This window comes from SAR202 cluster bacterium (genome assembly GCA_016872285.1).
In the GTDB taxonomy this organism is placed as follows: domain Bacteria; phylum Chloroflexota; class Dehalococcoidia; order Lucifugimonadales.
Map to the genome: position 1 here is coordinate 1 of VGZZ01000009.1, position 57,671 is coordinate 57,671.

49 protein-coding genes and 2 tRNA genes (1 of these 51 running past the window's edge) are annotated in these 57,671 nt (G+C 58.8%); 17 read left to right on the forward strand and 34 right to left on the reverse strand.

The window, feature by feature from the left end:
• Positions 1-193: 193 nt before the first annotated feature.
• Positions 194-1,282, reverse strand: a complete 1,089-nt coding sequence (locus tag FJ320_04110; protein MBM3925159.1) for an LLM class flavin-dependent oxidoreductase — start codon at positions 1,280-1,282, stop codon at positions 194-196.
• A 134-nt stretch (positions 1,283-1,416) separates the two neighbouring features.
• Between FJ320_04110 and FJ320_04115 the strand changes: the two genes are divergently transcribed.
• Positions 1,417-2,601 (forward strand): pyridoxal phosphate-dependent aminotransferase, encoded by a 1,185-nt coding sequence (locus tag FJ320_04115; GenBank protein ID MBM3925160.1) that lies wholly within the window; start codon positions 1,417-1,419, stop codon positions 2,599-2,601.
• 411 nt (positions 2,602-3,012) lie between these two features.
• Here the strand turns inward: FJ320_04115 and FJ320_04120 are convergent, their stop codons facing one another.
• The 5 genes from FJ320_04120 to FJ320_04140 all read right to left on the reverse strand — a co-directional run bounded on the left by FJ320_04120 (position 3,013) and on the right by FJ320_04140 (position 7,468).
• Complete coding sequence (locus FJ320_04120) at positions 3,013-3,534, reverse strand: gamma carbonic anhydrase family protein (protein ID MBM3925161.1); 522 nt, start codon at positions 3,532-3,534, stop codon at positions 3,013-3,015.
• Positions 3,535-3,651: 117 nt separating this feature from the next.
• Complete coding sequence (locus FJ320_04125; GenBank protein ID MBM3925162.1) at positions 3,652-4,080, reverse strand: hypothetical protein; 429 nt, start codon at positions 4,078-4,080, stop codon at positions 3,652-3,654.
• A 493-nt stretch (positions 4,081-4,573) separates the two neighbouring features.
• Positions 4,574-5,578: an aldo/keto reductase gene (locus tag FJ320_04130; protein ID MBM3925163.1), complete on the reverse strand. Its 1,005-nt coding sequence runs from the start codon at positions 5,576-5,578 to the stop codon at positions 4,574-4,576.
• 24 nt (positions 5,579-5,602) lie between these two features.
• Positions 5,603-6,193, reverse strand: a complete 591-nt coding sequence (locus tag FJ320_04135) for a DUF1802 family protein (GenBank protein ID MBM3925164.1) — start codon at positions 6,191-6,193, stop codon at positions 5,603-5,605.
• 36 nt (positions 6,194-6,229) lie between these two features.
• Positions 6,230-7,468, reverse strand: a complete 1,239-nt coding sequence (locus FJ320_04140; protein MBM3925165.1) for a hypothetical protein — start codon at positions 7,466-7,468, stop codon at positions 6,230-6,232.
• 166 nt (positions 7,469-7,634) lie between these two features.
• On the opposite strand from FJ320_04140, the gene fusA reads away from it, so the two are divergent.
• Positions 7,635-9,686 carry an elongation factor G gene (gene fusA / locus FJ320_04145; GenBank protein ID MBM3925166.1) on the forward strand — a complete coding sequence of 684 codons (2,052 nt, stop codon included), beginning with the start codon at positions 7,635-7,637 and terminating at the stop codon, positions 9,684-9,686.
• 349 nt (positions 9,687-10,035) lie between these two features.
• Here fusA and FJ320_04150 read toward each other — a convergent pair whose 3' ends face one another.
• The 8 genes from FJ320_04150 to FJ320_04185 form a co-directional block, all read right to left on the reverse strand.
• Positions 10,036-10,605, reverse strand: a complete 570-nt coding sequence (locus FJ320_04150; GenBank protein MBM3925167.1) for a hypothetical protein — start codon at positions 10,603-10,605, stop codon at positions 10,036-10,038.
• Positions 10,602-10,796: a hypothetical protein gene (locus FJ320_04155; protein ID MBM3925168.1), complete on the reverse strand. Its 195-nt coding sequence runs from the start codon at positions 10,794-10,796 to the stop codon at positions 10,602-10,604. The genes FJ320_04150 and FJ320_04155 overlap by 4 nt, the downstream gene beginning before the upstream one ends.
• A 6-nt stretch (positions 10,797-10,802) precedes the next feature.
• Complete coding sequence (locus tag FJ320_04160; GenBank protein ID MBM3925169.1) at positions 10,803-11,396, reverse strand: thiamine pyrophosphate-binding protein; 594 nt, start codon at positions 11,394-11,396, stop codon at positions 10,803-10,805.
• 182 nt (positions 11,397-11,578) lie between these two features.
• On the reverse strand, positions 11,579-12,097 hold the full coding sequence (locus FJ320_04165) for a hypothetical protein (GenBank protein MBM3925170.1): 519 nt from the start codon (positions 12,095-12,097) through the stop codon (positions 11,579-11,581).
• A 56-nt stretch (positions 12,098-12,153) separates the two neighbouring features.
• Positions 12,154-13,629, reverse strand: coding sequence for a glutamate--tRNA ligase (locus tag FJ320_04170; protein ID MBM3925171.1), 1,476 nt, complete (start codon positions 13,627-13,629; stop codon positions 12,154-12,156).
• Positions 13,630-14,068: 439 nt separating this feature from the next.
• The gene (locus FJ320_04175; GenBank protein ID MBM3925172.1) at positions 14,069-15,016 is read right to left on the reverse strand and encodes an RluA family pseudouridine synthase; all 948 of its coding nucleotides are present in this window, start codon (positions 15,014-15,016) and stop codon (positions 14,069-14,071) included.
• A complete protein-coding gene (gene lspA, locus FJ320_04180; protein ID MBM3925173.1) occupies positions 15,006-15,650 on the reverse strand; it encodes a signal peptidase II in 645 nt (214 codons plus the stop codon). The genes FJ320_04175 and lspA overlap by 11 nt, the downstream gene beginning before the upstream one ends.
• A 4-nt stretch (positions 15,651-15,654) precedes the next feature.
• Positions 15,655-16,398: a hypothetical protein gene (locus FJ320_04185; protein MBM3925174.1), complete on the reverse strand. Its 744-nt coding sequence runs from the start codon at positions 16,396-16,398 to the stop codon at positions 15,655-15,657.
• On the opposite strand from FJ320_04185, the gene ltaE reads away from it, so the two are divergent.
• Both ltaE and FJ320_04195 read left to right on the forward strand, forming a co-directional pair.
• Positions 16,388-17,437, forward strand: coding sequence for a low-specificity L-threonine aldolase (gene ltaE / locus FJ320_04190; GenBank protein MBM3925175.1), 1,050 nt, complete (start codon positions 16,388-16,390; stop codon positions 17,435-17,437). The genes FJ320_04185 and ltaE overlap by 11 nt on opposite strands.
• A 241-nt stretch (positions 17,438-17,678) precedes the next feature.
• A complete protein-coding gene (locus FJ320_04195) occupies positions 17,679-18,422 on the forward strand; it encodes a serine protease (GenBank protein ID MBM3925176.1) in 744 nt (247 codons plus the stop codon).
• On the opposite strand, the gene FJ320_04200 is transcribed toward FJ320_04195, so the two are convergent.
• Positions 18,406-18,798, reverse strand: coding sequence for a cupin domain-containing protein (locus FJ320_04200; GenBank protein ID MBM3925177.1), 393 nt, complete (start codon positions 18,796-18,798; stop codon positions 18,406-18,408). The genes FJ320_04195 and FJ320_04200 overlap by 17 nt on opposite strands.
• A complete protein-coding gene (locus FJ320_04205; protein MBM3925178.1) occupies positions 18,798-20,087 on the reverse strand; it encodes a replication-associated recombination protein A in 1,290 nt (429 codons plus the stop codon). The genes FJ320_04200 and FJ320_04205 overlap by 1 nt, the downstream gene beginning before the upstream one ends.
• A gap of 254 nt (positions 20,088-20,341) precedes the next feature.
• Here FJ320_04205 and FJ320_04210 point away from each other — a divergent pair, with 254 nt between their 5' ends.
• The 6 genes from FJ320_04210 (at position 20,342) to FJ320_04235 (ending at position 26,609) form a co-directional block, all read left to right on the forward strand.
• Complete coding sequence (locus FJ320_04210) at positions 20,342-20,977, forward strand: CPBP family intramembrane metalloprotease (GenBank protein ID MBM3925179.1); 636 nt, start codon at positions 20,342-20,344, stop codon at positions 20,975-20,977.
• Positions 20,978-21,850: 873 nt separating this feature from the next.
• Positions 21,851-22,672 (forward strand): tryptophan synthase subunit alpha, encoded by an 822-nt coding sequence (locus tag FJ320_04215; protein MBM3925180.1) that lies wholly within the window; start codon positions 21,851-21,853, stop codon positions 22,670-22,672.
• Complete coding sequence (aroH, locus tag FJ320_04220; GenBank protein ID MBM3925181.1) at positions 22,672-23,046, forward strand: chorismate mutase; 375 nt, start codon at positions 22,672-22,674, stop codon at positions 23,044-23,046. Before FJ320_04215 ends, aroH begins: the two co-directional genes overlap by 1 nt.
• 47 nt (positions 23,047-23,093) lie before the next feature.
• The gene (gene aroF / locus FJ320_04225) at positions 23,094-24,125 is read left to right on the forward strand and encodes a 3-deoxy-7-phosphoheptulonate synthase (GenBank protein ID MBM3925182.1); all 1,032 of its coding nucleotides are present in this window, start codon (positions 23,094-23,096) and stop codon (positions 24,123-24,125) included.
• A 7-nt stretch (positions 24,126-24,132) separates the two neighbouring features.
• Positions 24,133-25,086: an ROK family protein gene (locus FJ320_04230; GenBank protein MBM3925183.1), complete on the forward strand. Its 954-nt coding sequence runs from the start codon at positions 24,133-24,135 to the stop codon at positions 25,084-25,086.
• 23 nt (positions 25,087-25,109) lie between these two features.
• Positions 25,110-26,609, forward strand: a complete 1,500-nt coding sequence (locus tag FJ320_04235; GenBank protein ID MBM3925184.1) for an amidohydrolase family protein — start codon at positions 25,110-25,112, stop codon at positions 26,607-26,609.
• Between the two features lie 3 nt (positions 26,610-26,612).
• Here FJ320_04235 and FJ320_04240 read toward each other — a convergent pair whose 3' ends face one another.
• The 8 genes from FJ320_04240 to FJ320_04275 all read right to left on the reverse strand — a co-directional run bounded on the left by FJ320_04240 (position 26,613) and on the right by FJ320_04275 (position 40,910).
• Entirely contained in the window at positions 26,613-27,233 is a 621-nt protein-coding gene (locus FJ320_04240) for an SGNH/GDSL hydrolase family protein (protein MBM3925185.1), read from the reverse strand.
• Between the two features lie 82 nt (positions 27,234-27,315).
• Entirely contained in the window at positions 27,316-28,446 is a 1,131-nt protein-coding gene (locus FJ320_04245) for an aryldialkylphosphatase (protein MBM3925186.1), read from the reverse strand.
• Positions 28,447-28,703: 257 nt separating this feature from the next.
• A complete protein-coding gene (locus FJ320_04250; protein ID MBM3925187.1) occupies positions 28,704-29,948 on the reverse strand; it encodes an amidohydrolase family protein in 1,245 nt (414 codons plus the stop codon).
• Positions 29,949-30,092: 144 nt separating this feature from the next.
• The gene (locus FJ320_04255; GenBank protein ID MBM3925188.1) at positions 30,093-31,952 is read right to left on the reverse strand and encodes an ABC transporter substrate-binding protein; all 1,860 of its coding nucleotides are present in this window, start codon (positions 31,950-31,952) and stop codon (positions 30,093-30,095) included.
• Positions 31,953-32,140: 188 nt separating this feature from the next.
• Entirely contained in the window at positions 32,141-32,707 is a 567-nt protein-coding gene (locus FJ320_04260; protein ID MBM3925189.1) for a hypothetical protein, read from the reverse strand.
• Between the two features lie 52 nt (positions 32,708-32,759).
• A tRNA-Val gene (locus tag FJ320_04265) sits at positions 32,760-32,836 on the reverse strand.
• Positions 32,837-32,963: 127 nt separating this feature from the next.
• Positions 32,964-37,118 (reverse strand): DNA-directed RNA polymerase subunit beta', encoded by a 4,155-nt coding sequence (rpoC, locus tag FJ320_04270; GenBank protein MBM3925190.1) that lies wholly within the window; start codon positions 37,116-37,118, stop codon positions 32,964-32,966.
• Between the two features lie 24 nt (positions 37,119-37,142).
• A complete protein-coding gene (locus tag FJ320_04275; protein MBM3925191.1) occupies positions 37,143-40,910 on the reverse strand; it encodes a DNA-directed RNA polymerase subunit beta in 3,768 nt (1,255 codons plus the stop codon).
• A 411-nt stretch (positions 40,911-41,321) separates the two neighbouring features.
• Here FJ320_04275 and FJ320_04280 point away from each other — a divergent pair, with 411 nt between their 5' ends.
• The 5 genes from FJ320_04280 (at position 41,322) to FJ320_04300 (ending at position 44,859) form a co-directional block, all read left to right on the forward strand.
• A complete protein-coding gene (locus tag FJ320_04280) occupies positions 41,322-41,588 on the forward strand; it encodes a metal-sensitive transcriptional regulator (GenBank protein MBM3925192.1) in 267 nt (88 codons plus the stop codon).
• A gap of 29 nt (positions 41,589-41,617) precedes the next feature.
• The gene (locus FJ320_04285) at positions 41,618-44,182 is read left to right on the forward strand and encodes a copper-translocating P-type ATPase (protein ID MBM3925193.1); all 2,565 of its coding nucleotides are present in this window, start codon (positions 41,618-41,620) and stop codon (positions 44,180-44,182) included.
• A 49-nt stretch (positions 44,183-44,231) separates the two neighbouring features.
• Positions 44,232-44,381, forward strand: coding sequence for a YHS domain-containing protein (locus FJ320_04290; protein MBM3925194.1), 150 nt, complete (start codon positions 44,232-44,234; stop codon positions 44,379-44,381).
• Positions 44,382-44,440: 59 nt separating this feature from the next.
• Positions 44,441-44,680: a glutaredoxin family protein gene (locus FJ320_04295; GenBank protein MBM3925195.1), complete on the forward strand. Its 240-nt coding sequence runs from the start codon at positions 44,441-44,443 to the stop codon at positions 44,678-44,680.
• A gap of 102 nt (positions 44,681-44,782) precedes the next feature.
• Positions 44,783-44,859 (forward strand) — tRNA-Asp (locus FJ320_04300).
• A gap of 411 nt (positions 44,860-45,270) precedes the next feature.
• Here the strand turns inward: FJ320_04300 and FJ320_04305 are convergent.
• The 6 genes from FJ320_04305 to FJ320_04330 form a co-directional block, all read right to left on the reverse strand.
• On the reverse strand, positions 45,271-45,753 hold the full coding sequence (locus FJ320_04305) for a response regulator (protein MBM3925196.1): 483 nt from the start codon (positions 45,751-45,753) through the stop codon (positions 45,271-45,273).
• Positions 45,671-46,438: a HAMP domain-containing histidine kinase gene (locus FJ320_04310; GenBank protein MBM3925197.1), complete on the reverse strand. Its 768-nt coding sequence runs from the start codon at positions 46,436-46,438 to the stop codon at positions 45,671-45,673. The genes FJ320_04305 and FJ320_04310 overlap by 83 nt, the downstream gene beginning before the upstream one ends.
• Positions 46,435-47,004, reverse strand: a complete 570-nt coding sequence (locus FJ320_04315) for a hypothetical protein (protein ID MBM3925198.1) — start codon at positions 47,002-47,004, stop codon at positions 46,435-46,437. Before FJ320_04315 ends, FJ320_04310 begins: the two co-directional genes overlap by 4 nt.
• A gap of 377 nt (positions 47,005-47,381) precedes the next feature.
• Positions 47,382-48,044, reverse strand: coding sequence for a hypothetical protein (locus FJ320_04320; protein ID MBM3925199.1), 663 nt, complete (start codon positions 48,042-48,044; stop codon positions 47,382-47,384).
• Positions 47,795-49,468: a tetratricopeptide repeat protein gene (locus tag FJ320_04325; protein ID MBM3925200.1), complete on the reverse strand. Its 1,674-nt coding sequence runs from the start codon at positions 49,466-49,468 to the stop codon at positions 47,795-47,797. Before FJ320_04325 ends, FJ320_04320 begins: the two co-directional genes overlap by 250 nt.
• Before the next feature lie 321 nt (positions 49,469-49,789).
• Positions 49,790-52,105 carry a xanthine dehydrogenase family protein molybdopterin-binding subunit gene (locus FJ320_04330; GenBank protein ID MBM3925201.1) on the reverse strand — a complete coding sequence of 772 codons (2,316 nt, stop codon included), beginning with the start codon at positions 52,103-52,105 and terminating at the stop codon, positions 49,790-49,792.
• Positions 52,106-52,294: 189 nt separating this feature from the next.
• On the opposite strand from FJ320_04330, the gene FJ320_04335 reads away from it, so the two are divergent.
• Both FJ320_04335 and typA read left to right on the forward strand, forming a co-directional pair.
• Complete coding sequence (locus FJ320_04335; GenBank protein MBM3925202.1) at positions 52,295-52,963, forward strand: HAD family hydrolase; 669 nt, start codon at positions 52,295-52,297, stop codon at positions 52,961-52,963.
• 95 nt (positions 52,964-53,058) lie between these two features.
• A complete protein-coding gene (gene typA, locus FJ320_04340) occupies positions 53,059-54,888 on the forward strand; it encodes a translational GTPase TypA (protein ID MBM3925203.1) in 1,830 nt (609 codons plus the stop codon).
• A gap of 2 nt (positions 54,889-54,890) precedes the next feature.
• Here the strand turns inward: typA and leuB are convergent, their stop codons facing one another.
• The 4 genes from leuB to leuC form a co-directional block, all read right to left on the reverse strand.
• Entirely contained in the window at positions 54,891-55,991 is a 1,101-nt protein-coding gene (gene leuB, locus FJ320_04345; protein MBM3925204.1) for a 3-isopropylmalate dehydrogenase, read from the reverse strand.
• Positions 55,991-56,584: a 3-isopropylmalate dehydratase small subunit gene (leuD, locus tag FJ320_04350; protein MBM3925205.1), complete on the reverse strand. Its 594-nt coding sequence runs from the start codon at positions 56,582-56,584 to the stop codon at positions 55,991-55,993. The genes leuB and leuD overlap by 1 nt, the downstream gene beginning before the upstream one ends.
• Positions 56,585-56,806, reverse strand: coding sequence for a CopG family transcriptional regulator (locus FJ320_04355; protein ID MBM3925206.1), 222 nt, complete (start codon positions 56,804-56,806; stop codon positions 56,585-56,587).
• Positions 56,807-57,284: 478 nt separating this feature from the next.
• Positions 57,285-57,671 carry the end of a 3-isopropylmalate dehydratase large subunit gene (gene leuC, locus FJ320_04360; protein MBM3925207.1) on the reverse strand. The gene runs 1,017 nt beyond the window's last position, so only the last 387 of its 1,404 coding nucleotides appear in the window; the start codon falls outside the window, past its right edge; the stop codon is at positions 57,285-57,287.

A 57,671-nucleotide genomic window follows, 5' to 3' on the forward strand; every position in this document is an offset into this window, starting at 1 on the left:
ATCAACCGTTCGGGCTTGCCAGGAGCCATGCGGGGCGACCATGCTGAGCGACGGTCTAATGAGACCGAGAATGAAACGGCCTGCCCCGCCGGCATCGCTGTGCTTGGAGAACAGTTTAGACCTTTTTTAAGATACAAGAATGACAGTTGGCTTGTTAGTTGTAATATACACAAGCCTTAAACAGTACCAAACGCTATGAAGGGGATAGGTTTTTCAGCCTGGGGGCGACCTCTTTCATGAAGATGCTGAGGGACTTTTGGCCGACCTCGGGCGGGTCCCAACCGTTGAGCTGGAAGAGGAGGGTGCCGAAGCCTCCCATTTTCTGATAGAGGTCGGCGATGCGCTGGTATACGTAGTCGGGGTCGCCGACGATGAAGGTGTTGTCCAGGAGCCAGTCGAAGGTGATTTGGCTGTCGGGGATATCCTTGCTGGGCTTGAACACGTCTAAATTGCCTCGATTGGCCATGAACTGGCCCATGGCGTACTTGGTGATGCACTGGCGCATGCCGTACTCGTTGGCTTCTTTTCGGGCCTGCTTCATGTTTTCGGCTACATGGATGTTGCGGGACACGCGCCACATCTTTCGGCTGGGGCTGCCGTTGCCGGCCTTCTGAGCACCTTTGAGGTAGGCGTCCCAGATAGTGCCGAGGACACCTGGGTGCATGATGCCGCTACTCATAACGATCCAGTTCTTGAGGCCGGCGTAGGTGGCGGTGGGGGAGTTGGGGCTGCCGGCGGCCACGGCGATGGGAGGATGAGGCTGGGTGTAGGGCTTCATGTGCAGATAGACGCCAAGCTCAGGCTTGGGGTTAGGGGCGGTGATGTTGAAGAACTGGCCTTTGTACTCAAAGTTGCCGTCGGACTGCCAGATTTTCATGACAACGTCCATGACTTCGGCGGCGCGGGCATGGCGTTCGGGCTCGGGGATGCCGAAGAGCTCGAACTCGGTGGGCATGCCGCCGGTGCCGATGCCGAAGTTGAACCTGCCCTGGCCCAGGTGGTCGAGGACGGCGATGCGATGGGCCAGCATGATGGGGTGGTGAAGCTGGAGGAGGATAACGCCGGTGCCGAGCTTGATTTTCTTGGTCCGGGCGAAGAGGTTGGCGATGAAGAGGTCGGGGGCGGTGATAGGCTCGGTCCTGAGGGTATGGTGCTCGCCTATCCACGCTTCGTGGATGCCTAGCTCATCGGCCAGGGTGATGGTGGCGGTGTCTTCTTTCATAACCTGCTGCCACGGTTTTTCGGGGGGATGGATGGGCATGACAAAGAGACCAAATTCCACAAAGTTCTCCAGAGATTATGAGTAGTAAATTGTGACGATTATAGTCTCGGCCAATATCAGAGGCAAGGAAGCGTTCTAGACATAGCCTGCGCACGAGGGTATATTTCGATAGATTTGGACGGTTGGAGGGGTAAATGACGGTTTCTAAAAGGACGGTGCAGGCCATGGAGGAGGGCGGCTGGATACGCCGCATGTTCGAGATTGGCATCGAATTGAAGAAGAAGCACGGGCCTATGAAAGTGTTCGACCTGTCGCTGGGGAACCCGGTGGTGGAGCCGCCGAAGCGGTTCAACGAGCGATTGAAGCAACTGGCGCTTTCGTCGACGCCGGGGACGCATAGGTACATGCCGAACGCGGGGTATCCGGAGGTGCGGGCGAGGGTGGCGCAGTCGATAGCGCGAGAGACGGGGCTGCCGTTTACTGCGGGTGAGGTAGTGATGACGTGCGGGGCAGCGGGCGCGCTTAACGTGATTTTTGAGACTATCCTCAATCCCAACGATGAGGTAGTTATCTTCGCCCCATTCTTTGGCGAGTTCACTTTTTACATCGAGAACCATCGAGGGAAGGCTATCATCTGCCCTACCAACGACTCGTTTCTGCCTGACCTGGCGGCGCTGGAAGAGCTCATCACGAAAAAGACCAGGGCCGTGCTGATTAACTCGCCAAACAACCCTTCCGGCGTTATGTACCCGGAAGATGTCATTAAAGGGATAGGCGAACTTCTCGGCAAGAAGGAGAAGCAGTTTGGCACAGAGATATTTCTTATAAGCGACGAGCCTTACCGGCGCCTAATCTTCGACGGGCTGAAGTACCCGCGTATCTTCGGGCATCATCAGGCATCGATTGCTGTACATTCGCACTCCAAGGACCTGGCGATACCCGGGGAGCGCATAGGGTATATCGCGGTCAATCCCGGGTATGAGGACCGGGCGCAGCTTGTGGACGGGGCGATTTTTTGGAATCGAAGCCTGGGTTTTGTGAACGCGCCGGCGATTATTCAGATGGCGGTGGCGGACTTGCAGGGGACGTCGGTGGACGTGATGGAGTACCAGAAGAAGCGAGACTTCCTCTACGGCCAACTGACGGAGATGGGGTACCAGATTGTGAAGCCCCAGGGGGCGTTTTATATGTTCCCGAAGTCGCCTATTGAAGACGACGTGGAGTTTGTGGGGGCATTGCAGGAGTGGAACGTGCTGACGGTGCCGGGGAAGGGGTTTGGCGCGCCCGGGTTCTTCCGCATATCGTACTGCGTGGAGGACTGGGTGCTGCAGGGGGCGATGAAGGGGTTCGCCGAGGCGGCGAAGAAGTTTGGGGTGTAGGCAACCGTTTGGTAGGGGCGGGAATTTCTCTATCTCCAGGCGTTTGTTTCACGTACAGCCTTTGTATAAGCGGGATGCCCTCATCACCCTTAATCCCTCTTCTCCCGACTACGGGAGAAGAGGGAAAGAATAAAGAAATACCACAACCCCCTCCTTCGACCAGGCTCAGGACGGCGTCTAACTCCCCCTTCGCCTTTCAGGCCGAAGGGGGAGAACCAGATGGAAGACCCCACGCCCCACCCGTTAAAAAGGCCTGTAGTTTCTCATAAAGCGGCCTTCATGAAAGAAAAAGAGACTCAGAGATCCCTTGATCTATATCGCAGTTCAACAGGAGAGAGGGCCAGATAGTATTGGATGCCTTACGGTGCTACTTGATTCCTAATATACGCAGAAAATGTAACCGGCTGTAGTTTAGGCTTTGGGCCTGGTGGAGAGGCCGGCGGCTTTGAACCGTTTGGCGTTTTCCTTGTAATGCTCGGCGGCTGAATTAATTCGGTTTTTGAGCTTGGGTTTTAAGGGGTGGATTTTCCCGGGGACGCCTACGACGACGGAGTTGGGGGGCACAATGGTGTTAGCCAGGACTACGGCGCCGGCGCCGATGACGCAGTTGTCGCCAATCTCTGCGTTTTCCAGCAGGACAGCGTTGACGCCGATCATGACGTTGCTGCCGACTTTGTGGCAGTGGAGGACGGCACCGTGGGTAACAGTCACGTTGTCGCCGACCTCCAGGTAGTCGTCGGCGTGGAGGACGCAGTTGTCCTGGATGTTGGTGTTGCTGCCGACGGTGATGCGTCCGTAGTCGCCGCGAAGGACCGCGCCGGGCCAGACGCTAGAGTTTTCGCCGATGGTGACATCGCCGACGATATAAGCGGCCTCGCTGACGAAGGCGGTGGGATGGACGCGAGGGGTCTTTTCATCCAAGCTTCGGATCATTAACAGTCTCCTTAGGCTTTGTAGGGATACGTCAGAAAATACTATCACCCCCACGGGTGTGGGGGTGATAGCGATCTGGCTATGTTAGAGGGCTGAGGCCCTGTTAACTGAGGGGACTTACTTCTTTTCGACGACGAGGACGGGGGTGGAGACGATGGTCTCTTGACCGCCCTGGCCCCGCTTGACCTGCATGGTCACGACGCCGCACTTGGTGACGGGGACGGTGACGTCGTCAACGAAGCCGCCGGTGTCGTCAGGGAAGCCGGCGCCGACGAAGATCTGGCCGGTGGTGGTGCGGACGGAGATGAGGACTACGTCGCCTTTCTCGAAGCCGCCGGCGATAACGTCGAAGGTGACGTTGCCGGTGCAGCCGGGCCTTTCGACACGGGCGGGGTCAACCACGGCGGAGGGGACACGGCCCAGGCCTGTCGCAGCGCTGCCACTGCCGGAGCCGGCGCCGCGCACAACGGAAATACCGAGGACAAGGACTAAAATGCTGACTAGAAGTACGATTATGGTAGCTTTGGAACCCAGGAAGCGATTCATCTAACCTCCTTACGGATGCTTCGTTGTCGAAATTTCTACGCTGAAGGGCCTCTGCTGGATGTCTTGCCTTTAGATTAGTTATTGAGGATTAATACTATAGGCTTTGTTGAGGACATCGCTTACGTTTTCTAGCTTTGGCGCCCCTTCGAGAGCCGCCGAATCGTAGCATAGGCAAAATTCCATTGTCAAGCGAAATTAAGTGTGAATTAAGATAGATTTTGGGGGTTTTATCAATAGCCGGTTTTATTTGAAAATCCGGCCACTTTCTTAAGTCGGGGCGAACTCAACCCCCTTTGTCCCCCTTCTCTTTTCGAAGAAGGGGGAAAGAAAAAAGAAATACCACAACCCCCTCCTTCGGCCAGGCTCAGGACGGCGTCGAGCTCTCCCTTCGCCTTCCAGGCCGAAGGGGGAGAACCTGAATGGGACATCACACTACCCAGGGCCCAACCTTGTCCCTTCGGCATATTTAGGGCGGCTCCTCAAAGGAGAGGGCCTAGCTGCTACTCTCAGCGGGGAGGGGAGCTTCTTCCACGCCGAAGCCTGAACGCCACAGGTCGTCCAGACGCGCCAGCTCGTGGGGGGTGAGGTTGGGGACGTCGGGGGCGGAGGTGTATTCGGCCAGCTCGCGAGGGTTGGTTATGTTGGGGAGGACGGAGCAGATGGTCTCCTGGGCCAGGCAGAACTTAATGGCGGCCTGGGCGAAGGTGCGGTCAGCTTCGTCGGCGATGAAGCGCGATAGATTTGCTTTCTTGATAGCTTTTTCCAGCCACTCACGCTTGCGGAAGGCGCGGTGGTCGGAGGGGTCAAACTGGGGCATGGTCTTGTATCGGTCGGTGAGGACTTCGGACGCGTGAGGTACCCTGGACAGCAGGCCGACGTTTTTTTCTTTGGCGATGGGGAAAAAGCGGCGTGAGGGTTCCTGCTCAAGGATGCTGTGGATTATCTGCATGGCATGAATGTTGCGATACTTTAGAGAGGCTTCGCCCTCCTCGAACCAACCGATGTCTGGGCCTAAGGCGACTGCGTAATACCGTAACTTGCCTTCCTTTACAAGCTCGTCCAGGGTTGCGAATAGCTCGTCATTTTCGATGGCAGGAAGTCGAGGGTTATGGAGCTGATAGATATCAATATAGTCGGTCTTGAGGCGGCGGAGGCTCTGCTCGCAGGCGAACCGTATGAAAGCGGGGTCCCATTTCTGGGACCGCTCTTTATGTCCTACACGAGGGGTTGTGTCATGGATATCGTAGCCAAACTTGGTGCCGATGATGATGTCGCGGCGCTGTTTGGGGAAGGCCATGGCGAGGACTTCCTCGCCGTAGCCGGTGCCGTAGGTGTCGGCGGTATCAAAGAAGTTGACGCCGAGGTCGTGGGCCTTTTGCAGGAGATGGATGCCGTCCTCTCGGTCTATGTGGCCCCACCAGTCAGTAGCCACGGTCCAAACACCAAAGCCTACCTCCGACAGCTTCAGGTCAGTACGGGGGAGGAGGCGATAATTCATGTAGAAGGGACTCCGGAAGTAGGTTTAGGCTTTGACGGACGAGAGGCTAAGGACATCCTTGACCTTTAATACTCCATTGTGGAACTGGGCGTCGGTTAACACCGGCGAGGGATCTCCCATGGACACCTGGGAGTCGAGGGCTACCCAGGACTTGCAGCCATCGTAGTGGGGCTTGAAGTCGACCGATTGAGGAATACCAAGACTATAGACACGGAGCAGCATTAATATTAAAGGTTTGCGGGGCTTCCAGTGGAGGCGTTTTTCAGCGTAGTCCTGAGTCCAGATATGGAAAGGCTGGAGAAGGGGAAGTGTGGCCTCGTCCCACAGTTCCAGGGTCTCTTCAACTCGAGCCCAGTGAGTAAAGGCGATTTTAGAAGGATTGGGGAGATGCTCAAGGGCAGGCTTGTATTCGAGACGATAGGACTCCTGGAGGAGGTCGGCGCGCTGATGCTCGTAGGTAGGATAGAGAAGAAACTCGTGGTGCTGGACCTTGAACTCCCTGCCCTCCTCTCTGATACCGCCCTTGCGCATGAGCAGGACCTGTTTGCCCTGGGCGAGGGCCCGGACGGTGACGGCCCATTCTTTGAAGGCGATACTGGTAGAGTAAGGGAGCATCAGCCGACTCCTTAGATATAGCGAGGCTACCTCATCTTAGCATCCCCGGCAGGCCGCCTCAATGCTGACGAATTCATTCTTGAATTCCTGGTAGCTGGAAAATTTGGCTAGATCCCGGACGAACTGCCCTGGGGAAGAAACGGCGGCGCGGAAAGCCTCCAGCTCTTCATCTACGGTGCTGACGGAGGCGGCGCTTTGGGCGTAGGCGCCGTGGAAGGCGAAATAGGCCTGATTGAGCTTGCGGATGTAGTAACCGTTGTCGAGGAACAGCAAGCGGCGCTCCTCCATGATCCTTTCCGCAGTCTCAATCTCTCCCAGCGCCAGCAGTTCCTCTACTTCCAGTCTGGTGGTCTGCATTTCGCCTCGGAAATCAAAGATTTCAAGGATTTTCACCACTTCTTGAAGCTGGCCGTCTGAAAGAATGACCGGCTTTGTCAGCGTCTTGCCGGTAATGATTTCATAGACCTTATCCCCAATTTCGCGGCCCGCGAGGTTGGCGGCGGACTCGTTGAGGGATGTGGTGTCAGAGTCGCGCCCGTAGTTCATACCCAGGGGCCGGAAGAACCAGTATTGGTGAAGCCACTCGTGGACGGCAGTGGACAGGGCGTGGCGGAGGCCGCCGTTGGGCGGGACTATGCTGGGGTAGGTGGCAATACCGCCGATGTCGACCACCAGAGCGGACAGACCTCTAGACTTAAGGATTTCGTGTTCCAGGGCTTCCCTTTGATCGAGGCTGACATCCGGCCTGAGGGTGACGTTGCCCTGACGCTTGATGGCGTCCCGCGGGGAGGTGACCAGGACGGTGGGCGGCAGGACCAACTCCATGTCCACCGGCGGCCAGAGAAGGCCGAAGGGCCCGCCGAAGCCTTCCTGGACCAGGACCTTGCTCACCAGGGATTCGATGCGCTCTTCGACTCGGGCCTTGTCTCGGTCTTGAAGGGACTGCAACTCTTTTATAAGCTGCCTTGCGCCCGACTCCTCTCTATCCGAGGCTGTTTGAGAGTAAAGCACCTCTTCCAACTGGTTTATTTCGTCAGCCCGCTCGAAATACTGACGCACCCGGGCGATTTCCTCTTCTTCGCTCATGTTTTCGCTCCAGGGCATGGCACGGCCCAGGAGGTGAAGCCACTTCCCCATGAAATTTTTCATCTCCCAGCTTACGATTCCCCATTTGTAAGGAGTCGACGGGGAAGCGGACGACAGGGAGCCGCTGGAATCCTGGCCCACGGAAAGCATCAGCATGGCGATGAAGAATATGGCGATGTATCGGTTCAAGAAAAGTCTCACGCTTAAAGAGCCTACAAATATTTTCCCACAAAATCTATGCAGATAATACGATTGTTCCTTATAAACGGCCTTCTAATCGCGTCGTTGCCACGCTGAAGGGTTTTGGCTACAATGACCTGGATAAGCTCCTGCCAGATTTGAGGTAACTTTTATCATGCCTTCACCAGAAGCGAGCAAAATTCGAAACGTAGTACTTCTTTCACACAGCGGTTCCGGCAAAAGCGCCCTTTCAGAAGCGCTGCTTTTTGCCACCAAGGCCATAAATCGAATGGGAACCGCCGAGGCAGGTAATACAGTGTCCGACTATGAGCCTGAAGAGGCCAAGCGCCGCTCAAGCACTCAAACATCTCTGGTGCCTTGCCAGTACAGCGGATTCAAGATTAATTTCCTGGATACGCCGGGATATGACGATTTCCGCGGCGAGGTTGTGCCGGCGCTGCGGGTGTGCGAGGGCGCGGTTATAGTCATAAGCGCTATATCTGGCGTGGAGGTAGGGACTGAGAATTCTTGGAACATGTGCAAGGAGAGGAATTTACCTCGAATTATTTTCGTCAACAAGATGGACCGCGAGAACGCCGATTTCCAGCGGACTCTCAACGGCATACAGGCCGCCTTCGGCAGAAGCTGCGTTCCGTTCCAACTGCCTATAGGCAGCGCCCAGGACTTTAAGGGGATTGTGAACCTCCTGGGGAAGGGGGAGAACGCCACGGCTTCGATGAAGGATGAGGCGTCGAAGGCCAAAGAAAGGCTTATTGAGGCGGTGGCAGAGAGCGACGATGAACTGGCCAACAAGTACCTGGAAGGACAGGAGATAAAGCCGGAGGAGTTGGAAAAGGCGCTGAAGAAAGCGATTCAGAGCGGTGATCTGGTGCCGGTGCTGGCCGGGTCGGCAACCCAGGCCGCAGGAGTTGAGGAGCTGCTGCAACTGGTAACCGGCTACATGCCTTCGCCGATGGAGGTTGGGAAGACGGAGGCGAAGAATCAATCGAACGGAGAAAAGGTAGAACTGTCGCCGAGCAAGGACGGGACCCTGGCGTCCCTGGTGTTCAAGACCACGGCGGACCCCTTCGTCGGCAAGCTATCCTTCTTCCGCGTGTATTCCGGTGTCTTCAAGGCGAACGGCGAGGTATGGAACGCCAACAAAGGCCAGTCTGAGCGCATAGGGCAGGTGTATTTCATGCGCGGCAAGACGCAGGAGCCGACGCCGGAGGTGGGGCCCGGGGACATTGGCGCGGTGTCCAAGCTGGCGGTGACCACCACCAGCGACACGCTTTGCCAGAAGGACAAACCCCTGGTCTTTGATCCCGTCGTTTTCCCTGTGGGTTTCTATTCGATGGCGGTAAGCCCCAAGACCAAGGCCGACCTGGACAAGATGTCGCAGGCCTTGGCTCGCATTGTGGAGGAGGACCCAAGCCTGAAGCTGTCCCGCGAGGCGTCCACCAGCGAGACCCTGCTGTCTGGGTTGGGGGACGTGCATCTAGAGACGACGGTGGAGAAGGTCAAGCGCAAGTTTGGCACAGAACTGACGCTGAACCTGCCGAGGGTGCCATATCGGGAGACCATTACGTCGGTGACGCGGTCAGAATACAAGCACAAGAAGCAGTCCGGCGGCCACGGGCAGTATGGACACGTGCTGCTGAGGCTAGAGCCTCGCGAGCGGGACTCGGGCTTCGAGTTTGCCCATGAGGTGGTGGGTGGTTCCGTACCCAGGGAGTTCTGGCCTGCGGTGGAGAAGGGCGTCACGAAGTCTCTGGGGGAGGGGGCGCTGGCGGGTTATCCGGTGGTGGATGTGAAGGTGGTGCTGTACGACGGCAGCTACCATGACGTCGACTCCTCTGGCATGTCTTTCGAAATCGCCGCGGTGCAGGCGTTCAAGAAGGGGATGCTCGATGGGAGGCCCACGCTGCTCGAGCCTATTATGAAGCTCACGGTGAAGGTCCCCGACGCCAACACCGGCGATGTCATTGGCGATATGAACGGCAAGCGGGGCCGCATTATGGGTATGATTCCAGAGAATGGCTTCACGACGATTGAGGCCGAGGTACCTCTTGCGGAGCTGCTACGGTACTCGAGCGACCTGAGGTCTTTAACTCAGGGCCGGGCGAGCTACTCCATGGAGCCTAGCCGCTATGAGCCGGTGCCGCCTGCTATTGGACAGAAGGTGGTAGAAGAGGCGAAGCGAGTGAAGGAAGGGGCTAAGGCGTAGCTGGTACCTGGAGCGCTGATGCTTGAGTAAGGTTGGTGAATAGCGGCTCACTGCCCACGCATCCCTGACTCCCGTCTCAAACTCTTCCACTCGAGACGTTTGATGCGCAATACAGGCCTGGTCATAATCGGGTCGCCCTCATCACCCTTAATCCCTCTTCTCCAGACTACAGGGGAAGAGGGGGCACCTGAGGGGACACCACCAACTCCACCCATCAAAAGGGCGTGTGGTTCTTCTATTGGGTAAGGCTTAATGTACATTAGTCGTTCGAGGGGGGAGGAGTCAAGGGGAATCCTCACTACCTACCTTGGTTGTAACGCTAGCCCAGCTAAAAGAATCGTTATGGGGTTTAGGGTTTGGTGGCTAGGGCGTGCTTGAGGGATAGGAAGGTTTCAGCCATGGAACGCGCAACTCGTAGGGCTGGCTCATTGTCGTAGTAGACGTTAAGCGTGACGAATACAGGCCCTGGCGCGCTCAGGACGTCTTCCATTGCCAGGGCCATTTCCTCGATGTGGTCAAAGACGAAGGAGCTAGAGTAGCCGGCGCTCCTGGCCATGGTGGGGAAGTCCAGGGCATCCAGCCCTGGGATAGAGGAACCGCCGGTGGAGGCGTGGCCGCTATCTCGAAATAGAAAATGCACCAGGTTGCCAGGCCCAAGAGTCCCGACAGTCGTCAGAGAGCTGACGTTGGAACGAAGGGTGGCGTCGGACTCCAGGGCGAGGATGCGGTGATGGGGCCGGGCGAGGGCGAGGCCCAGGGCGACGGCGGTTACGCGCTCTGGGCAGTCGGTCAGGTCCAGGTCAAGGTTTCGGCACTGGGAGGCGGGCGTCCAGAGGTCGAGGGCGCGGGATGAGGCGACGGCGATGGCGTCGCCACGGTGGAGGCTAATGATTCGGGCGGCCTCGTCGGCGGGCATCATGGTCGGGGACCGTCCGATAGACCACGGCTTCGGGTGAACAACCACATGCCGGCCAGGATAACCAGCGCGCCGACTATGCCAAAAATGATGTTGTCGTCAAGGAAGGCCTTATAGAGGAGCCAAAAGCCTAAGGCCAAGGCGCTCATCCCAGCGACACGCCCGCCGATGGAGTCCAGGAACTGCTTCTTCACGCGCAGCTAACTGCTCTTCTGCAGGAGCTCGCGGACTTCGTTTACCGCGACGCCGGTACCGCGCCGGGGACGCTCCCGGAATTGCACCGGAATGTTCTCTATCTCGGGTTTGACGCGAAGATTGACCATCACCGGCCCTTTTTTCTGCAGGACCTGGGCGATGTTGGAGGCGAAGTCCTCCAGGTTGTCGAACTCATATGCGGAGGCGTAGCCCGCGCTCAGGGCCATCTCTTTGAAGTTCAGCTTGCCCTCGGCGGGGATAGGCTGGCCGCCGGTGACGGCGTAGCAGCCGTTCTCGAAGACGAAGTGATAGAAGTTGGCCGGGGCTTTTTCGGCGATGGTGGTGAGGGTGCCCAGGTTCATCACAAGGCTGCCATCGCCATCGAGGATGAAGACTTTCCTTTTGGGCTGGGCGAGGGCGAGGCCGAGGGCGAAGGAGGAAGCTTTGCCCATGGCGCCGCCCAGGGGGATGTCCAGGGACTCGTTGTGGGTGACAGTGGGCCAGCCGAATCGTGGGTTGCCGGCGCCCATGGTGGGGACGACGAAGGCGTCGCCACGGTGTTTTTCGATGACACGGCAGGCGTCCTGGTTCTTAATCATTGGGACCTCCTATGCTGATGAGTGGAAGATACATGGGATAAACGCAGCGTGATGGGTGGAGGTGATAAAGGATCGTGCCTCTAGGGTTTACCCCTCACCTTAATCCTCTCCCACAAGGGGAGAGGAAAGAAGAAGTAAAGCCCTCTGTTCTATTAACGATGCCTCCTTTCAAGACCAAAGGGCTAGGAGCCGTATTCGGTGCCCATGAGGACGGCGACAGGCTTGGAGGTACGCTCCGCTTCCTCCAGAGCAAGAGATATGCGGGAGGCGTCCTCATCGGTCTCGATGAGGTAGTAGTTGACGCCCCAGGCGTGAAGGATGTGCTCGATGAACTTGGCGGCGGAGTCGCGGGTGACGCCGTGGCGGTCCCAGCCTCGATAGCCGATGAGCATGACCAGGGGCTGGTTAATATCCAAGCAGAGGCCTCGGATAGAGTCGCCGGACTCAAAGACGCCGGTGTTCTGAATAAGAGCCACGGGCTTTTTCCCGCCCACCCACAGGCCGGCGGCGATGGCCATGGTCTCGCCCTCGCGGGCGACGGGGACGAGGCTCATGGTCGGCTCCGACATAAGCTGCTGGTACATGAAGTTTGTCTCGCTATCAGGGAGCCAGACCACGTGGGTGATTTTGTTTTTCTTCAGCTCTGAAATGATGGCCTGGGGATGCAGTACAGCCTCGGGAAGGGGTTGTTTCGTCGTCATCCCTCACCTCCACAACGCGTTGGGGTAAGGGCAATTATAGGGACAGCGGTGGAGGCTTACAACCTGGAGGAATTTTCCGATGTGAGGGCGTCGATGGCGGCGGCGATGCGTTGGAGACACCGTTCACGGCCCAGGACTTCCATGGTCTCGAAAAGGGGAGGGGAGACGGTGGCGGCGGTGACGGCCAGTCGAAGGAGGCCGAAGAATTGCCGCGGCGAGAGGCCTAACTGCTCGCCCAGGGCGCGGAGCCTTTCTTCGAGGGTCTTGGAATCGAAGGCGGGAGCAGCTTTTAGGTTATCCAGAGTGCTGTTTAGAGCAGGCAAGGCACGGGAAGTATCCATAGCCTTTTGCATCTCTTTGACGTTGGGCGTGAAGCCCTGGTCGAAGAAGAATGAGATAAGGGATGCGGCCTCAGCCAGGTTTTTGAGGCGCTCGTGGATGAGGGGAAGGATGCGCAGAAGGTAGTCCTGGTCGAGGGGCTGAGGGATGCCGGCGGGCGGGTAAGCTTTCCAGAAGTCCAGCAAGGCCTGGCAAAGCTGCTCTTTATCCAGGCTGCGAATGTAGACGCCGTTCATCCAGTCCAGTTTTTCGATGTTGAAGATGGCGGCGGACTTGACGACGCGTTCCAGGGAGAAGTTCCCCTGGAGGGCGCGGCGGTCCATAACCTCCGTCTTATCGTCCAGGGACCAGCCGAGGAGGGCCATGAAGTTCAGCAAGGCGTCGGGCAGGTAGCCCTTCTCTCGATATTCGAGGACGGAGGTGGCGCCGTGGCGCTTGGAGAGCTTGGAGCGATCCGGCCCCAGAATCATGGGCATGTGGCCGAAGAAAGGGGGCTGCCAGCTAAAGGCCTCGTAGAGCTTGAGGTGTCGTGGAGTGCTGGGGAGCCACTCCTCGGCGCGGAGGACGTGGGTAATCTTCATGTGATGGTCATCCACCACGTTGGCGAGGTGATAGGTGGGGAAGCCGTCGGACTTGAGCATGACAAAGTCGTCGATAAGCTCGCTTTGCCAGGAGACCTCGCCCCGGATGAGGTCATCGAGGCGGATGATGCCTTCGTCAGGCATGTGGAAGCGCACGACGGAGGGTGTGCCGGAGGATTCCAAGACTTGTTTTTCGTCGGGGGCGAGGCGGAGGCAGCGGCCATCGTAGCCGGGGGGCTGCTTGTTTTGCATCTGCTCTTTGCGCATAGCTTCGAGGCGCTCAGGGGTACAGAAACACCGGTAGGCGTGGCCGCAGGATATGAGAAAGTCGACGGCGTCTTTGTAAATAGTGAGGCGCTGGGACTGGAGATAGGGCTTGTAGGGGCCGTCAACCTGGGGGCCTTCGTCCCAGTCGATGCCTAGCCACTTCAAGGATTCGAGGATGCCTTCCAGGGCGCCGGGCACTAGGCGCTGCTGGTCCGTGTCCTCGATTCGCACGATGAACTTGCCGCCGTGGCGGCGGGCGAAGAGCCAGTTGAACAGGGCGGTGCGGACGTTGCCAATGTGAGGCTGGCCCGTGGGGCTGGGCGCAAATCTAACTCTAACGGACATGGCTTTGGAAGTGGCCTCCTTAGGCAGATTTTATCATGGGTTCTATATATGCAGCGGCAGTGACTAAGGAACCGACCACACCACCCTCCACCACGACCCATCTCTAGCTCTACCCACAAGACGTAGGATTCTGATTACATTCCTGATCATAAGCGGTACTACTTCATCACCCTTAATCGCTCTTCTCCTTTCTGAGAAGAGGGAAAGAAAAAGAGACACCACAACCCCCTCCTTCGACCAGGCTCAGGACAGCGTCTAACTCCCCCTTCGCCTTTCAGGCCGAAGGAGGAGTACCAGTCCAGCCCCGAATTCCCATCTGATCAGATGGTTTGCAGCTTCTCATAAACCAGCCCATCATAGAAGAAAACGAAGGCTTGGAACCTCCGTTAATGCGTATCACACGTTCACGGGGGAGATGACCAGGGGGGCGAGAGCCTCACTACCTTGCCCTGTTTGTAGCACGCCCAAGCAAATCGTTTTCTACCACGCCTGCGCCGCCCACTGATTCCAGCAGGCAGCGTAACTCGTCGGGCAGGGGGGACTGGAAATCCTGCCACTGGCCACTGATGGGATGGGTGAAGCCGAGTTTGTGGGCGTGGAGGAAGTGACGGGATATACCCACATTCTTGCCGCTGTATAGCGTGTCGCCGACTAGGGGGTGGCCGAGATGGGCCATGTGGACCCGGATCTGGTGGGTGCGGCCGGTTTCGGGGCTGGCCTCGACTAAGGTGTACAGGTCGCATTGCCACAAAACGCGGTATCGGGTGCGGGCGTGGCGGCCCCAGGAGAGGACGGCCATTCGCTTTCGATGCCGCTGGTCGCGGGCGATGGGGGCGTCGACGACGCCTTCTTTGGATTTTACGCGGCCATGGACCAGGACTAGGTAGCCTTTCTTTATGGAGCGCTCTTTTAGCTGCCGCGATAACTCTCGATGGGCTTGCTCGGTCTTTGCGACCATGATGAGGCCGGAGGTGTCTTTGTCCAGCCGATGGACTATTCCTGGCCGCTGCTCTCCGCCGATGCCGGGCAAGTCGGGATACAAGGCCAGGAGGGCGTTGACCAGGGTGCCGGATGGGTGGCCGGGCGAGGGGTGGACGGTGAGGCCGGCGGGCTTGTCCACTACCAGCAAATCGTCATCCTGATAAACGATGTTCAGGGGGATAGACTCCGCCGCCAGCCCAGCCGGGGCGGGGTCTGGTATGGTGACAGAAACCAGATCGCCGACGCGAACACGGTCGCTGGGGAGGTGCAGGACGCCGTTGAGGATGACGCGGCCCTGCTTTATGAGGCGCTGGGCCTGGGCACGGCTAAGGTTGAGGTCGGTGGCGGTGAGGAAGAGGTCCAGGCGTCGAGAGTCCTGGCGAGCGGTGAACTCCCTAGTCTTCATCGGTAGGACGGGCTGGGGGGCGGGTTTCCTGGGGGGCGGAGGTCGGAGGGGAGTCGGTGGGCTGGGCTGGGGGCGGGTTGGGGCCGGCGTCCAGGGGAGGAGATGGCTCCGTTTGGAGTCGCGCGTCAGTGTCTTGCGCTTTCTTTTCGTCTTTATCCCCCGAGAGGATGAACACAGCGATGAGGATGATGATACCGATGACGATGGAGGCGTCGGCGAGGTTGAAGACGGGCCACCAGGCTAGCTGCACAAAATCGGTGACCTGGCCGAAGCGGAGCCGGTCCGTGAGGTTGCCAATGGCGCCGCCGAGCTGCATGCCGAGGCTGAGCCGCAGCCAAGGGCTTGGGAAGGGCTGATGGCGATAGACCAGCAGGAGCACGCCCATGCCGATGAAGGAGGCGATGATGAGGAGGATGGTCTGGTCTGGGAAGAGGCCGAAGGCGGTGCCGGTGTTATAAGTGCAGGTAAGCCGGAAGGAGCCTTCCTCAGGAATCGAGCGGGAGGGACAGAGGTTCTCCTCGGCCCAGTACTTGGTGACCTGGTCCAGGAGATAGATGATACCGATGACGGGCAGGAGGAGCCAGTCCTGATACCAGGGGACTTTCAGTTTTTTGGGGAGGTGAGGGTGGGCCATTAAATCAGATTAACGTATCGATGAAGAATTGGGAAACGATGGCGGCCACCTCGCCCTCGCGTCCGCGCCAGAAATGGTTGGCGCGGGGAACCAGATGGAACCGCACGTCACCCTTGAGGCCAGCGACGCGCTCCCGGATGGTGTGGGTGCGAACCTGGGTGTCGTCCTCGCCGACGACGAAGAGGGTTGGCGATTTGACCTTAAACCTCAGGGGGCGGTCGACGGCGCCGCTGGGCGGCGAGACGATGGCGAAGGAACGCGCCCTGGGGTAAGCGGGGAGGACGGACATTAAAACCATAGCGCCGAAGGAGTAGCCAGCGACGCCAATCTTTGACTTATCCACGCCCGGCCATTGAGTCAGGAAATTCATGGCCGCGTCCAGGTCCTTGGCCTCACCCTTGCCGTTGTCGAAGGAGCCCTGGCTGCCGCCCACGCCTCGAAAATTAAATCGAAGGGATACGATGCCTGAGAGGGCCAGGGAGTGGCTGATGGCGGCTACGACGGGGTTGTCCATGTCGCCGCCGTAGAGAGGGTGAGGATGACATATCACCACGCCGGGGGGGCTGTCTTTAATGACAGCGGGAGAGGTGATGACGCCTTCCAGGTCCAGCTTGCCGCTTCGCACCGAGATAGAGGTATGGCGGAGGGATTCCATCAACGACCATATTAGGTGCGCGGCTTGGCCTTTGACAAGGCTGACTGTTAGAATAGCCAGAGTTTTCCGCAGGGAGGGCGGCATGGGTTTCATTGACCTTCGCAGCGACACCGTGACCAAGCCTACGGAAGCTATGCGCAAGGCGATGGCGGAAGCGGAGGTGGGCGACGACGTTTACGGGGAAGACCCTACGGTCAACCGGCTGGAAGCCCTGGCTGCCGATAAGATGGGAAAAGAGGCGGCGCTTCTGGTGAGCAGCGGCACCCAGGGAAACCTCTTGGGGGTCCTGTCTCAGTGCCGCAGCGGCGACGAGATTATCGCGGGGGCCAACAGCCACATATTCTGGAATGAGTCGGCAGGGGTGGCTACTCTAGGAGGCGTCCAGATCCACCTAGTCCCAAACCAGCCGCAGGGCGCCCTGGCACCGGGCGACGTAGAGAAGGCGATTCGTCCTAAAGGGAACCCGCATTTCCCGCCGACACGGCTGTTATGCCTGGAAAACACGCAGAACCGCAGCAACGGTGGGGTGATGACGGTGAGCGAGACCAAGGCGGTGTGCGATTTGGCTCACGGACACGGCGTCCGGGTGCATATGGACGGCGCGCGGATCTTCAACGCCGCGGTTTATCTGGAAGCGCCGGTGGACAGGCTAGTGAAGGATGTGGATACTGTGACCTTCTGCCTGTCTAAAGGACTAAGCGCGCCGGTTGGTTCCATGCTCTGCGGCTCAAAGGAGTTCATTGGTGAGGCGCGTCGATGGAGGAAGATGGTGGGGGGAGGAATGCGGCAGGCGGGGGTTATTGCGGCGGCGGGGATAGTCGCCATCGAGGATATGGTGGAGCGGCTGGCGGAGGACCACGCCAACGCGCGGCGGCTGTCCCAGGGACTGTCGCAGATCAAGGGCATCATCCACGACCCTAAGACAGTTCAGACAAATATCCTCTTCTTTGATATTGACCCGAAATACGGGACTATGCCAGACTTCGTGAAGCGGGTGGATAAGGAGGGGGTGAAGGTGCATTACGTGTACGGCCGGATACGGATGGTTACGCATCGCCACATCAGTAACGCAGATGTGGACGCGACTTTGAAGGCGGTGGCCAAGGTAACGAAGTCGATGGGCCAGCCTTAGGCACCGATTTCAGTCGATGAAGCCTTTTTTAAGCGTTTTTATCCTTTTGACCCTTTTGACTGTTCTCCTGGCCGGCTGCAAGGGCACGGGCGAGGCGGGGAGCAATAACGGGACACCAGATATTCCCGCAACAGTGCGGGCTGTTCTGGATAAGTACCCTTTTCCCACGCCGCCCGCGACCCTGGACACGGAGGCCCTGGCGGACGAGATCACCCAGCGAGTGCTGGAAGCCCTGGCATCGGTGCCGCCGACAGCGACGCCGACGCCAACGCTGGCGCCTACACTGACGCCAACACCCACTCCGACTCCCACGCCTACACCTACCCCTACACCGACACCTACGCCCACTCCCACGCCGCCAGTCACGCTTACAAGCATTATCCAGAAGACGCTGCCCTCCGTGGTCCGCGTCCAGGCTGAAGGAGCAGACTCAAGCAACATTGGCACCGGAGTCATCTACAGGGTGAATAGGGAGACCGGGAGCGCTTTTGTCTTGACTAATGAACACGTAATACGCGACGCAACTGAGGTAAATGTGATAGTCCGGGAACTCCTGGACTACAAAGCGACGGTAAGGGGAGCGGACCAGCAAAGGGATGTGGCGGTGCTGGAGATATGCTGCAGCCCGGGCTTTACATCGATAGCCCTTGGAGACGCGCTGACACTGCAGCCCGGGACCGATGTCGTCGCCATAGGCTACGCGCTGGACCTAGAGGGCGGGCCGTCGGTAACGAAGGGGGTGGTCTCGGCCAATCGGTACGAGGCGACGGAGGACCGGTGGCTGGTGCAGACGGACGCGCCTCTGAAACCCGGCAATAGCGGCGGGCCGCTAATCTCCGCCGACGGACTGCTGGTGGGCATCAACACCTTCGGCATCCGAGCTATCTACGGCGTCAACGTGGAGAGCTTCGGGTTCGCCGTATCCGAGATAACCTTGAGTAAACTGTTACCTGGACTTGAGGGAAGATCTAGCCCGACTTCCTAGGGTCCGGGACGTTGACCACCATGAAGTCGCCTGCGTTGCGGGCCACGACTAGCTCCACAGGCTCCTTGGTCACGTTCTCTTCGACGTGGATAGTGAGAGGCGGCACGTAGAGGAAGTCACCGGCGCCGGCCTCCAGGGTATGCTGGAGCTTGTCGCCGTAGTACATGCGGATGCGGCCTTTCACGATGTAGATGCCGGATTCGGCGCCGCCGTGGTGGTGGGCGCCGCTGGGCCCGGGAGGCGCGGAGACAAAGCCCATCCAGAAGGACTTGCTATTGGTCAGGTCCGGGGCGATGCCGGCCTGTCGAACCATGCCTGGGGTCTGGGCGGTATTGGCGCTGCGCTGGCCAGGTTTAATGAGTCTGACGGGTTCCATTAGGCCTCCTTTTTCGAGTCGCTTCCTTTAGATTTAACGTCCCGCCACTTATTCAGGCGCTCCTGTGCTTCACCTTCCGCGCCCTGGCCGCTGGGCGTGTAGTAGCGGCGGCCCTTAAGGGATGGCGGGAGATGCTCCTGGGCGGCGAAGTGGCCTTCATACTCGTGGGCATACTTGTACTCCTTGCCGTACCCCATTCTGCGCATCAAGCGAGTCACGGCGTTCCGCAGATGGAGGGGGACAGGCTCATTGCGGGTCTTCTGCACGTCCTCCATGGCGGCGTTGAGGGCGGCGTAGGCGGAGTTGCTTTTGGGACAGGTGGCGAGATAGACGGTGGCCTCGGCCAGGGGGATGCGCCCTTCGGGGAGGCCGATAAGGTGGACGGCCTGCTGGGCGGCGACGGCGATGGCCAGGGCCTGGGGGTCCGCCAGGCCGATGTCTTCGGCGGCGAGGATGATCAGGCGTCGAGCGATGAAGAGAGGGTCTTCGCCGGCCTCCAACATGCGTCCGAGCCAGTAGAGGGCGGCGTCCGGGTCGGAGCCCCGAACAGACTTTATGAAGGCGGAGATGGTGTCGTAATGCTGGTCGCCGGCGCGGTCGTAGAGGATGGCGCGGCGCTGCAGAGCGTCCTCGACGGCGGGCAGCGTCACACGGCGGGCGCCGTTCTCCGACGGCACAGCGGCCTGGGCGGCCAGCTCCAGGGTGTTCAGCGCTACGCGGGCGTCGCCGTTGGACATGTTGACCAGGAAGTCCAGAGCCTCGGCGTCTAATTCAACCCTCAAGTCGCCAAGGCCGCGTTCTGAATCGGTGAGGGCACGCTCCACCAGGGAGCGGATGTGCCGGTCGTCAAGCTGATGGAGAGTGAAGACCCGGCTGCGGGAGAGCAGGGGAGAAATGACCTCGAAAGACGGGTTCTCCGTGGTGGCGCCGATGAGGGTGATGGTGCCGTCCTCGACGTGTGGGAGAGCGACGTCCTGCTGGGACTTGTTGAATCTGTGAATCTCGTCGATGAAGAGGATGGTGCGCTGGTTGTGGAGGGAGAGGCGTTCTTTGGCTTGGGCGATGATTCGGCGCAGGTCGGCCACGCCGGAGGTGACGGCGCTGACAGGCTCGAAGTGAGAGCTGGTCAAGCCGGCGATGAGGTTGGCGAGGGTGGTCTTGCCGCTGCCGGGAGGCCCCCAGAGGACCAGGGAGGGCACCTGGTCGGCCTGGATGGCGCGGCGCAGGACCTTTCCCGGCCCCACCAGATGCTCCTGGCCTAGGAACTCATCCAGGGTGCGGGGCCGCATGCGTGCGGCCAGAGGGGCGTGTTCCTGGCGCCTCTGTTCGCCGCGCTGCTTGAAGATGTCTAGAATCTCCAAGGCTATTCTCCCTGGTTATACATCCAGCCAATCCAAACATGACAATTGTAGCACTTTAGGCCTGTCTTTCTTGTCGTGTTGCTCCCAGCTGGCGGTCATGCTACGGTTTAAAAGTGATACACACGGGTGAAACACAAGCCTCAAGGGCGCCGTGGCGCCCGCTGGACGTATTCCTGGCAATTTTGATGGCCGTAATGGGGATATTAGCCCTGGTGGGCGGGCTTTTCCTGTTGACAGGCGAAGACAACGACGAGTCGCCGGTGGCGCTGAATGGCGCGGTGGCGATCACCAGCGCATTGCTGCTGTTGAGCGCGGCGGCTTTAGGCCCGTTGAAATACAGAGTCGGCATCGGCAGCCTTGGGCTGCGACCGCCCGGCAGGTGGGGTCCGGCGCAAATAGGGCTGCCTGTGCTGGCGCTGACAGTGGTGCTGGTGCTCACGGCCCTTTATGTGCAGGCGGCGGACGCGCTGGGACTGGAGGAGCTTCAGCCGCCGGACCTGCCTTTTGACGAGTACAGTCTCTTATCAAAGATCATCACCGGGATACTGATAGTGGGCGTGGGACCGCTGGCGGAGGAGGTGTTCTTCCGGGGGTTTGTGCTGCCGGGGCTGGCGAATCGATGGGGCACGACTATGGGGGCGATTTTGAGCGCCGCGCTTTTTGCCGTGGCTCACGGCGACATCGCATTGTTCGTGCCGACATTTGCGGCAGGACTGGCCCTGGGGTGGTTGTATCTGCGGACGGGATCGCTTTTCAGTCCTTTTCTCGCCCATGCCGGCCAGAACGCCATCGCCTTCAGCGTTACTATATGGGGGTAGGGTAACGTCACCCTTTGGGGTTGAGGGGCTTTGCACGGAAAGTGTATGTTGATCTCCTTCGGGGCCACCATTCCCTTTGTCCCCTTCCTCTTGACGCGTGATGCAAATTACATTCCTGGTCATAAGTGGGGCACCCTCATCACCCTTTGTCCCTCTTCTCCCGACTACGGGAGAAGAGGGAAATAAAAATAAATTACCACAACCTCCTCTAACTCCCCCTTCGGCCTGAAAGGCGAAGGGGGAGAACCAGAGCAGCCCCCCCCCCATTGCCGCCTGCTAAATGGCTCGCAGCTTCCCATAAACAAGCATATTATGGGAGAAAAATAAGCCCGGAACTTCCTTTAATGTCCATCATACGTTCTTCGCGAAGGGGAAAGAAAAAGGCCACTATACCCCCCTCCTTCGGTCAGGCTCCCCGACAAGTCGAGGGCAGGCAGGACGCTCCGATGGATCGGGCCGATCCTCCTACGGCGGACTGCCCCCTCTTTGAATAAATATCAAGGATGCGGAGACTCCGCGCTAAATGCTCAGTTAAGGTGGCAGAGCGTCTAACTGCCTCTTCATCCCTCAGGGGATACTCGGGACAGGTGCGATTCCATCGGACTCCGCTCCGATTATCATCGGGGTCTTGCGATTGAACAAAGATTAATGTGCTCGACACTGTATGTCAGTTTGGGGCGGAGCATTTCCAGGCCGAAGGGGGAGAACCAGATGGGAGCAGGCCCAAAGGTCCCCGCCGAAATGTTACGCCTCGTATCTATTTCCGGACCAGGGGTACACTGAGTTTTCGTGCAAAGCTGGGGGTGAGGGAGGCTAAGGCCTCAGCGCGGGCATGCTGTGATATACTGCTGTCATTTGGCGCCGAATTCAGTCATGTCCGCCGACCGTATCAAAGAGAAATTCGACAGCATAAAGGCCGAGAAAAGAACCGGTCTTATTCTATACCTAACCACGGGTTTTCCAGACCTGGCGGCTAGCCGGACTCTTGTGCCCGCCCTGGCTGAAGCTGGCGCCGACGCTATTGAGCTGGGCGTGCCTTTCAGCGACCCACTGGCTGATGGCGCGACTATACAGGCTTCCAGCTTTCAAGCGCTTAAGCAGGGTGTCACCTTGCAAGACTGTTTGGATCTGGCGGCAGGACTCAGGCCAAAGGTCCCGGACACGCCGTTAATTCTTATGGGATATTACAATCCTATCTATAGATATGGCCTTGAGAGGTTCTGCAAGAGGGCCCGGGAGGCAACGGTGGATGGGATAATTGTGCCCGACTTGCCGGTGGAAGAAGCGGGGCCGCTGCTGGAGGAGTGCAGGCGTCACAAGATACATCTTATCCCCCTCCTGGCTCCCACCAGCACAGAGGCGCGGATAGAGCAGGCGTGCGCCACAGCGTCGGGTTTTATTTACTGCGTCAGCGTGACCGGCGTGACGGGGTCACGGGAGGCGGTGCCGGCCGACATGCACAGCCTGGTGTCGAGGGTGAGGAGACACACGCCGCTGCCGTTGGCGGTAGGGTTCGGGATATCGAAGCGGGAGCATATGGAGGCGGTGGGGCGGTCGGCGGACGCGGCGATAGTCGGCAGCGCGCTGATTAAGACAATTCAGGAGGCGTCCAGGGACAAGATGCTGGATAGGGCGTCGCGTTTTGTGAGGGAGCTGCGGGGCCTGGAACCCGCGCTGCCACAGGGCGGCGAGTGATGGCAGGGTGCTGGGCTATTCGAGGCGCGACGACAGCGGAGGCGAACACCAAAGAGTCAATCCTTTCCTCCACCAAGGAGCTGCTGCAAACGATTGTCAAAGAGAACCGGATTGAGGCGTCGCAGATAGCGGCGGTCTGGTTCACCACAACATCGGATTTGAATGCGGTATTCCCGGCGCTAGCCGCGCGGCAGATGGGCTGGATGAACGTTGCGCTGCTGTGCGCTCACGAGATGGCGGTGCCTGGAAGCTTGCCCCAATGTATCCGCGTCCTTATACTCGTAAACACCGACAAAAATCCTAAAGAGTTAAAATACGTTTACCTGAAGGAGGCCGTGGGCCTCCGCACTCATGGACTAGAACCGCAGTCTTAGAGACGGCGGCTGAATCGCAGACAAGCCAAATGGAATGGAGATTTTCCGTGATAGTGGTAATGAAGCGGGGCAGCACCCCGGAGCAAATCGAAGCTGTCAAACAGCGCATCGAATCGCATGAGGGCCTGCAGGGGCATCTGTCCGGGGGCGTGGAGCGGACGGTTATTGGAGTAGTGGGGCAGATATTCCCCGAGTTGAAAGACGAGCTGGAGCGGCTGGAAGGCGTGGCCGAGGTTGTGCGAATTTCCAAGCCTTACAAGCTATCGACTCGCGAATTCAGGCCCCACGACACCATGGTGAAGGTTGGCGACGCACTGATAGGCGGGGCCGAGCCTGTGATGATGGCAGGGCCCTGCGCGGTAGAGAGCGAGGACCTGCTGATGGCGTGCGCCGAGCAGGTAAAGTCAGAGGGCGCTAAGATACTTCGCGGCGGCGCGTTCAAGCCTCGCACGTCGCCGTACAGCTTCCGAGGGATGGGTGTCCAGGGCCTCAAGCTGCTGGCCAAGGCGCGGGAGAAGTACGGCCTGCCTGTGGTTACAGAGGTGATGTCTACCGAGGACGTTGGCATGGTGGCATCGTATGCAGACATGCTGCAGATAGGGACTCGCAACGCCCAGAACTTCAATCTCCTGGAGGCCGTGGGAAAGACTCGCAAGCCGGTTTTGCTGAAGCGCGGGTTCTCCTCCTCCTACGAAGAATGGCTGCTGGCTGCTGAGTATGTGCTGTCCGGCGGCAACAATCAGGTAGTGCTGTGCGAGAGGGGCATACGCACCTTTGAGCCTTTCACCCGCTTCACCGTGGATATCAGCGCCGTGCCGGTAATAAAGAAGCTGAGCCATCTGCCCGTGATTGTGGACCCGAGCCATAGCACAGGCTCCTGGGAGCTGGTCACGCCCATTTCCCTGGCGGCCATTGCCGCGGGCGCCCACGGGATTATAGTGGACGTGCATCCCAATCCGACTGTGGCCAAGTGCGACGGCGCGCAGGCATTGACCTTTGACAAGTTCCACGATATGTCGGCCAAGATAAAGGCCGTGAGCATGGCCCTGAAGCCCGCCAAGGTCAAACAGCCAGCCTAGCTAAATCATGGCCTGGGCAATAGGCTTTGACCTGGGCGGCACCAACATGCGGTGCGGCCTGGTATCCGACCAGGGCGAGTTACTAGTCCACCGTACCAGGCCGACGCTGGCGCATCGCGGCCCAGAGGCTGTGATCGCGGACATCGCCGCGCTCATACGGGAAGTCCTACAGGAGGGCGGCAGGCGGGTGGCCGGCGTCGGCATGGCGTCGCCTGGGCCGTTGAACCCCAAGACGGGAGTGGTGCTGAGGACGCCCAACCTTCGATGGAATAACGTGCCGCTGAAGGACAAGCTGGAGCAGGCGCTGGGACTGCCTACAACTGTCGACAATGACAGCCAGATGACGGCCTATGGGGAATGGTGGAAGGGGGCGGCGCAGGGTTACAGCCACGTTCTATGCTTAACCCTGGGTACGGGAGTTGGCGGCGGAGTGCTGATTAATGGCCGGATATACCACGGGTACAGTGGGTCGGCGGGACACATCGGGCACCTGATAGTGGAGCCTGGGGGAGCGCGATGCGGCTGCGGCGCTGTGGGCTGCCTGGAGGCCTACGCGTCGGCGACAGCTATAGCCCGCCGGGCGCGGGAGCGGCTGGCGGAGGGGAGGAAGTCGGTCATCATTAGATGCGCCGGCAATTTAGAGAGCCTTACCTCTTACAATGTTTACCAGGCCGCTTTAGATGGGGACACGCTGGCGTTGGAGATATTTGCCGAGGTGGGGCATTACCTGGCGCTGGCGTTGACATCGGCCATACCGCTTTTCGACCCGCAGGTGGTGGTTATCAGCGGGCAGGCAGCTGAGGCTGGAGACTTTATTTTCAAGCCATTAAGGAAGCGACTAGGAGAGCTGCTGAAGCTGCGGCCCGCGGTGCCTGTACTACCCAGCACCTTGGGCGATGACGCCGGCATTATTGGCGCGGCGGGAGTGGTGTTTTTGGGCGGGCGTCCATCGATTGACTAGCGTATGACTGGAGGTGGTCGACAATGACAAAGCGTACAGCGATTAAGGGCGGATGGGTGGTGGGCTGGGGCAAGAAGGGACATGAGATGCTGGAGGGCGGGTGCGTGGTGACGGAAGGGGACAGAATAGTCTTTGTTGGATTTCCTGATGACCCCGAATGCCCCAAAGCAGATAACACGATAGACGCGCGGGGCAAGATTGTTCTGCCCGGCCTTATCAACATTCATTGCGTCGCGAATATAGACATGCAGGTTCTCGGCATCGATGGACAGGCCTCGGGAGGCGGGTATAACAGGCCTGCTTCGACCATCGATCCATCCACGCCGCATATTTTCACCGACGAGGAGTTCAGGACGAGCGCCGACTTCAGCGTCGCTACGATTTTGAAGAGCGGGGCGGCTTCTTTCGGGTCGGTGGTGACGGGGGCGACGAAGAAGTGGGAGGACGAGGCGCCGGAGATGCATGCGCTGGCGGAGGCGTGCGAGAAGCTGGGGGCAAGGGCGTGGCTGGCGCACACGTACCAGGAGACATCTGACTATACCGAGCCCGATGGGACGCATCGAATAGTGTGGGACAGAAAGAAGGCTGACCAGGGGTTGCAGCACGCCATCGAATTCATAAAGTACCTGAAGGGACGCGCCGATGGCCGCATCAACGGCTTTCTCTTTCCCAAACGGACGGAGCGGTGTTCCGACGATTTGCTAAAGGAGACGCTGCGCCAGTCTAAGGGCCTGGGCGGAGTCCACGTGCGGACGCATTTCGCCCACTCGCTGCAGGAGCAGCGAAACTTTAAGGCCAAGCCTGAGAACAGCAATCGGACTATGGTGGAGTGGCTGCGAGACATCGGCTTCTTGGGGCCGCAGATATGCCTGACACATTCGATATTCATAGCCGGCCATAGCGCTACTGGCGAAGAGGCGGGGGAAGACCTGGAAATCCTGGCGCACAGTAAGACCAATGTATGCCACTGCCCGGTGGTGTATGCGCGGAGCGGTGTGTTTATGGAGTCTTTCAGCCGATACGTGGCGGCGGGGATAAATATGAGCCTGGGGACTGACACCTTTCCTACCGACCTGCTGGAGGAGATGCGAGTCGGCTCACTGGTGTGCAAGGTGGTGGACAGGAAGCGAGAGTCAGGGTTGGTGAAGGAGTTTTTCGACGCGGTGACGGTGAACCCAGCCAAGGCTTTGCGTCGGGAGGACATCGGGCGGCTAGCGGTAGGTTGCAAGGCGGACGTGTCGATTTTCAACCTGCCAGTGATGGATGCGGGGCCAGTGGACGACCCGATGCGCAACCTAGTGCATCATGCCAACCGGCTGAACTGCGATACGGTGATGGTAGATGGGAAGGTGGTAGTGAAGGATGGACATGTGGCAGGGCTGGATGAGGAGGAGCTGGCGCACAAGACGCAGAAGCTGTGGGGGAAGTACAAGTCGGCGCTGGTTGGGTGGGACTATAAGAAGCGGCGCGCAGAGGAGGTGTTCCCGCCGACGCTGCCGGTGAGGCGAGGGCAGGGGAGGTAAAGGCTAGCTACCATCAAAGGCGGCTAGGACCTCTGGAAGCGCCAGGTCAGTCCATAGGGCGTATTGCTTTCCAGAAGGGTGGAGGCCGTCGCTGGCGATAAGGCTTGCGTCCTGCGCCGCTGTGCGCGATATGGGGGTTATGTCAACGTAGCGGGCACCAAGACGCAAGGTCTCATCTCGATTGATGGCGTTGAACTGGTCGATTTCACGGGCGATGAGCGTTTTGTCGCGGCTGGCGGCGAAGGGGGTGACGCCGTAGTCGGGGATGGAGAGGACGAGTACTTTGGGGGCATTGTTACCGGCCAGGGTGACGGCTCTTTCTAACAAGGCGAGGAACTGGCCGCGGTACTCATGGGGGTTACGATTCCGGTACTGGTTGTTTACGCCAATAAGGAGGGTTACGAGGTCATAAGGCGGCTGGAGGTTGGCGGTATCCATAGCTGTGGACAATTCGTCAGTGGTCCAGCCGGTGCGGGCGATGATTTGGGGGTCGGCCATGGGGAGGCCGCTGTCGCGGAGGCGACTCGCCAGCTGGACGGGCCATCGCTGGGAGGGGTCCACGCCTTCGCCGATGGTATAGGAGTCGCCGAGGGCGAGGATACGCAAGGATCCGGCGGGCGTCATGGGAGCGCTATTATCTTCGGAGCCGCCGGCGCAGGCCCCGAAGAATAAGAGCGAGAGAACCGTGAGGCATAAGAATAGGGACTTAGCCTGGCTCCACAAAGGTCAGGACCCGCTTGGGGTTCTCCACCATCATTTTATGGATATGCTTTTCGCTGACGCCGACGCTCCGCAGATATGGGAGGAACTTTTCGAGGACGAAGGAGTAGCCGGTGCCGCCGTAGGCCTTGAGCTGAATCTTTGTACACACGTCCTGGGAGAGCAGGATTTTGTCTTCGAAGCCCTCGTCGATAAGCCTGGGGATGCACTCGGAGACCAGGACATCGTTGGCGACGTCGGGGCCTTTGGGGTTGTAGCCAGGGGGGTCGGGCTTGCGGGCAACGGGGGCGACGACGCGGCCCAGGGTATCGAACTGGACGTAGCAGCCCATGTTAAGCAGCTCCAGCAGGAGGTCGATTTCGGCGGCGTAGGAGTTGCAGTGGCCGAAGATAACGCGCTGGAGGTCGGCGCCCTCTTCGGCGAACATACGGGCCACCTTGGGCTTCTCCCAGTTGAAGCCGCCGCTGTGGAGGCTGATGGCGGCGCCGGTGGCGCGGCTGGCCCAGGCGGCGGAGCGGATGAGCTTCTCTTCGTTGGGAGTTATGGGGTTGCCGTCCAGTCCGACTTCGCCGATGATGCCGGGGCGGATTCCGGTATCGTCCACACCTTCAACCAGATCTTTGATGTTCTGCTCGGCAATCTCTTCGGCGGTGAGCTTGTCCATGAAAGGAGGATGGAAGGACTTTTTGTACCAGTTGGAGCCCATGACCACGTTCAGGCCGGTGGCGTTGGACACTTTGAGGAGGGCGATGGGGTCACGGCCCAGGCCGATGCTGGTGACATCGACAACGGTGTCGCCGCCGAGGTGGCGGAAGTCAGCGACTTCTCGGATGGCGAGGTCTATATCGGTCAGGAGGAAGTTATCTTTGATGGGCTTGCGGTCACGGGCCAGGTGGAGGTTCTCGAGGGTCAGCTTTTCGTCCCAGTGGCAGGCCTCGGTGGCGGGGGCGTTGAAGGCGGGCTTCTTGTCGTGCCAGAAGTCGATGAAGATGTGCTCGTGCATAATGGTGGCGCCGAGTTTGGCGGGGTCGATGACGCCGTTTACGGATATGGCCTTGCCGGCCATGTTAGGGATTTTGCGGGGGGTGAGTTTTTTTCCGTTTGCGCGCTTAGCCATGGGGCCTCCTAAATGTCACTTCTTGTTAACTATAGAACCGATTGAGTATGGCATCTCCAACTAAGCACCACACTTTCCTCATTCGGGTCCACCATCCCCTTTATCCCCTTCCTCTTCGGGAAGGGGAAGGAAAAATAAGGAACCACAACCCCCTTTAACTCCCCCTTCGCCTTCCAGGCCGAAGGGGGAGAACCAGAATAGGAGTGGGCATGGGATTCCTCTGTCACCACTTTGTACAAAATGAGACGGTTAAATAACTACTTAGCCTTGATCCCGCCCTTGAAGACGGCGGCGACTTTTCGCAGGTCTTTTATCTCCTTGAGGGGGTTGCCGTCTACAACCAGGATGTCGGCCTCTTTGCCGGCTTCCAGCGTGCCGACGAGCCGGTCCATGCCGATGGACTTGGCGGATTCGCGGGTGGCGGAAAGGACGGCGTCCATGTTGCTCAAGCCAAGACCCGCCATGTCTTCTACTTCCCACTGGAAGTAGCCCATGGGGTAGTTGCCCCAGCCCGAGTCCGAGCCTGACACCAGCTTGACCCCCATCTCGATGTATCTCCTGCAATAATCCTGTCGGTTGTGAATGCGCCGCTTGGTGGAATCCAAGAGGGCCACCTCTGGCGGGGTGAGACCCTGGGCCTTCTGCTTGGCCTCCAGGACGGTCACGGTGGAGTTGCCGACTCGCAGGGTGGGGTTGACCCAAACGCCCTGCTTGGCGATGCGCTCCGCGACTTTGGGGTGGAACTTATAAGTGCCGTCAGGCTCATGGAAGGTGCCGTGGATAATCATGTTGACGCCAGCATCCAGGGAGTTGACCATGCCCTGGGTGGCTGAGCAGTGGGCACCCACCAGCTTGCCGAAGTTATGGGCTTCGTAAGTGAGGACACGGAGCTCGTCCACGCTGTAGGAGGGGAGGCTGGAGTAGGAGGAGCGGGTGCCGCCGCCGGTGGTCATAACTTTGATCCAGTCCACGCCTTCTTTTATCAATCGACGCACGGCTTCGCGCACACCGTCCACGCCGTCGGCCTCGCCGTTCATGGGCCAGCAGTGGCCGCCGGTGATGGTGACGGGCCGGCCGCTGATGACCATTCGGGGGCCGGGGATGAAGCCGCGCTCGATGCCCTGCTTGAGATACATAGCGGTCATATTCTTGGCGCCGTTGTCCCGGGCGGTGGTGACGCCGGACTCCAGGTGTTTGCGGGCGTTCCAGGCGGAACGGAGCATTAATATTTCGTCAGGCTCCGCGCAGCCCTCTTCGACGGCGGTGCCGTCGCCTGGGAGGTTGGTGTGGGTATGGACGTCCACCAGGCCGGGCAGGACTGTCTTACCGGTGTAGTCGAAGGTTTCCACCCGAGCGCCCTCGGGGGCTTCCAGGTCTTTTTCAGCGCCTACCCATTTAATTTTGGAGCCTTCAACAAGAATTGCGCCGCGCTCTAGGGGTTTGGCCTGTATGGAGTCGATGATTCTCGCGCCTTTGATGACTTTGAATGCGGCTGGGCTCATGATGCACCTCCCGAAGTGGACTGGTACTGGAGAACCAAAACGCCCATAACATACCCAGGGAGTGAGTAAAATGCAAGGGAGCCCAAGGAATAGGGCCGTCCGCCTACGGGGGACGGCCCTATTGTCAAAGCGTTTCTTTTCTGACTACTTAACCTGGGCCTGAATCCATTCCAGATATCGAGCGGTGCCGAAGTTGGAGAAGTTGGCCTCATGCTTGGCAATGATGGCGGGGTTGTAGGCAATGGAGGAGAAGACCCACACCAAGGGTATGCTGAAGCCCTTCTGAAGCCAGGCATCGGCAAACTTTATGGCCGCGGCGTCGCGGGTGGCTATTGTCGTGGCGGAGCGGCAGGCGGTCCAGAGTTCGTCCACCTCAGCCCACTCTCGATAACCTAGGCCCAGGGTCCAGACGAAGTTGAAGCTGATGCGATTGCAGATGGGGCTGTATCCGGGTGAGGAGCTGTACATCCAGTTAGGTGTATCAGCGGCCACAGCTTTGGCGCGGAAGTCGGCGAAGTCGTTGTCCGTTTCCAATCTGGCCGTGACGCCAATGGCGGCGAAGTATTTGACCATGGCTTCGCAGTGGCCCGGCCAGTCAGGGATAACGTTGTGGCTGCGCAGGCAGTTGAGGCGGGTTGTGAAGCCGTTGGGATAGCCGGCCTTGGCCAGCATGTCCTTGGCCTTGGCCACGTCAAAGGGGTAAGGCCAGCCGCCCTCTTTGCCGGTCTTGCCGTTGGGGCCCGGGACAGGGGCCCATCGGTCCTGCCAGTCGGTGCGCCAGGTGGGGTATTCGTCCACCAAGGGGAAGCCCTCACCATTATAGAAAACCTGGTTGAACTCAGTACGATTAATGGCGTGGTTCAACGCAACTCGGACTTCCGGCTTACGCAAGGGGTCGTTGGGGTCGTAGCCCTTACGAGCGCCGCAGGCAGACTGCCCTTGGGGCGGCTTGCCGTCCACGCAGTACCATTCAGGGCGGTAGTGGATGAAGGTAACGCCCTGGTTCACGCTGGGCAGGGTGCTCTTCTGAATTCTAAAGCCGCCTTGAAGAATCTTGGCCCGCTGGTCCTGCACCAGGGGTATCATGTCGGCTTCTTTGGCGAAGAGCATGGCCACACGAGTGGCGGCTTCTGCTATCTGGAACATCTGAACTTCTTCAAAGTCGGGAGTTTTGCGCCAATGGTTGGCGACCCGCTTGTGGAGGTAGTACTGGTTTATCTGGCGTTCCACGAAGGTGAAGGGGCCGGTGCCGATGGGGTCGGCCTGGTAACCTTCCTCGCCACCTACGGCGGTCCAGTGGTCTGCGCTAAGAATGCCAGATTCCCATACGTCTGAAACGTTGAAGCCCAAGTCCAGGTTGACATTGGGGGAGGTAAGCACAACGGTGTAGTCATCGGGAGTCGCCCAGTTGGCAGGAAGGCCGAAGAGGCTTTCCCATCGGGCGGGGCTCTGGGAGAGCTTAGTATTAACAACACCCTTTTCGCCGATGAGGAGGTCCCAGGATAGGAGGACGTCTTTGGCGCTAAAGGTGTCGTTGGTGGCCTTGCCGTCCTTGTAGAAGGGGACGTTCCTCTTCAAGTTGAAGGTCCATGTCTTGCCGTCAGCGGCGACGGACCATTTTTCCGCCAGCTCGGGTATCTCTTCGTTGCTCTTGATATCATGGCCGATGAGATGCTCGTAGGCGGGCATCTTGGACCAGGTGACCTGGTTTCCAGCGTAGGGCACGGTGTACTGGTGGGCGTCCGGCGAGTTGACTATTCGCAGCCTTGCCTGCACGGGAACTCTGGCCGCGGCAGTGGGTGTCCTAGCGGCGGTAGCAGTGGGAGAGGGTGTTGTCCCCGATCCAGTAGTGGCGGTGGGAGATGGAGTAACCCCTGGCCTGGTGGTGGCTGTGGGTGTCTCGTCATCGCCGCAGGCGGCGATGGTGAAAAGGGCTGCCAGGATAGCGATCAGGAACCAGGGAATTATAAAACGAGGCCTACCTGGACTCCGAAGGGAACTCAAATTGCACCTCCTAAGTTAATGTATCTGAGGCAGAGGGTGATGAGCGCAAAAGCTACTACGAAGCGCAAACTACTACCATTCGTATCAAAAGTCAACCAGACACTAGCTAAATAACGTGACAGTAGGTTTGTGATGGCTTTAAATCAGATTTAAGCACCAATTTGACGAATAAGGACATATTTTAGCCATCAGAAAGCGCGAATCGGCGTATACAAGGCGGGCTTCATATTAACGGAGTATTTAAGGGTCACGGTAAGAGCTTCCAGAGGGAAACTGTTTAAGAGAACAACCTTGTGTTCTCCGCTGGAAGCGACGGTTACTTCCAGGGAGCCGCTGGACTTGTCGCTCTGGTTCGCAAGCTCATTGCCGTCAACGTCCAGGACGGCAATCCGGATAGCGCGCTCCTGGGCGGCGGTGCCGCCGAACCCGGGGCTGACGCGGACCTCGGCTTTGTATTCAACTTTCAGGATATCCCCTTCTTTAAGGGTTAGCGGCACCTCCTCAAATCGGCCAGCACCAACAAATATTCTTTCCTCTTTCGAGAGCGATGTCGAATCCGAATTCGAGCCTGTGCCGGAGGGGGCGTTGGTGGCAGCACCGGCGGTTGGAGTGGAGGCCGGGCTATCACCACAGGCGACCGAGAGAAGGGAAGCAAGAAGGAGGGCGGGTAGGAAGGCGTTACGAATGAGAATAGCGAGGCGTGGATGAAGGTGAGGAGTCCTGGCAAACCTCTGGGTGGGCTTGGCTTCGCCCATAATTCACCTCATAGGGAGAATCGGGAAGAGGCCTGGTCACCAGAAAACTAGATGGTGGGCGATAGAGGACTCGAACCTCTGACCTTCGCGATGTCAACGCGATGCTCTAACCATCTGAGCTAACCGCCCGTACTGGTAAGTGTGCCAGCTATCTAATTTGGCGTCAAGACGCGTTTAGGTGTTATTGGCTTTGGACACAGCCAATGAGAAGGGGCCATTCGACTTGCATGGCCCCTATGGTTATCTATTGCTAAGGCTACTTGTCTTCGGCCTCAGCCTCTTCCGATTCTTCCTCCGAATCCTCATCCGTGTCCACTGACTCGTCATCCAAATCGTCGTCGGAATCGGCCTCGATCTCATCTTCGTCATCGATGAGGCTGGCCTTGGGCTCCTGGCCGTTGCTGGACTCATCGTGGCCGTTGGTGAAGCGGGAGGCAAGCTCCTCTACCATGGCGCTGCTGAGCATCTCGCTCTCGGCGCCGGGGAGGGCCAGGCCTTCCGTACCAAAGGGCTCGCTGACTGGGGGCAGGGCGGTCTGGGACCGGGCGGGAATGAGGCGTCCGATGATGACGTTCTCTTTCAGGCCCTGGAGATGGTCGACGGCGCCGCTGGCCGCAGCCTCGGTCAGGACTCTAGTCGTCTCCTGGAAGGAGGCGGCGGCCAGGAAGCTCTCGGTAAGCAGGGACGAGCGGGTGACGCCCAGGAGGCCGGGGCGGGCGGTGGCAGGCTCGCCGCCCTCAGCGAGAACTTGGGCGTTTTTGGCCTGGAAGTCGAAGATGTCAACGGTGGCGCCGGGGATGTATTCGGTGTCGCCTGGGGTGTCCACCTGGACCCGGCGGAGCATCTGCCGGACAACGACTTCGATGTGGCGGTCATGGATAGTGACGCCCTGGGAGCGGTAGACCTTCTGGACCTCCACGGCCAGGTAGCGTTCTACTTCCTCTTTGCCTTTGATGCGGAGAATCTCGTGGGGGTTGAGGGGGCCGGCGGTGAGGGCATCGCCAGCTTTGACCTGGTCGCCGTCCTTAGCTAAGAGAACGGCGGAAGCGGGCACCATGTACTCGCGTTCCTCTATATCGGCCCACACGACGGAGATGTTCTTGCCTTTGATTTCCACGAGACCGCTGACGTTAGCCACGATGGGCTTGGCAGGTTCCTTGGGCTCCTTCTTGGTGGCTACGGGCGCAGCTAGGGTGTCGCCGGCCTGGACTTCCTGGCCGTCGGATACCACTAGCTCCAAGCCTTTAGTCAGCGAATAGTCTTCCTGGTACTCTTCCTTGCTGACAACGCGAAGCCTTCGACCCTCGGTCTCATCCTTAACTTCCAGGATGCCATCGATATCCGAAAGGACGGCGGCGCCCTTAGGTATGCGGGCCTCGAATATTTCTTCAACCCTGGGGAGGCCGCTGGTGATGTCCACGCCGGCGATACCGCCAGTATGGAAGGTCCTCATGGTCAACTGAGTACCGGGCTCCCCGATGCTCTGGGCGGCGATGATGCCTACAGCGTCGCCCATCTTCACCAGCCGGCCGGTGGCGGGGCTGCGGCCGTAGCACATGCGGCACAGGCCACGATGGGCCTGGCAGGTGAGGGGCGAGCGGACGTGGATGTGGGGTATCTCCAGGCCGGCGATTTTCTTCAGCGCCGCTTCATCGATTTCCTGGTCCTTGTCTACAAGGATCTCGCCGGTCTGAGGGTGAACAATGGGCGACGCGGCCCTCCGGCCCAGGGCGCGCTCTTCCATGGACGCCACCAGCGGGTCGCTGGCGACGGCGTAGAGCCACACGCCTTCCGTGGTCTCGCAGTCCTCCATCAGGATTATTACGTCCTGGCACACGTCGGTCAGGCGGCGGGTGAGGTAACCCGAGTCGGCGGTACGGAGGGCGGTGTCGGCGAGGCCTTTGCGGGCGCCGTGGGTGGATATGAAGTATTCAAGGGCGGTCAAGCCTTCCCGGAAGCTGGACTTGATGGGAAGGTCGATGATGCGGCCCTTGGGGTTGCTCATGAGGCCGCGCATGCCGGCCATCTGCTTAATCTGAGCGATGTTACCTTTGGCTCCGGAGGTGGCCATCATGGAGATGCCGCCGAAGCTCTTCATCTCTTCCTTAACGATCTGCTCCATGGTGTCGCTGGCTTTTGTCCAGGCGGACACGGTGTGGGAGTACCGCTCCTCCTCGGTCATGAGGCCCTGCATGAAGTCTTCTTCATAAGCCTTCACCTGACTAATGGCTTCATCGATGACGGCCTTCTTGCGAGGGGAGACCTGGATGTCGTTGATGCCGATGGTAATGCCGGAACTCATGGCGTATTTGAATCCCAGGGCCTTGATGCGATCCAGCACCTTGGCGGTCTCAGCGTTGCCTAGGACGCGGTAGCATTCCGCCGTGAGGGCTTTGAGGCTGCCCTTGTCCATGAGTCGGTTCTTGTATTCGATTTCAGGAGGCAGCACCTCGTTGAAGAGGATGCGGCCTACGGTGGTGTTAAGCCAGCCTTCCTTCTGCTTGGGGTCCCAGACCTTGACTTCGGCCTGGAGGTCAACGTGGCCGAACTCGTGGGCGAGGCGGGCTTCATCGAAGGAGAGGAAGGACTTGCCGGCGCCTCTGCCGTTGGGCCGCATGTCGGTTAGATAGAAGCAGCCGAGGACCATGTCCAAGGTGGGGGTCACCAGAGGCTCGCCGGAAGCGGGGGAGAGCATGTTGTGAACACTGAGCATGGTCTCCTTGGCTTCGCGGACCGCCATTTGCGACAGGGGGACATGGACAGCCATCTGGTCGCCATCGAAGTCAGCGTTGAAGGCGGGGCAGACCAGAGGGTGGAGCTGGATGGCGCTGCCTTCGATTAGCACGGGCATGAAGGCCTGGATACCCAGCCGGTGAAGGGTGGGCGCGCGGTTAAGGAGGACGGGCCGCTCCTTGATGACCTCTTCGAGTATGTCCCACACCTCGCCTCGCGCACGCTCGACCATTCGCTTGGCGCTCTTGATGTTGGGTGCGATGGCCAGCAAGACCAGGCGGTGCATGACAAAGGGCTTGAAAAGCTCCAGGGCCATGCGCTTGGGCAGGCCGCACTGGTGCAAGTCCAGCTCGGGGCCAGCAACGATGACGGAGCGGCCTGAATAGTCCACACGCTTGCCCAGGAGGTTCTGACGGAAGCGGCCCTGCTTGCCTCTAAGCAGGTCAGACAGAGACTTGAGCTTGTGGTTATGGCTGCCCTGGATGGGCCGGCCTCGCCGACCGTTGTCGATAAGGGCGTCGACGGCCTCCTGCAGCATGCGCTTTTCGTTTCGAATAATAATCTCGGGAGCGCCGAGTTCCATGAGGCGCTTGAGGCGGTTGTTGCGGTTAATGACGCGGCGGTAGAGGTCGTTGAGGTCGCTGGTGGCAAAGCGTCCGCCGTCCAACTGCACCATAGGTCGGAGTTCCGGCGGCAGGACGGGCAGGACCTTTAGGACCATCCATTCCGGCTTGTTGCCGCTCTTGCGGAAGGCCTCAACCACACGCAGGCGCTTGATGGCCTTCTTGCGGCGTTGGCCGGAGGTAGACTGCATCTCCTGCCAAAGCTGCTCGCGGAGGGCTTCCAAGTCGATGCCCTTGAGGATTTCCAGCACGGACTCGGCGCCCATGCTGGCATGGAAGACGCTGCCGTAGCGCTCCTTGAGCTCGCGATAGCGGCTTTCAGTGACCAGTCGGAGGACGCGCAAGTCATCAAGCTCATCAACGCGGGCTTCGTATTCGATTTCGACCTGGGCGATCTCCTCGTCGAGGGTGTCCCTGACCTGGTCCACCTGCTTCTTGATATCTTTAGGAAGGTCCAGAGGCTCGCCGTCATCAGCTTCTGAAGCGGTGATTTCCTCCTCGGTCTTGCCTGTGATCTGGACAAGCTGGGCCATAGCGGCGTCCTTGAGCTTTTTGACCTCAGCATCAAACTTCTCTTTCTCCGAGTTGAGGGCCTGGGTGCGGGCCTCCTCATCGACGGAGATGATCACATGCTGGGCGAAATACAGAATGCGCTCCAGGTTCCTGGGCGAGAGGTCCAGCAGGAGGCCAAGCCGGCTGGGCGTGCCCTTGCTGAACCAGATGTGGGCCACGGGAGCGGCGAGTTCAATGTGACCCATACGCTCACGGCGGACCCGGGAGCGGGTGACTTCCACGCCGCAGCGGTCGCAGATGACGCCGCGGTAGCGGACGCGCTTGTACTTACCGCAGAAGCATTCCCAGTCCTTGGTGGGGCCGAAGATGCGTTCGCAGAAGAGGCCGTCTTTCTCAGGCCTCAGGGTGCGATAGTTGATAGTCTCCGGCTTGGTGACCTCGCCGTGGGACCAGCTGCGAATCTGTTCAGGCGAAGCGACAGATATTCGAATGGCGTTAAAACTAGCCGAGTGGACTTCGCTTCTTTCTGCTATGCCTACCATTGTTTTTCTCAGTCCTTGTATAAGTTAATCGCCTTCAATCTTCATGGTCTCTTTGGAGTCACCGGGGAGGGCGGCGGGTTCATCTTCGTGCAGCAGCTCTACGGCCAGACCAAGACTCTGAAGCTCCTTGACCAGCACGTTGAAGGACTCCGGGATGCCGGGCTGCACTATATCCTCACCCTTGACTATGGCCTCGTAGGTCTTGACGCGGCCCGAGACGTCGTCCGACTTGACGGTCAGCATCTCCTGAAGGTTAAAGGCGGCGCTGTAGGCCTCCAAGGCCCACACCTCCATTTCGCCGAAGCGCTGGCCGCCGAACTGGGCCTTGCCGCCCAGGGGCTGCTGGGTGATGAGGGAGTAGGGGCCGGTGGAGCGGGCGTGAATCTTGTCCTCCACCAAGTGGACCAGCTTGAGCATGTATATGTAGCCGACGGTCACAGGCTGGTCGAAAGGCTGGCCGGTCTTGCCGTCGCGCAAGACCATCTTGCCGAAGGTGGGAGGCGCGAGCCGCTGCTCGTTGTGGTATCTCAGGGCCTTCTCTTTCAGATCCTCGGGGGAGAGGGCGTCCACCTCCTTATCGCTGAGAATGCCGCCGTCCTTGAGCCATATGCGAAGGGCCGCTTCCGACGCCTTGCCGACAGCCTTCTCGTCCAGGAACTCGTCAAAGCTGCAACCCTTGGACTCAATCCATTCCTTAGCCTTGTCCCAGTCTATCTTGGGCGCGTTGTCGTCCGGGGAGATGTCCAAGGCTTGGGCCTGCTGGAGGCACCAGATACGGGCTAGACCGTCCTCAATAGTCTCATCTCTCGCGCCGTCGAAGATGGGGGTCGCGGCGGAGAAGTTGAGGAGCTTAGCTACCCAGCCAAGGTGAGTCTCCAGGACCTGCCCCAGGTTCATGCGCGAGGGCACGCCGATGGGGTTGAGGATGATGTCGACGGGGGTACCGTCGGGGAGAAAGGGCATGTCCTCGGCGGGGAGGATGCGGGCCACGACGCCTTTGTTGCCGTGGCGGCCTGCCATCTTATCGCCGACGGAGATTTTGCGGGTCTGGGCAACCCAAACTCGGACGGCTTCGTTGACGGAGGCCGGCAGCTCGTCCTTGTTCTGGCGGCTGAGGACCTTCACGTCGATGACCTTGCCGCGCTCGCCGTGGGGAACCCTGAGGGAGGTGTCCTTCACGTCGCGAGACTTCTCGCCGAAGATGGCACGGAGCAGCTTTTCCTCGGCGGTGAGTTCGGTCTCGCCCTTGGGGGTAACTTTACCCACCAGGATGTCGCCGGGGCCGACTTCGGCGCCGATGCGAATGATGCCGCGCTCGTCCAGGTCGCGCAGGCTTTCCTCGCCGACGTTGGGGATGTCCTGAGTGATCTCCTCGGGGCCCAGCTTGGTCTCGCGGGCCTCCATCTCATGCTTTTCGATGTGTATGGAGGTGAAGAAGTCCTTCTTGACCAGGTTCTCGCTGAGGATGACGGCGTCCTCGTAGTTGTAGCCGCCCCAGCTCATGAAGGCCACCAGGACGTTCTGTCCGAGGGCGAGGCTGCCACTCTGAGTCGAAGAGCTGTCTGCCAGCACGGAGCCGACTTCGACCTTTCTTCCCTTCTGGACTACGGGCCGCTGGTTGAAGCAGGTGCCCTGGTTGGTGCGGCTGAACTTGGTCATCTTGTGGGGATGCTCTTTGCCGCCTTCATCGGTCACGATGACTTCGCCGCCGGTCACCTGGGTGACGACTCCAGCGGCCTTGGAAAGCACCACCTGGCCGCTGTCCTGGGCCACGCGGTCTTCAATGCCGGTGCCGATGAGGGGCGCCTGGGGCTGAAGCAGAGGCACGGCCTGACGCTGCATGTTAGACCCCATTAAGGCACGGTTGGCGTCGTCATGCTCCAGGAAGGGTATGAGGGAGGCGGACACGCTCATAATCTGCATGGGCGAAACATCCATGAAGTCGACGCGGTCAGGGGACTCCTCGGCGTAGCGGTCGCCGACGCGCACCTCGACGCGCTCGCCAACAAGCTGGTTCTTTTCGTCAAGCTCAACGTTGGCCTGAGCGACGATATGGACGCCTTCTTTGTCCGCCGACAGGTAGAGGATGTCCTCATCCTTGCTGGAGACGAAGGCCCTAACGGGTATGGCACGTTTGGACAGAGCGGCGATCCTCTTGAGGGCCGCGGGAGTAATCTTGCTGCCCTCTTTGACGATGCGCTTCCCTTCTTTATCGTCGATGTCCTGGGTCACGTTGCGACCTACCAGGTCATCATCAGTGTTAGGCAGCTCCTTGAGGACCTTTCGATAGGGCGATTCGATGAAGCCGAAGGCGTTGATGCGGGCAAAGCTAGCCAGCGAGCTCAGCAGGCCGATGTTGGGGCCTTCCGGGGTCTCGATGGGGCATATGCGGCCGTAGTGGGAGAAGTGGACGTCGCGTACGTCAAAGCCGGCGCGCTCGCGGGAGAGGCCGCCAGGGCCAAGGGCGGAGAGGCGGCGCTTGTGGGTCAGCTCGGCCAGGGGGTTGGTCTGGTCCATGAACTGGGATAGCTGGGAGCCGCCGAAGAACTCGCGGACGGCGGCCACCACGGGCCGGATATTAACCAAGGCCTGGGGGGTGGCCTGCTCGGGGTCGATTAGGGTCATGCGCTCCTTGACCATGCGCTCCATGCGCAGGAGGCCGACGCGCATCTGGTTCTGCACCAGCTCACCGACGGAGCGGACGCGGCGGTTGCCGAGGTTGTCGATGTCATCAGGGGTGCCGTCGCCGTTATTCAACTGGACCATGGTGCGGACCACGGAGATCAGGTCGTCCAGGTCCAGGACGCGCTGATCCAGGGACTTATCAAGCCCCAGACGGGTGTTGAGCTTGTGCCGGCCGACTTTGTTCAGGTCATAGCGCCGGGGTTCAAAGAGGAGGTTGCGCAGGAGGGTGTAGGCGTTGTCCACGCTGGGAGGCTCGCCGGGGCGCAGGCGGCGGTAGAACTCCAGCTGGGCGCTGGCGATTTTTCGGGCGAGGGAGGCGTCGAAGGGTTTCTCGGGGCGGAGCCAGGCCCAGATTTTGCGCAGGTCATCGTCCTTAAAGAAGGCATCCTTCTCTTCAGGGTAAACGTCTCGCTCAAGAGTTGAACTGATGTAGCTATTGTTATCGTCATCGTCCACATCCTCGAAAAGCCGCTTCAACTCCTGGTCGTCGGCGATGCCGAGGGCGCGGAAGAAGATGCTGACCGAGACTTTGCGCTTTCGGTCGACTTTAACGGAGAGGACGTTCTTGTTGCTGGTCTCGAACTCCAGCCATGCGCCGCGGTAGGGGATAAGCTTAGCGGAGCAGAGGCTGCGGTTGGTGGCGATGTCGCGCTCCAAAACGAAATAAACGCCAGGGGAGCGGACCAGCTGGCTTACCACCACTCGCTCGGCGCCGTTGACAATAAAGGTGCCGTCGCCGGTCATCATGGGGATGTCGCCCATGAAGATTTCCTGCTCCTTGATAACGCCCGACTCCTTGGCGACGAGGCGGGCCTCCACCCACAGAGAGGCGGAGTAGGTTATCTCATTCTGCTTGCACTCTTCCGTGGAATACTTAGGCTCCCGGAAAGTATGCTTGCCGAAGAATATCTCAAACTTATTGGCTGTGAAGTCCTGAATCGGCGAGACTTCCTGGAAGACTTCGCTCAGGCCTTCTTCCTTGAGCCAGCTAAAAGAGTCTACCTGCATTTGAATGAGATGCGGGATGTCCAAGACTCTGGGGATGCGGGCGAAGGACTTGACTGGTCTGCTGCCGTTACCGTTGGAGGTAGATAAGGACAAAGCCATACTCCTCATACTCCTAGAGGGGAAAGGATTCGGATCTCGAAAGGCGTGGGCCTAGTGCGGCTAGAAAAGAGCTAACGTGGGCAATTCTTGAAGGCGATAGAATCCGTAACCTATATCGTAGCACTCTTCAGCATGTTGTCAATAGCTTTTTAAACGAGTTTTTCCCTGTATTACTGTATTACTACAGCTTAAGCATGAGGGCGGCTTTGCCGCCAAGCGTCTACGAGTCGCAGGATACGGTAGCGTCGATGGCAGAACCGGCTATAGCCTGGCTGGTTGAGGCACACCGCCTTTGCGCAGCGTCAAACCCGGCTACTGGGCTATAAATAATTCCACTGTTGACTTAAAGCTTACTCTGGCGCTATGATACTTAAAACCCCTACCCAGGGGGTATGGGTTAAGGAGGCCAGTGTGAAGTCCGACGTGAAAAGGGAAGCGGGGAAGCGTCTCTCGTACATAGAAGGGCACATAGCCGGTGTGCGCAAGATGATTGACGAGGACCGCTATTGTGTAGATGTCCTTAAGCAGACCCACGCTATCAGGAAAGCTATTGAGAAGCTGGAGGCATTGCTGCTGGACGGACATCTGCAATCCTGCGTGGTGGAGGGCATAAAGGGTGGGCGCGAGGAGCAGATTGTAAGCGAGTTGCGAGACCTCTATGACGTGAGGTCACGCTAGTCAGTTATACTTTATCGGCGGTATCAGATATGGCTCGACCTACTACAAGCACAAAACAATCTAATACAGGGCGATCTAGTAACGAGAAGAGGTTGACTATCCCTATAACCGGGATGACCTGCGCCTCCTGCGTCGCCACCATCGAGAAGGCGCTGGAGGGGGTCCCGGGCGTGGCTTCAGCGTCGGTGAACCTGTCGACCGAGAAGGCGACAATTACGTTGGAAGGCGAGTTGACAGAAAACCCGGCATCGCTGGAAGCGCTAACTAAGGCCGTCAGCGAGGCTGGATACGGCGTGGGCGGGCGAAGGACAACGCTGAGCATTGGCGGCATGACCTGCGCTTCCTGCGTAGCGACGGTGGAGAAGGCTCTAAGAAGCGTCCCCGGTGTTCTTTCGGCGTCGGTTAACCTGGCGACTGAGAAGGCGACGGTGGAAATGGCGCCGGGCGCCGCGGGCGTTGAAGATCTCATACGCTCCGTCCAGGAGTCCGGGTATTCAGCCACGCCGGAATCGGCCTCGGAGGAAGAGGGCCTGGCAGAGGAGTCGCAGCGGTTAAGTAAGGTCAGGGAGGCCGCGGGGTTATGGCGCAAGTTCCTTGCAGCTGGCTTAGGCGGCGCGCTGCTCTTTATAGGCAGCTTTGATCCTTTCCCGTGGGTCCCGCCGCTGATGGCGAACTCCGCCTACCTACTGCTCCTTTGGGCTGTGGCAACACCTATTCAATTCTGGAGCGGTTCCAGCTTCTATCGATACGGCTTTGGGGCGCTCCAGCATGGTTCCGCCAACATGAACACGCTTATAGCCCTGGGGACTACGGCGGCCTATGTCTACAGCGCAGTAATGGTGGTGCTGGAGATCGCCGGGTCCGACGCGCTGCTCACCCGAGGGTTGGAGAGGGCAGTCTACTTCGACACCTCGGCTATCATCATCGCGCTGGTGCTACTGGGCCGATATATGGAGCTGCGGGCCCGAGGGAGGACGTCGGAGGCGATCCGGCGGCTTATCGGGCTGCGTCCCGAGTCGGCTCGAGTCGTGCGGGATGGAGAGGAGAGGGAGGTGGCTATAAGCCAGGTGGCGGTGGGAGACGTGGTGGTGGTGCGGCCTGGAGAGCGCATACCCGTCGACGGCGTGGTGCTGGATGGTTACACATCGGTGGACGAATCCATGATTTCGGGTGAAAGCCTTCCGGTGGAGAAAACGGTGGGGTCCAGTGTCATCGGCGCGACGATCAACAAGACGGGGTTCGTCAAGTTTCGCGCCACGCGAGTCGGCAAAGACACCACGCTTTCCCAGATTGTGCGGCTGGTGCAGGAGGCCCAGGGCTCCAAGCTGCCAATTCAGCGCCTGGCGGACCTGGTATCCGCCTACTTTGTTCCTATAGTTATCGCCGTTGCCCTGGGCGCGTTTGTGTTCTGGCTATTCTTCGGCCCGTCGCCGGCCCTGACTTACGCGCTGCTCACATCGGTGGCGATACTGATTATAGCGTGCCCGTGCGCTATGGGCCTGGCGACGCCTACGGCGATAATGGTCTCCACCGGCAGGGGAGCGGAAGCGGGCATCTTGATTCGAAACGGGGAGGCGCTGGAGAAGGCCAGCAAGATCACCACCGTGGTCCTAGACAAAACCGGGACGCTGACTGTAGGCAGGCCGTCGGTTACCGACGTTATTCCGCTTCAAGGGAAAGATGACGAGCTATTGAGGCTGGCGGCGTCGGTGGAGAAGGGGTCGGAGCATCCTCTAGGAGAGGCCATTGTTCGAGAGGCGGAGGTCCGCGGCGTAGGGCTGCTTGAAGCCAAAGGCTTTCAGGCCGTGCCCGGCCAGGGTGTGCAGGCACAAATCAATGGGGCAAAAGTCCTTTTAGGCAATCGCGCTTTCATGGAGGCCCAAGGCCACGTGCTGGATGGACTCGTGAAGAAAGCCGAGGAACTGTCGACGCAAGGCAAGACAGCCATGTTCGTATCGAGCGGCGATGGAATGGCGGGGATTATCGGTGTGGCCGACACTATCAAGCCAGGCGCAGCCGAGGCTATCGCCCGACTAAAGGGGCTGGGCCTGGAAGTCATCATGCTGACCGGCGACAACAGGGTTACCGCCGAGGCCATCGCCCAGCAGCTGGGAGTGGACGAGGTTGTGGCGGAGGTGCTGCCTGGGGACAAGGCCGCCAAGGTGAAAGAGCTGCAGGAGCAGGGTAAGGCGGTGGCCATGGCCGGCGACGGCATAAATGACGCTCCGGCGCTGGCGCAAGCCGACGTATCGATAGCCATGGGGACGGGGACGGACGTGGCGATGGAGTCCTCGGACGTGGTGCTGATGCGCGGCGACCTTGCGTCGCTGGTAGGAGTGTTTGGATTAAGTCGAAGAACACTGCGCGTTATTAGGCAAAATCTCTTTTGGGCGATGTTTTACAATGTTGCCCTGATACCCGTAGCGGCCGGCGTTCTCTATCCTGTCTTTAAGGATGGGGTGCCGGGCGGTCTGGAGTTCTTCTTTGGCGACGTCGGTTTTCTGAATCCTGTGCTGGCGGCCCTGGCGATGGCGTTTAGCTCGGTGAGCGTGGTAAGCAACTCGCTAAGATTACGGAGGTTAAAGCTAACTTAAGATGGCAGGCATATTTGAAAGGATTTTTCGGTCCGGGAAAGATAAAAAGATAGCGATAGACCCGGTGTGCAAGATGGAGGTGGACATATCCAACACTCCAGGAGGCAAGTCGGAGCATGGGGGGAAGGCCTACTATTTCTGCGCGCCAGGGTGCAAACGGGCCTTCGATAAGGAGCCCCAGAAGTATGCCGCGTCCTAGCCGCATAGGTTTAAAAAGAGGGCCGGATAGGCTATAATCGTTTGCGAAAAGCGTAAGAGGTGCCGAGCTTGTCGGATACAAGTGCTCCGGAAATCATAGTCTATACCCATCCAGACTGCGGGTTCTCCGCGGCGGTGAAATTCGACTATGACAACAGGGGCGTTAAGTACCGCGAGATAGACATTTCGTTGCAGCCCGAAGCGATACCGGAGTTGGAGCGACTGGCCGGCGGCGAAAGAATTACGCCGGTGATTGTGGAAGGGGACAAGGTCACGGTGGGCTTCAACGGCATTGGTTGAAGCTTCTGAAGGCCGGGCCGTCGGCCCGGCGCGAGCCTAGCTCCACCCTTGCCCGTATTGACACTTAACAGCGCTAACCCTAGTATCATTTTGTACGCTAACGGCCCGGTGGTGTAGCGGCCAAACATACTGCCCTGTCAAGGCAGAGATCGGGGGTTCGAATCCCCTCCGGGTCGCCATGGTTTTATTAAGCTTTGGATAGAGGGGCTTTGCGCGGGCAGGTGGGGTGTTGGTCTCATTCGGGTCCACCAGCTCCTTTATCTCGCCACGGCGAGCTTGCAGCCCCTTCCTTTTCGGGAAGGGGAAGAGAAAAGCCACCACAACCCCCTGCTTCGACCATACTTAGGACGGTCCGATTGCATCGGACTGCGCCATATACGCTTAAAGATAGCGGATCTTTCAGGCCGAGGGAGGACCAGATGGGAGCCTGCCCAAAGGCCCCCACCGAGATGTTACGCTTCATATCCGCTTCCGGACCAGGGGTACACCGAGTTTTCGTGCAAAGCTGAGTGAGTAGAGTCAGATATTGTTTGGTTGGGGATGAGCGTGGTTCGGACAGAGGCACTTCGTAACTATGGATGTCTTAAGAATTAATTCACGTCTGTCGTTTTACACAGGAGTTCTTTTAGCAGACCTTGAAGTTCTGTGATGCTAAAAGGTTTTTCTAGGAAATGTCTGATGCCGGACAGGGCAAGGCGTTCTTTGGTAACCTGGAGAGGCCACGCGCTGGTGAGGATGATCGGGAGGTCAGGGTTCATCTCATGGAGGCGCTTGGCTGCTTCCAGGCCGCTGGCGTCGGGCAAGTTCAGGTCCATGAGCACCAGCGATACACCTTCAAGACTAGCAAAGGCCACGGCCTCAGCGGCGGTAGTGGTAAGGATTGGAATGTAGCCTAGCTGCTCAAAAGTGGAAGAAAGTAAGCGGCCCACCAGCTCATGGCCTTCCACCAGCAGAATTCTAGCGCCCTGGGATGCGACGCCTTCAGTCACCTTAGGGCTGTTGGACGGCGGGGAGCAGGATAGAGAAAGTAGTCCCTTTTCCTGCCTTGCTTTTGAAGCTGATGCGCCCACCATGGGCAGATACTACGTGCTTGACTACTGTGAGGCCAATGCCTGTGTGAGCATTGCCTTTTCCTGAGAAGAAGGGTTCGAATATTCTTGCCTGGTCTTCCGGATTAATCCCCGTTCCAGTGTCGCTAACCAAGACCTCCGTCATGGACTCTCTCGGGCTGGACGCCACGGTCAAGGTGCCGCCCTTTTCGTTCATGGCGTCCAGGGCATTAATCAAGAGGTTGACCAGGGCCGACCGCAAAAGCACTTCGTCGCCGATGAGCGGCCGATGGTCGTGTAATTCGATCTTTGCTTTGACATCGGCTCCGTATATTCTGGCCAGTTCGAGCCTGTAAGGTTCCACGTATCTGATAGCCTCAGTCAGCACTTTGTCCAACAGAACGACCTGCCTGGCCACTGGATTCTGGATCACCTCTTTGACTGAAAGGCGCTTAACCATCTCTTTAATGTCTAGAGTGACGCCCTTAAGAGAATCCAGCATGGACTTGCTCCCAGGCCGCTCATTAGACAAGGTCACAAGATCAATTGTGCCGCTTATGACCTGCAGCAAGTTGTTGATGTCATGAATCAATCCCTTAGCCATCAGCCTATTGGCCTGGGCCTCATTAGCCCAAGCTACCAGTGCCATCAGTTCCGTGTCCCACGGCTGGGCTTTAGCCGCGGTCATGTTTTGCGGCGCTGTCTTCACTGTTTCACCTCTTTAAGTTGATGCGCCGAAGTTAGTTTCTCCGTCGCGAGCGAGTGGTCAGCGGAACTGCCCGGCGAGGTAGATTTTTGCGGCGTCGAATTCGAGAGCAAGGCTCTGCCCAGCTTTAGCAGCACCAGCATCAGCCCGAGGATAATCAACAGGTCGCCGATGCTCCAGACAGAGTGGATAGGGAAGGTAGAGGGGATAATGTCCGAGAATAGCGCTAGGTTTGTTTCTTCTTCCAGCAGCAAGATGTTTTTTGGGTCTGGAAGCTGAGAACCAGGAGCGAAGACAGACTCTTCTATGAAGCCAGCCTTGCGCAGGGCTTCCGGCGTGACGGGCATTCGCCAACTGTTGAAGGCTATGACCAAAAAATTTAGCGCCGCGCCGGCAAACATTACCTTGAAGCCGAGGACTCTCAGGTTGGCGACTACACCCGCCAGCAGCAACAGATAGGAGCCTGCTAGAGCCGCGGTTATGAACCCGCCGTAAGCCTCAATGGGCATGAGATAAATGCCGGCGAGTTGAAACAGCAGGGCCCCGCATAACACCCAAGACCATTTCAAGTGAGTGAGGGAGTCTATATTGATCAGGAATCCTTTTATCAAGAAAGGCCTCTTGAAAATCAGCGTACATACAAAAATGGCACTGCGGCTTGCGGCTAACCACCACCGCCCCTCAGTGCCATAACTGTAAGATTATTAGGTTATGAGACTTATGGAGACCAGCTATAAGGAGCCAGGGCGGCCAACGCCGCAGCGGTAGCGACCAGCGCGGAGACTAGGATAGCGATCTTTGCCTTTAAGTTCTTCATAACCCGACCTCCTAATTTCGTTGCACTAATGATGAAGGTCTATGCTCACGAAATGCTCACAAGGCGGGGAGAAAATAAAAAGGCTGCCCACTCTAGGGCAGCCTGATGCGTCATGGATAGCGGACCCTTCTAGCTTCTTGAGGCCGCTTCCACACGGAGCTGCTCAAGGCTTTTTGGAGGCTTAGCGCCAAGTTCTTTTAAGCTGACGTCCGAATAGAGCCTGTAGCGTCTCAACGCCTCCGGTCGATTACCGGCGAGGAAACACAGCTTAATTAACTCCTCGTGGGCGCCAATGTCGGTCCGGTCATAATGGAGGGCTTTCTCTAGAAGCGCAGCCGCTTCATCAAAGTTGCGTCTCGCCAAGTGGAATCCCGCTAATTGGGACAAGGCCCTTAGATATTGGATTTCGGCATCGTTGCGAATGGTTTCAGCCCACTCCGAGTAGAACTCTTTAATGAAACCGCCCTGGTATAGTTCGACAGCCTTGCCGAGCAGTTCCGTTCGCTCCGCATCCATGCGCGGAAGCTTCTCCGCCCGTTCGATTAAATCCCTGAACTCCTCCAAGTCGAACCTGAGAAGGCCTTTGGAGTTGATTTTATATGTTCCGCCTTCCTGGATAAGGCATTCTTTGTAGAGGGCTTTTCTGGCTCGATAAACGTTGTTGTAAAAAGCATTCCTGCTGAGGCTGGGCGAGAGCTCCGGCCATAAGATTTCCAGCAGCTCTTCTCTCCGCCTGCCTTCTCGATGGCACAAAAGGAAAAGAACAACTCTTTGGCCTTCTGGCTCTCCCATTGGGCCTGAGTTATCTTTTCACCGTCTACCAGAACCTGGGCATCGCCGAAGCTGATGACTTCCAGCCTGGGGTACGTGGGCGTCAACCTGGGCGAGATAATAGCAGGATCAGAGACCTCGATGTCCTTTTCCTGGGCGACTTTGAGACGAGCATACACTTCCACGAAGAGATTCTCGCCAATCTGCCTCTTGGCCCCGTATTTCATCACCTCAATCATTCGCCGGCCTTCAAGGCACAACAGCTCTTGGAGGTCCAGGCGGCGCACCAGGGTGGCGAGGTCCAGCAGGGATTGATCCAGCTCAGGCCAGCCGCGCAACCGGTAGAGAACATCCGCTTGGCCCAGCCTGGCCTTAACTACCTCCCGCACCGCTCCCGCGCCCTCCAGGGTGTCTATTGACTCCTGGATCTTGACCTTGGCCTTATCCAGATTCTTGTCGGCGGCGTCCAGGAAGCCCTGGGCCAGGGTGATCAGTCCGAGCTCATATTTGAGTCCCAACCGCCTGGCCTCATAATTAGCCTGCAGGAAGTGAGTCCTGGCCTGGTCACGACGTCCCACGGACATGTACACATTGCCGATACCCATGTTGGCGTAGCATAGGAGCCGCGGTTCCAGGGCGTCCCGGGCCGGGTCAAAGCTGCTGCGATAGTGCTCCAAGGCCTCATCGAAACGGCCCTTTTCCTTGAGGGCGTCGCCGATACCCATAAGCGCGATGGCTTCCACCCGCCGGTAATTGTGCTCTTTGGCCAAATTGAGGCCCTGGTGGAAATAGGTCAGCGCCTGCTCAAATAACCCCATGTCGGCGTAGGACTGGGCGAGATTGTTCAGCACCTCGCTTAGCTCCAGCCGGTTTCCAATCTTCTCGTAGCAGGAGCGGGCGTGGTTGAAATGCACCTGGGCTTCAGAGAGGCGACCCAGATGGGCGAAAGCCGTGCCCAGGTTGTGATGGACGGCGGCGCTCAGGTTCAAGTCCCCGGAGCGGGCGCAGAGACCGAGGGCTTCCTCCAGGTATTGTATGGCCTGGTCCAAATCGCCCGTGGCGCCGTAGATAAGTCCTAGCTGGCGAGAACCCTCTATCCTCATCTCAGGAGCTTCAGCAGGACCTTTAAGCAGGGCCAGTCCGGCCTCCGCGTCTTCCAAGGCTACCTTGATATAACCTCTTAGACGAGAAGCCGAGGCCCTTAGCAGCAATGCCTTGGCGCGGACTGGCGTCGGAAGAACGTCGCCGTCGGACAGGATGCTGGTGGCTATGCTGACGGTCTCGTGAGGGCGCTGAAGCCTTAGCGCACATTCCGCTTGCAGCAGCATGAGGCCAGGGTCGAGCGTAGAGTCGGAGCCGGCCATGGCGCTGAGAGCAGCCTCCAGCTCCTGCCATCTTCCGCTGGAAGCTAGAGACTGGACCGCCTTATACCCAGTCTTGTTCATTGTCCTCCAGGCCTTGAATCCGGCTTGACGAACTCAATCCTGTGTTCGAGGGCCTGTTGTTTATGCGCCAGGACTTGCCCTACCAGCCGAAAGAGGCAAGCCTGAAAGCGATTATGAAGCACCAGGGGTCTGGGCGACTTATAATGTACTGCGACTCTCCAAATAAGTCCACATTATTCACAGCATTCCCACACGATTTTACCGGCTATCACTCATTTTATGGAAACCCGCAGGCAGACGCCCAGTTAGAGCCATCGATGGATGCTGTACTATCGTACAGTATCAGCACTAGCTCTTGACGATCATTAGTGGAAGAATGAGCTACTTGCGGCCGTTCTTGCCGCGTCCGTTCTTGCACTCGCTCCACAGGGTCTCCAGGATGGCCCCGGGATTCATGGGCAGGCGCGTCATTCGCACTCCCAGGGCGCCGTGGATGGCGTTGGCTACAGCCCCCATAGGGGGCACGATGGAAGCCTCGCCGACGCCCCGCACACCGAAGGGGTGGCCGGGGTTGGGAACTTCGATAATAACGGTATCGATCATGGGCAGGTCCAGGCTGGTGGGCATTCGGTAGTCGAGGAGGCTGCTGTTGGCCATGTCGCCCTTGTCGTTGTAAAAGTACTCCTCGTTCAGCGCCCAGCCGATGCCCTGAACGCTGCCGCCCTGCATTTGGCCTTCCACGTAGCTGGGGTGCACGGCTTTGCCCGCGTCCTGGAAGGCGGTGAAGCGAAGGATATCCACCTTACCGGTCTCCGGGTCCACACGCACGTCCACAATGTTCCCCGCCACCGAGGCCCCGACACCTTTAGGATCTACCGTGCCCCGGCCCATAATAGGCCCGCCGGTGTCATCCAGCTTGGCGGCCAGCTCCTTGAAGGTCATATTAAGTTCAGGGTCGGTTTTAGACTGGTAGACGCCCTTCTTCAACTCGACGCCCTTGGAGTCCACGTCCCAAATATCGGCGGCGCGCTGGATTAGCTGCCGCTTGGCGTCCTGGGCGGCCTCGTAGGCGGCGTAGCCGGTGGCGAAGGTGGTGCGGCTGCCGGCGGTTAGGGCGGTGTAACCGATGAGGTCTGTGTCCACTACTGTGGGGTGGACATCTTCGGCGGGGATACCGAGGACCTCGGCGGCCTGCATGGCGATGGAGGTGCGGGTGCCGCCGATGTCCGGGTTGCCTTCGACGAGGTTGATGGTGCCGTCTCGATTGACGGCGACATTGCAGCTGGAGGGCAGGCCCACGTTGAACCAGAAGCCGATGGCGACGCCGCGACCGGTGTTGGGTTCCTTCAGCTTAGACTTGTAGTGGGGGTGATCTTTCATGGCCTCTAGCATCTCGATGAGGCCGATGCGTTTTTGCGTAGGGCCGTCTACCCGCCGCGCACCTTCTTTGGAGGCGTTCATGAGACGGAACTCTATCTGGTCCAGGTCTAGCTTTCGCGCCAGCTCGTCGACCATCTGCTCCATAGCGAAGGCGGCGTTGGGAGCGCCAGGGGCGCGGTAGGCGGCGGTCTTGGGCTTGTTCACCACCACGTCCAGGCCTTCCACCTCCATGTTGGGGATGTCGTAGCAAGAGAAGATACACTGGGCCCCCGCGGATACGGGCGATCCCGGGAAGGCGCCAGCCTCGTAGGCGAGGCTGGCCTGGGCGGCGACCATTTTTCCTTTCCTGGTGGCACCGAGCTTGACCTTCATGTAGGCGCCGCAGGTGGGGCCAGTGCCCTCCAGGACTTCCTTACGGGACATTACTATTTTGACGGGCGCGCCGGTCTTCTTGGAGAGGAGCGCCGCGACGGGCTCTAGATAGACAGGTATCTTGCCGCCGAAGCCGCCGCCGATTTCGGTGGGGATCAGACGCACCTGGGAGGCTGGCATGTCCAGAAGCTCCGCCGTGGTGTCCCGGACGCCGAAGGGTGCTTGAGTGGTGCACCACACGGTCACACGTCCGTCCTGGTTCCAGTGGGCCACGGCGCTGTGGGGTTCGATATACCCCTGATGCACAGTCTTGTTAGTGAACTCGCGCTCGACGATGACATCTGCTTTGGCGAAGCCTTTTTCAACATCGCCCTGGGCGTGGAAAAGCCGCCGCGCCACGTTGCTGGGCTTGGAGGGCTTTTTGCCGCTGCCTTCAGTAAACAGGTTGTCGTGGAGGATGGGGGCATTGCGGTCGGCACCTTCCGGGGCGGTAAGGACCGGCGGGAGGACTTCATATTCGACTTTGATAAGAGATAAGGCTTCCTCCGCGATATGGGGGCTGGTGGCGGCGACGGCGGCGACGGCGTGGCCTCTGTACAAGGCCTTGCGGCTGGCCATGACGTTCTCTCGGATGTAGTCGAGCTTATCCGAACCTTCGCCCAGGTTTATGGTCTTGCCGGCTTTCATGGACGGAAAGTCCCGGGCGGTAACCACGGCTTTGACGCCATCCAGCTTGAGGGCCTTGCTGGCGTCGATGGACTTGATGCGAGCGTGGGCATGAGGGCTGCGGAGTATCCTGCCGTAGAGCAGGCGGACAGGGTTGAAATCGGCGCCGTATTTAGCCGCACCCGTCACTTTGTCAGTGCCGTCATGGCGCAGGGGACGGGTACCCACCACGTCGAAGGTCTTGGTGGCAAGGACAACGTTGGGCTTGTAGGCCGCCATAGCTTCACCTCTTAGTCAAGTTACTACACGACCAGGCAGGGGCGTCACACCTAATAATAGTCGGATGGCGGGGGGCATTCAAGATTGCCTGCTAATGATTTAGGACGCCGCTAACAGGTGATTACGTTATACTTACGATACGCGCGACTAGGAGAAGTGACCAGATTGAGTCTCAAGCAAGCAGCGAACATGCCTTCAAAAAGTCTCCGAGCCATGGTCCTGGACTTCGATGGTGTGGTGCTGGAGTCCAATCAGATCAAGGCTGAAGCCTTTCGACGCCTTTTCTCGGACTACCCAGAGCATGGCGACGCCATTGTGAAGCTGCACCTTGCCCACGGCGGCATGTCGCGGTTTGAGAAGTTCCGCATTATATACCGCGATTTCTTGAAGAAGCCTCTAGGTGACGATGAGATGGAGCGGCTGAACCGGGCCCTTGGCAACCTTGTCGACGGGCAGTTGATGGTGTGCCCATTTGTCCGCGGCGCTGAAGAGTTTTTGAAGACGATGGCGCCAAGGTACCCGCTGTTCATTGCATCGGGCACGCCGCAGGAGGAGCTTCGCGGCCAGATGAAGCGCCGGGGCATTGCCGGGTATTTCAAGGCGATATACGGGTCGCCCAGGAAGAAGGCCCAGATACTGAAAGACCTTATGGCTGAGTTTAGCTTGACGCCCGGCGAGGTGCTGTTCATTGGCGACGCCATTGACGATTACCACGGGGCTGTGGAGGCAGGCACACCCTTCATAGCACGAGTGCCAAAGGGGAAAAACAGCCCATTTCCTAGCGAGGGTGTTCTGATGACTGTTCAAGATTTGGCGGACCTGACGCGGTGCTGGGACGCTCCGACAAAAACCAGCTAGACCTGCGGACGTTCTTGCCCATCGCAACTCCCGCGCTATGCTATAATTGATTTATTAACTGGCCCGAAGGCCAGTTTTTTTGACGTAAAGGGACTATGGCCTTACCTCTTCGAAATATCGCTATCATCGCCCACGTGGACCACGGCAAGACTACACTGGTGGACGCCCTGCTGAAGCAGGGCCAGGTCTTCCGGGAGAACCAGGCCGTGGGCGAACTCATAATGGACTCCAACGAGCTAGAGCGTGAGAAGGGCATTACTATACTGGCCAAGAACACGGCTATCACATATCGCGGCGTCAAGATTAACGTCATCGATACGCCGGGGCATGCCGACTTCAGCGGCGAGGTGGAGCGGGTACTGAATATGGCCGACGGTTGCCTATTGGTGGTGGATGCCGTGGACGGGCCTATGCCGCAGACCCGGTTTGTGCTGCGCCATGCCTTCCGGAAGGGCCTGAAGCCTATTGTCGTAATCAACAAGATAGACAGGCCCTTTGCCAGACCACAGGAGGTGGTGGGGCTGGTGCAGGACCTGTTCCTAGAACTGGCGACGGAAGACAGCCAGCTCGATTTTCCAATTCTCTACGCCAACGCTAAGGGGGGCTACGCGCTAGAGAAGCTGGAGGACACGCCCAAGAGCCTAGAGCCACTTTTCGAGGCTATTCTCAAGCATGTGCCGCCGCCATCGGGCAACCTGGAGGGCGGGTTCCAGATGCTGGTGACGGCGCTAAACTATTCCAGCCACATCGGCCAGATAGCCATTGGACGCATTGCGCGGGGCAAGATCAAGGTGGGCGACTCGCTGGCGCGCATCACCCGCTCCGGCGCGATGAGCAAACACAAGGCCACAAACCTTTACGTGTACCAGGGCTTGCAACAGAAAGAGGTCACCGAAGCCGAATCGGGCGAAATCATTGCGCTGGCGGGTTTGGAAGACGCTGCTATCAGCGACACCATTACCGCCGAGGAGGCACCGGAGGCACTCCCAGGCATCGACATAGGAGAGCCGACGGTGCAGATGACCTTTGGCGTCAGCACATCGCCGTTCTCAGGGCAGGACGGCAAGTATTTGACCTCCCGACAGCTTAGGGACCGGTTGCAGCGGGAGCTACGGACCAACGTCAGCCTTCGAGTGCAGGATACGGACAGCGCCGATGTTTTCCTGGTATCAGGGCGCGGCGAGCTTCATCTGGCGATACTCATCGAGACCATGCGGCGCGAGGGGTATGAGTTCCAAGTCTCCAGGCCTGAGGCTATCATAAAGGCGGTAGACGGGCAGAAGATGGAGCCTTACGAGCAGCTGTTCCTGGACATCACTGAGGACTCCATTGGCCTGCTGACGGAGAACCTGTCGGCGCGGCTGGCGCAGATGACGGACATGCGGCCTACGGGACAGGGCCGGCTGCATGTGGAGTATAAGATTCCGACTCGCGGCCTCATTGGCTTCCAGCGGTTCTTTATGAAGGCGACGCGAGGCAACGGGGTAATGAACTCGATATTACTGGGCTACGAGGCGATGCAAGGGGACTTGAGGTCTACCAGGACGGGAGTGATGGTGGCGTCGGAGACGGGGACGGCGGTGGCCTACGGCCTCAATCACGCGCAGGAACTCGGGTCCACTTTTGTAGAACCGGGAATGGCGATTTACGAGGGTATGATAGTGGGGATGCACGCGCGGGACCGGGATATGGAGGTCAACGTCTGCAAGGAAAAGAAGCTGACCAATATCCGATCATCGACCTCAGACATCGCTGTGAAGCTCAGCCCGCCAATTCGGATGACCTTGGAGGAGGCGCTGGACTTCATCGTCGATGACGAGATGGTGGAGGTCACGCCGAAGAACATACGCCTTAGGAAGCGCGTCCTATCCAATGCTGAGCGTTACCGCCAGGGACGCGATAAAGCTGTAGCGGGGCGGCGCTAAGCCTAAGCCGCGGCGACCAGTCCAGTTACGCGACGGCCCATCTCAGCGGTGCTAAGGGGCTTGCTTCCTGGCTTGGCTATGTCAGCAGTCCTATAACCGTCAGCCAGAGCCAGCTCCACTGCCCGCTCTATTGACTCGGCCTCTCGATTTAAGCCCAAGGACAGCCGCAGCATCATAGCGACGCTTAAAAGGGTGGCTACGGGATTTGCGATGCCTTTGCCAGCGATGTCAGGGGCGCTGCCGTGGATAGGCTCATAGAGTCCCAGTGCAGGCCCACCAGCACTCTTGGCGGAGGGGGCGAGGCTGGCGGAGGGCAGCATGCCCATGGAGCCTGCCAGCACGGCGGCTTCATCAGTCAAGATGTCGCCGAAGGTGTTTTCGGTGACTATTACGTCGAACTTGGACGGGGCGCGGACTAGCTGCATGGCTGCTGTGTCTACCAGCATGTGATCTAAGGCTACGTCCGGGTACTCTCTCGAAACTTCAACAGCTAGTTCCCGCCACAGGCGGGACGTTTCCAGCACGTTGGCCTTGTCCACCGAGATGAGTTTTTTACGACGCGTCCTGGCTAGTTGGAAACCTACATGGAGGATGCGGCAGATCTCGGCCTCAGTGTAGCGGAGGGTATCGACACCGCGGCGGCCGGTGGGGGTCTGCCACCGACGTTTAGGTTTGGCGAAATAGAGGCCGCCGGTGAGCTCTCGCACCACCATCATGTCGACGCCCTTGAGGACTTCGGCCTTAACGGGGCTGGCGTCGATAAGCTGCGGGAACACTTTGACGGGCCGCAGGTTGGCGAAGAGGTTTAATCCCTTGCGCAGCGCCAGCAACCCTTGCTCGGGTCGGACTTTGGCTTTGGGGTCGTCCCATTTGGGGCCGCCTACCGCGCCGAAGAGGATGGCATGGCTACGGCGGCACATCTCCAGAGTCTCGTCGCGCAAGGCGACGCCATGCTTGTCTATGCTTACTCCGCCGATGTCGCCGTAGGAGAGCTTGAAGGCATGACCGTAGAGGCCGCCCACGGCGCCGAGGGCTTTGACGCCCTGCTCGACGACCTCGGGACCGATGCCGTCGCCTGGGAGGACTGCGATGGAGAAGTTCATTAGGCTATGCCTGCCTTACGTTCGTAGGCAGTGATTTTGTCCTCATTCAGCAGGGAGAGGCCGATGTCGTCCAGACCGTTGAGGAGACAGTAGCGGCGGAAGGGGTCGACTTCGAAGGAGGCCTCGAAGCCCTCCGAGTCCGTAATCATCTGAGCCTCTAAGTCCACGGTCACCTTATACCCAGGCTTGGTCTTGGCCCTAGACATCAGAGTTGCCATCTGCTCATCGGTCAACTGGACGGGCAAGAGACCGTTTTGGAAGCAGTTGTTGCGGAAAATATCGGCGAAGCCGGAGGCGATGACGGCGCGGAAGCCGTAGTCGCCCAGGGCCCAGGGGGCATGCTCGCGGGAGGAGCCGCAGCCGAAATTGCGGCCGGCCAGCAATACCGTGGCGCCTTTATAGCGGGGCTGGTTCAGGACGAATTCAGGATTGGGCTTGCCGTCGGGGAGGAAGCGCCAGTCGTTGAAGAGGAACTGGCCGTAGCCGGTGCGCTCGATGCGCTTGAGGAACTGCTTGGGGATGATCTGGTCGGTGTCGACGTTGACGCGGTCGAGGGGGGCGGCGACGCCGGTGTGTTTGGTGAAGGGTTGCATCTAGTTCTCCCTTGTCGAAAGCTTCTTCAATACATCTTCAAAGCGAATATAAGGCTCATGGGCAGTTTCTTCAAAGGCAGCCAAATCCTCAGCGTCCTCTTCCAAAACGTGACGCACCGCCTCATTGACCAGGCTGGAAAATGACTGGCTGGTATTTGATTCCTTCAACCTAAGCGCCTCATAGAGATCAGCGTTTATGTAAACTGTGGTTTTCTTAAGCATGGCGGCTTATTTTCTAGTGTCTAAAACCCTTACTCGTATAATGCCAAGCCTTGGCTCTGCATCCAATTTTTTGCAGTAAAATGGTCTACGATTATGTTCTTTTTTAAGGTGATAGATAGCTGATGATTCTAACTTCGTACAACGAATCAAGAATTGCTCCTTTGCATTGGGGAGTACCCTCCAGCGTCAAACCTGCCATCTGCAAGAAGAAAACCGTAATATTCAAGAGGAGTTCGGTCCCCTTTTGTTTCGTTACATCCATCATAGCTTGAACAGTCATATGCTGTGTTCTCAGAACAGTCACAGCCACCACGACCGTGCTTGTCCGGAATAATATGATCTCTTTCTCTTCTCAGATATCCGTTGCCGCTATTGGTGCTTGGAACGAAGAATCGCCTCCCACAGTATGCACATGTTCTGCGATTGTCGTTTTGAGTTAGCACGAGCTTCTCACCTCCTAGGTTTGTAATAGGAGAAGTTATTTCCACTCCCTTATATCCACAAAATGGCCCGCGATGGCGGCTGCGGCGGCCATCTGAGGGCTGACCAGGTGGGTGCGGCCGCCTTTGCCCTGGCGGCCCTCGAAGTTGCGGTTGGAGGTGGAGGCGCAGCGCTGGCCGGGTTGGAGAATATCGGGGTTCATGCCGAGGCACATGGAGCAACCCGCCTCGCGCCAGTCGAAGCCGGCGTCCTTGAATACGCGGTCGAGGCCTTCAGCCTCGGCTTGCTTTTTGACCAGGGCTGAGCCTGGAACGACCATGGCGTAGACCTTAGGGTTCACCTTTTTGCCTTTGACCACCCCTGCGGCGTTGCGCAGGTCTTCCAATCGGGCGTTGGTGCAGGAGCCAAGGAAGACGCGGTCGAT

What these genes read in the sequence shown, in the direction of transcription:
- FJ320_04115 (MBM3925160.1), top strand. Translation starts at nt 1,417, where the DNA reads ATGACGGTTTCTAAAAGGACGGTGCAGGCCATGGAGGAGGGCGGCTGG.
- FJ320_04120 (MBM3925161.1), bottom strand. Translation starts at nt 3,534, where the DNA reads ATGATCCGAAGCTTGGATGAAAAGACCCCTCGCGTCCATCCCACCGCC.
- FJ320_04125 (MBM3925162.1), bottom strand. Translation starts at nt 4,080, where the DNA reads ATGAATCGCTTCCTGGGTTCCAAAGCTACCATAATCGTACTTCTAGTC.
- FJ320_04130 (MBM3925163.1), bottom strand. Translation starts at nt 5,578, where the DNA reads ATGAATTATCGCCTCCTCCCCCGTACTGACCTGAAGCTGTCGGAGGTA.
- FJ320_04135 (MBM3925164.1), bottom strand. Translation starts at nt 6,193, where the DNA reads ATGCTCCCTTACTCTACCAGTATCGCCTTCAAAGAATGGGCCGTCACC.
- fusA (MBM3925166.1), top strand. Translation starts at nt 7,635, where the DNA reads ATGCCTTCACCAGAAGCGAGCAAAATTCGAAACGTAGTACTTCTTTCA.
- FJ320_04150 (MBM3925167.1), bottom strand. Translation starts at nt 10,605, where the DNA reads ATGATGCCCGCCGACGAGGCCGCCCGAATCATTAGCCTCCACCGTGGC.
- FJ320_04160 (MBM3925169.1), bottom strand. Translation starts at nt 11,396, where the DNA reads ATGATTAAGAACCAGGACGCCTGCCGTGTCATCGAAAAACACCGTGGC.
- FJ320_04165 (MBM3925170.1), bottom strand. Translation starts at nt 12,097, where the DNA reads ATGACGACGAAACAACCCCTTCCCGAGGCTGTACTGCATCCCCAGGCC.
- FJ320_04170 (MBM3925171.1), bottom strand. Translation starts at nt 13,629, where the DNA reads ATGTCCGTTAGAGTTAGATTTGCGCCCAGCCCCACGGGCCAGCCTCAC.
- FJ320_04175 (MBM3925172.1), bottom strand. Translation starts at nt 15,016, where the DNA reads ATGAAGACTAGGGAGTTCACCGCTCGCCAGGACTCTCGACGCCTGGAC.
- lspA (MBM3925173.1), bottom strand. Translation starts at nt 15,650, where the DNA reads ATGGCCCACCCTCACCTCCCCAAAAAACTGAAAGTCCCCTGGTATCAG.
- ltaE (MBM3925175.1), top strand. Translation starts at nt 16,388, where the DNA reads ATGGGTTTCATTGACCTTCGCAGCGACACCGTGACCAAGCCTACGGAA.
- FJ320_04185 (MBM3925174.1), bottom strand. Translation starts at nt 16,398, where the DNA reads ATGAAACCCATGCCGCCCTCCCTGCGGAAAACTCTGGCTATTCTAACA.
- FJ320_04200 (MBM3925177.1), bottom strand. Translation starts at nt 18,798, where the DNA reads ATGGAACCCGTCAGACTCATTAAACCTGGCCAGCGCAGCGCCAATACC.
- FJ320_04205 (MBM3925178.1), bottom strand. Translation starts at nt 20,087, where the DNA reads ATGCGGCCCCGCACCCTGGATGAGTTCCTAGGCCAGGAGCATCTGGTG.
- FJ320_04215 (MBM3925180.1), top strand. Translation starts at nt 21,851, where the DNA reads ATGTCCGCCGACCGTATCAAAGAGAAATTCGACAGCATAAAGGCCGAG.
- aroH (MBM3925181.1), top strand. Translation starts at nt 22,672, where the DNA reads ATGGCAGGGTGCTGGGCTATTCGAGGCGCGACGACAGCGGAGGCGAAC.
- FJ320_04230 (MBM3925183.1), top strand. Translation starts at nt 24,133, where the DNA reads ATGGCCTGGGCAATAGGCTTTGACCTGGGCGGCACCAACATGCGGTGC.
- FJ320_04235 (MBM3925184.1), top strand. Translation starts at nt 25,110, where the DNA reads ATGACAAAGCGTACAGCGATTAAGGGCGGATGGGTGGTGGGCTGGGGC.
- FJ320_04240 (MBM3925185.1), bottom strand. Translation starts at nt 27,233, where the DNA reads ATGACGCCCGCCGGATCCTTGCGTATCCTCGCCCTCGGCGACTCCTAT.
- FJ320_04245 (MBM3925186.1), bottom strand. Translation starts at nt 28,446, where the DNA reads ATGGCTAAGCGCGCAAACGGAAAAAAACTCACCCCCCGCAAAATCCCT.
- FJ320_04250 (MBM3925187.1), bottom strand. Translation starts at nt 29,948, where the DNA reads ATGAGCCCAGCCGCATTCAAAGTCATCAAAGGCGCGAGAATCATCGAC.
- FJ320_04260 (MBM3925189.1), bottom strand. Translation starts at nt 32,707, where the DNA reads ATGGGCGAAGCCAAGCCCACCCAGAGGTTTGCCAGGACTCCTCACCTT.
- rpoC (MBM3925190.1), bottom strand. Translation starts at nt 37,118, where the DNA reads ATGGTAGGCATAGCAGAAAGAAGCGAAGTCCACTCGGCTAGTTTTAAC.
- FJ320_04275 (MBM3925191.1), bottom strand. Translation starts at nt 40,910, where the DNA reads ATGGCTTTGTCCTTATCTACCTCCAACGGTAACGGCAGCAGACCAGTC.
- FJ320_04285 (MBM3925193.1), top strand. Translation starts at nt 41,618, where the DNA reads ATGGCTCGACCTACTACAAGCACAAAACAATCTAATACAGGGCGATCT.
- FJ320_04305 (MBM3925196.1), bottom strand. Translation starts at nt 45,753, where the DNA reads ATGGTGGGCGCATCAGCTTCAAAAGCAAGGCAGGAAAAGGGACTACTT.
- FJ320_04320 (MBM3925199.1), bottom strand. Translation starts at nt 48,044, where the DNA reads ATGGGAGAGCCAGAAGGCCAAAGAGTTGTTCTTTTCCTTTTGTGCCAT.
- FJ320_04325 (MBM3925200.1), bottom strand. Translation starts at nt 49,468, where the DNA reads ATGAACAAGACTGGGTATAAGGCGGTCCAGTCTCTAGCTTCCAGCGGA.
- FJ320_04330 (MBM3925201.1), bottom strand. Translation starts at nt 52,105, where the DNA reads ATGGCGGCCTACAAGCCCAACGTTGTCCTTGCCACCAAGACCTTCGAC.
- FJ320_04335 (MBM3925202.1), top strand. Translation starts at nt 52,295, where the DNA reads ATGCCTTCAAAAAGTCTCCGAGCCATGGTCCTGGACTTCGATGGTGTG.
- typA (MBM3925203.1), top strand. Translation starts at nt 53,059, where the DNA reads ATGGCCTTACCTCTTCGAAATATCGCTATCATCGCCCACGTGGACCAC.
- leuB (MBM3925204.1), bottom strand. Translation starts at nt 55,991, where the DNA reads ATGAACTTCTCCATCGCAGTCCTCCCAGGCGACGGCATCGGTCCCGAG.
- leuD (MBM3925205.1), bottom strand. Translation starts at nt 56,584, where the DNA reads ATGCAACCCTTCACCAAACACACCGGCGTCGCCGCCCCCCTCGACCGC.
- FJ320_04355 (MBM3925206.1), bottom strand. Translation starts at nt 56,806, where the DNA reads ATGCTTAAGAAAACCACAGTTTACATAAACGCTGATCTCTATGAGGCG.